Annotated in this window: 62 protein-coding genes (1 of these 62 cut by a window edge); 39 read left to right on the forward strand and 23 right to left on the reverse strand. The window is 40.8% G+C overall.

The window, feature by feature from the left end:
* Positions 1–306 precede the first annotated feature (306 nt).
* Positions 307–450, reverse strand: coding sequence for a hypothetical protein (locus BFP75_RS21630; protein ID WP_165776511.1), 144 nt, complete (start codon positions 448–450; stop codon positions 307–309).
* Between the two features lie 180 nt (positions 451–630).
* On the opposite strand from BFP75_RS21630, the gene BFP75_RS00570 reads away from it, so the two are divergent.
* The 7 genes from BFP75_RS00570 to BFP75_RS00605 all read left to right on the forward strand — a co-directional run bounded on the left by BFP75_RS00570 (position 631) and on the right by BFP75_RS00605 (position 5,968).
* On the forward strand, positions 631–1,362 hold the full coding sequence (locus BFP75_RS00570) for a DUF6090 family protein (RefSeq protein ID WP_099542631.1): 732 nt from the start codon (positions 631–633) through the stop codon (positions 1,360–1,362).
* Positions 1,363–2,360: 998 nt separating this feature from the next.
* Positions 2,361–2,852 (forward strand): hypothetical protein, encoded by a 492-nt coding sequence (locus tag BFP75_RS00580; protein WP_099542633.1) that lies wholly within the window; start codon positions 2,361–2,363, stop codon positions 2,850–2,852.
* Between the two features lie 239 nt (positions 2,853–3,091).
* Entirely contained in the window at positions 3,092–3,742 is a 651-nt protein-coding gene (locus tag BFP75_RS00585) for a DUF1080 domain-containing protein (protein WP_099542635.1), read from the forward strand.
* Between the two features lie 29 nt (positions 3,743–3,771).
* Positions 3,772–4,266 (forward strand): GNAT family N-acetyltransferase, encoded by a 495-nt coding sequence (locus BFP75_RS00590; RefSeq protein ID WP_240531651.1) that lies wholly within the window; start codon positions 3,772–3,774, stop codon positions 4,264–4,266.
* Positions 4,267–4,311: 45 nt separating this feature from the next.
* On the forward strand, positions 4,312–4,668 hold the full coding sequence (locus BFP75_RS00595; protein WP_099542640.1) for a bleomycin resistance protein: 357 nt from the start codon (positions 4,312–4,314) through the stop codon (positions 4,666–4,668).
* Positions 4,669–4,758: 90 nt separating this feature from the next.
* The gene (locus BFP75_RS00600) at positions 4,759–5,361 is read left to right on the forward strand and encodes a YkgJ family cysteine cluster protein (protein ID WP_099542642.1); all 603 of its coding nucleotides are present in this window, start codon (positions 4,759–4,761) and stop codon (positions 5,359–5,361) included.
* Between the two features lie 142 nt (positions 5,362–5,503).
* A complete protein-coding gene (locus BFP75_RS00605) occupies positions 5,504–5,968 on the forward strand; it encodes a hemerythrin domain-containing protein (RefSeq protein WP_099542644.1) in 465 nt (154 codons plus the stop codon).
* 80 nt (positions 5,969–6,048) lie between these two features.
* Here BFP75_RS00605 and BFP75_RS00610 read toward each other — a convergent pair whose 3' ends face one another.
* Positions 6,049–6,963, reverse strand: coding sequence for a nicotinic acid mononucleotide adenyltransferase (locus BFP75_RS00610; RefSeq protein WP_099542646.1), 915 nt, complete (start codon positions 6,961–6,963; stop codon positions 6,049–6,051).
* Between the two features lie 124 nt (positions 6,964–7,087).
* Here BFP75_RS00610 and BFP75_RS00615 point away from each other — a divergent pair, with 124 nt between their 5' ends.
* Positions 7,088–8,089: an NAD(P)H-dependent glycerol-3-phosphate dehydrogenase gene (locus BFP75_RS00615; RefSeq protein WP_099542911.1), complete on the forward strand. Its 1,002-nt coding sequence runs from the start codon at positions 7,088–7,090 to the stop codon at positions 8,087–8,089.
* Here the strand turns inward: BFP75_RS00615 and BFP75_RS00620 are convergent.
* From BFP75_RS00620 to BFP75_RS00635, 4 genes are all read right to left on the reverse strand, one after another.
* Positions 8,086–9,753 (reverse strand): glycerol-3-phosphate dehydrogenase/oxidase, encoded by a 1,668-nt coding sequence (locus BFP75_RS00620; RefSeq protein ID WP_099542648.1) that lies wholly within the window; start codon positions 9,751–9,753, stop codon positions 8,086–8,088. The genes BFP75_RS00615 and BFP75_RS00620 overlap by 4 nt on opposite strands.
* An 83-nt stretch (positions 9,754–9,836) precedes the next feature.
* Positions 9,837–11,321, reverse strand: coding sequence for a glycerol kinase GlpK (glpK, locus tag BFP75_RS00625; protein WP_099542912.1), 1,485 nt, complete (start codon positions 11,319–11,321; stop codon positions 9,837–9,839).
* Between the two features lie 106 nt (positions 11,322–11,427).
* A complete protein-coding gene (locus tag BFP75_RS00630; RefSeq protein WP_099542651.1) occupies positions 11,428–11,733 on the reverse strand; it encodes an antibiotic biosynthesis monooxygenase family protein in 306 nt (101 codons plus the stop codon).
* Positions 11,734–12,090 carry a hypothetical protein gene (locus BFP75_RS00635; protein WP_099542653.1) on the reverse strand — a complete coding sequence of 119 codons (357 nt, stop codon included), beginning with the start codon at positions 12,088–12,090 and terminating at the stop codon, positions 11,734–11,736.
* A gap of 83 nt (positions 12,091–12,173) precedes the next feature.
* Here BFP75_RS00635 and BFP75_RS00640 point away from each other — a divergent pair, with 83 nt between their 5' ends.
* From BFP75_RS00640 to BFP75_RS00665, 6 genes are all read left to right on the forward strand, one after another.
* Complete coding sequence (locus BFP75_RS00640; RefSeq protein WP_099542656.1) at positions 12,174–12,677, forward strand: CvpA family protein; 504 nt, start codon at positions 12,174–12,176, stop codon at positions 12,675–12,677.
* Positions 12,678–12,884: 207 nt separating this feature from the next.
* Entirely contained in the window at positions 12,885–13,364 is a 480-nt protein-coding gene (locus BFP75_RS00645) for a CAP domain-containing protein (protein ID WP_099542658.1), read from the forward strand.
* 204 nt (positions 13,365–13,568) lie between these two features.
* Positions 13,569–14,063 carry a CAP domain-containing protein gene (locus BFP75_RS00650; RefSeq protein WP_099542661.1) on the forward strand — a complete coding sequence of 165 codons (495 nt, stop codon included), beginning with the start codon at positions 13,569–13,571 and terminating at the stop codon, positions 14,061–14,063.
* A gap of 110 nt (positions 14,064–14,173) precedes the next feature.
* Positions 14,174–14,716 carry a 3-hydroxyanthranilate 3,4-dioxygenase gene (locus tag BFP75_RS00655; RefSeq protein WP_099542663.1) on the forward strand — a complete coding sequence of 181 codons (543 nt, stop codon included), beginning with the start codon at positions 14,174–14,176 and terminating at the stop codon, positions 14,714–14,716.
* Entirely contained in the window at positions 14,716–15,090 is a 375-nt protein-coding gene (locus BFP75_RS00660) for a DUF1304 domain-containing protein (RefSeq protein WP_099542666.1), read from the forward strand. The genes BFP75_RS00655 and BFP75_RS00660 overlap by 1 nt, the downstream gene beginning before the upstream one ends.
* A 61-nt stretch (positions 15,091–15,151) precedes the next feature.
* Positions 15,152–16,705: an aldehyde dehydrogenase family protein gene (locus BFP75_RS00665; protein ID WP_099542668.1), complete on the forward strand. Its 1,554-nt coding sequence runs from the start codon at positions 15,152–15,154 to the stop codon at positions 16,703–16,705.
* A gap of 29 nt (positions 16,706–16,734) precedes the next feature.
* Here BFP75_RS00665 and BFP75_RS22530 read toward each other — a convergent pair whose 3' ends face one another.
* A complete protein-coding gene (locus tag BFP75_RS22530) occupies positions 16,735–16,860 on the reverse strand; it encodes a hypothetical protein (RefSeq protein WP_262497585.1) in 126 nt (41 codons plus the stop codon).
* Between the two features lie 429 nt (positions 16,861–17,289).
* On the opposite strand from BFP75_RS22530, the gene BFP75_RS00670 reads away from it, so the two are divergent.
* Both BFP75_RS00670 and BFP75_RS00675 read left to right on the forward strand, forming a co-directional pair.
* Complete coding sequence (locus tag BFP75_RS00670; protein WP_099542671.1) at positions 17,290–18,198, forward strand: OmpA family protein; 909 nt, start codon at positions 17,290–17,292, stop codon at positions 18,196–18,198.
* 27 nt (positions 18,199–18,225) lie between these two features.
* Entirely contained in the window at positions 18,226–18,780 is a 555-nt protein-coding gene (locus BFP75_RS00675) for a hypothetical protein (RefSeq protein WP_099542674.1), read from the forward strand.
* Between the two features lie 75 nt (positions 18,781–18,855).
* On the opposite strand, the gene BFP75_RS00680 is transcribed toward BFP75_RS00675, so the two are convergent.
* The 4 genes from BFP75_RS00680 to BFP75_RS00695 all read right to left on the reverse strand — a co-directional run bounded on the left by BFP75_RS00680 (position 18,856) and on the right by BFP75_RS00695 (position 22,913).
* Positions 18,856–19,854 (reverse strand): acyl-ACP desaturase, encoded by a 999-nt coding sequence (locus tag BFP75_RS00680; protein ID WP_099542676.1) that lies wholly within the window; start codon positions 19,852–19,854, stop codon positions 18,856–18,858.
* A gap of 64 nt (positions 19,855–19,918) precedes the next feature.
* On the reverse strand, positions 19,919–20,653 hold the full coding sequence (locus BFP75_RS00685) for a metallophosphoesterase (RefSeq protein WP_099542678.1): 735 nt from the start codon (positions 20,651–20,653) through the stop codon (positions 19,919–19,921).
* Entirely contained in the window at positions 20,650–21,732 is a 1,083-nt protein-coding gene (locus BFP75_RS00690; RefSeq protein ID WP_099542681.1) for a DNA helicase PriA, read from the reverse strand. The genes BFP75_RS00685 and BFP75_RS00690 overlap by 4 nt, the downstream gene beginning before the upstream one ends.
* Before the next feature lie 56 nt (positions 21,733–21,788).
* On the reverse strand, positions 21,789–22,913 hold the full coding sequence (locus tag BFP75_RS00695; protein WP_099542682.1) for an SPFH domain-containing protein: 1,125 nt from the start codon (positions 22,911–22,913) through the stop codon (positions 21,789–21,791).
* Positions 22,914–23,230: 317 nt separating this feature from the next.
* On the opposite strand from BFP75_RS00695, the gene BFP75_RS00700 reads away from it, so the two are divergent.
* Entirely contained in the window at positions 23,231–24,175 is a 945-nt protein-coding gene (locus BFP75_RS00700) for a carbohydrate kinase family protein (protein ID WP_099542684.1), read from the forward strand.
* A gap of 1 nt (position 24,176) precedes the next feature.
* Complete coding sequence (locus BFP75_RS00705; protein ID WP_099542687.1) at positions 24,177–26,117, forward strand: alpha-amylase family protein; 1,941 nt, start codon at positions 24,177–24,179, stop codon at positions 26,115–26,117.
* Here the strand turns inward: BFP75_RS00705 and BFP75_RS00710 are convergent.
* From BFP75_RS00710 to BFP75_RS00720, 3 genes are read right to left on the reverse strand one after another with little or no spacing between them, the layout of a single operon-like run.
* Positions 26,114–27,250, reverse strand: a complete 1,137-nt coding sequence (locus BFP75_RS00710) for an ATP-binding protein (protein WP_099542689.1) — start codon at positions 27,248–27,250, stop codon at positions 26,114–26,116. The genes BFP75_RS00705 and BFP75_RS00710 overlap by 4 nt on opposite strands.
* Positions 27,247–28,002: an SDR family NAD(P)-dependent oxidoreductase gene (locus tag BFP75_RS00715; RefSeq protein ID WP_099542691.1), complete on the reverse strand. Its 756-nt coding sequence runs from the start codon at positions 28,000–28,002 to the stop codon at positions 27,247–27,249. Before BFP75_RS00715 ends, BFP75_RS00710 begins: the two co-directional genes overlap by 4 nt.
* A gap of 15 nt (positions 28,003–28,017) precedes the next feature.
* Positions 28,018–28,893 (reverse strand): aldo/keto reductase family oxidoreductase, encoded by an 876-nt coding sequence (locus tag BFP75_RS00720; RefSeq protein ID WP_099542693.1) that lies wholly within the window; start codon positions 28,891–28,893, stop codon positions 28,018–28,020.
* Positions 28,894–29,050: 157 nt separating this feature from the next.
* Between BFP75_RS00720 and BFP75_RS00725 the strand changes: the two genes are divergently transcribed.
* The 16 genes from BFP75_RS00725 (at position 29,051) to BFP75_RS00800 (ending at position 45,542) form a co-directional block, all read left to right on the forward strand.
* Positions 29,051–30,052, forward strand: coding sequence for an AAA family ATPase (locus tag BFP75_RS00725; protein WP_099542696.1), 1,002 nt, complete (start codon positions 29,051–29,053; stop codon positions 30,050–30,052).
* 87 nt (positions 30,053–30,139) lie between these two features.
* Complete coding sequence (locus BFP75_RS00730) at positions 30,140–31,006, forward strand: DUF58 domain-containing protein (RefSeq protein ID WP_099542697.1); 867 nt, start codon at positions 30,140–30,142, stop codon at positions 31,004–31,006.
* A 5-nt stretch (positions 31,007–31,011) separates the two neighbouring features.
* Positions 31,012–32,667, forward strand: coding sequence for a hypothetical protein (locus tag BFP75_RS00735; protein WP_240531652.1), 1,656 nt, complete (start codon positions 31,012–31,014; stop codon positions 32,665–32,667).
* Entirely contained in the window at positions 32,668–33,666 is a 999-nt protein-coding gene (locus BFP75_RS00740) for a vWA domain-containing protein (RefSeq protein WP_099542699.1), read from the forward strand.
* A 3-nt stretch (positions 33,667–33,669) separates the two neighbouring features.
* Positions 33,670–34,716 carry a VWA domain-containing protein gene (locus BFP75_RS00745; protein WP_099542701.1) on the forward strand — a complete coding sequence of 349 codons (1,047 nt, stop codon included), beginning with the start codon at positions 33,670–33,672 and terminating at the stop codon, positions 34,714–34,716.
* A 1-nt stretch (position 34,717) separates the two neighbouring features.
* Entirely contained in the window at positions 34,718–35,575 is an 858-nt protein-coding gene (locus tag BFP75_RS00750; protein WP_099542702.1) for a tetratricopeptide repeat protein, read from the forward strand.
* A 10-nt stretch (positions 35,576–35,585) separates the two neighbouring features.
* Entirely contained in the window at positions 35,586–37,364 is a 1,779-nt protein-coding gene (locus BFP75_RS00755) for a BatD family protein (protein ID WP_099542704.1), read from the forward strand.
* Positions 37,365–37,366: 2 nt separating this feature from the next.
* Positions 37,367–38,128 (forward strand): tetratricopeptide repeat protein, encoded by a 762-nt coding sequence (locus tag BFP75_RS00760; RefSeq protein ID WP_099542706.1) that lies wholly within the window; start codon positions 37,367–37,369, stop codon positions 38,126–38,128.
* Between the two features lie 67 nt (positions 38,129–38,195).
* Positions 38,196–38,492, forward strand: coding sequence for a hypothetical protein (locus BFP75_RS00765; protein WP_099542709.1), 297 nt, complete (start codon positions 38,196–38,198; stop codon positions 38,490–38,492).
* Between the two features lie 77 nt (positions 38,493–38,569).
* Complete coding sequence (locus BFP75_RS00770; protein WP_099542712.1) at positions 38,570–40,153, forward strand: SulP family inorganic anion transporter; 1,584 nt, start codon at positions 38,570–38,572, stop codon at positions 40,151–40,153.
* Entirely contained in the window at positions 40,150–40,776 is a 627-nt protein-coding gene (locus BFP75_RS00775; protein ID WP_099542713.1) for a carbonic anhydrase family protein, read from the forward strand. The genes BFP75_RS00770 and BFP75_RS00775 overlap by 4 nt, the downstream gene beginning before the upstream one ends.
* An 89-nt stretch (positions 40,777–40,865) precedes the next feature.
* On the forward strand, positions 40,866–41,501 hold the full coding sequence (locus tag BFP75_RS00780; protein WP_099542716.1) for a carbonic anhydrase: 636 nt from the start codon (positions 40,866–40,868) through the stop codon (positions 41,499–41,501).
* 94 nt (positions 41,502–41,595) lie between these two features.
* Complete coding sequence (gene pheS, locus BFP75_RS00785; protein ID WP_099542719.1) at positions 41,596–42,615, forward strand: phenylalanine--tRNA ligase subunit alpha; 1,020 nt, start codon at positions 41,596–41,598, stop codon at positions 42,613–42,615.
* A gap of 31 nt (positions 42,616–42,646) precedes the next feature.
* Positions 42,647–43,042: a hypothetical protein gene (locus BFP75_RS00790; protein ID WP_099542914.1), complete on the forward strand. Its 396-nt coding sequence runs from the start codon at positions 42,647–42,649 to the stop codon at positions 43,040–43,042.
* 159 nt (positions 43,043–43,201) lie between these two features.
* Positions 43,202–44,395, forward strand: coding sequence for a pyridoxal phosphate-dependent aminotransferase (locus BFP75_RS00795; RefSeq protein WP_099542722.1), 1,194 nt, complete (start codon positions 43,202–43,204; stop codon positions 44,393–44,395).
* A gap of 4 nt (positions 44,396–44,399) precedes the next feature.
* On the forward strand, positions 44,400–45,542 hold the full coding sequence (locus tag BFP75_RS00800) for an AEC family transporter (protein WP_099542724.1): 1,143 nt from the start codon (positions 44,400–44,402) through the stop codon (positions 45,540–45,542).
* A 40-nt stretch (positions 45,543–45,582) separates the two neighbouring features.
* Here the strand turns inward: BFP75_RS00800 and BFP75_RS00805 are convergent, their stop codons facing one another.
* The 3 genes from BFP75_RS00805 to BFP75_RS00815 are packed head-to-tail and all read right to left on the reverse strand — an operon-like array spanning position 45,583 to position 47,201.
* The gene (locus BFP75_RS00805) at positions 45,583–46,062 is read right to left on the reverse strand and encodes a YciI family protein (protein ID WP_410504068.1); all 480 of its coding nucleotides are present in this window, start codon (positions 46,060–46,062) and stop codon (positions 45,583–45,585) included.
* Between the two features lie 7 nt (positions 46,063–46,069).
* Positions 46,070–46,537, reverse strand: coding sequence for a CYTH domain-containing protein (locus BFP75_RS00810; RefSeq protein ID WP_099542915.1), 468 nt, complete (start codon positions 46,535–46,537; stop codon positions 46,070–46,072).
* Positions 46,530–47,201: an NAD(P)H-binding protein gene (locus tag BFP75_RS00815; protein ID WP_099542729.1), complete on the reverse strand. Its 672-nt coding sequence runs from the start codon at positions 47,199–47,201 to the stop codon at positions 46,530–46,532. Before BFP75_RS00815 ends, BFP75_RS00810 begins: the two co-directional genes overlap by 8 nt.
* Positions 47,202–47,229: 28 nt before the next feature.
* Between BFP75_RS00815 and dinB the strand changes: the two genes are divergently transcribed.
* Positions 47,230–48,333, forward strand: coding sequence for a DNA polymerase IV (gene dinB / locus BFP75_RS00820; protein ID WP_099542731.1), 1,104 nt, complete (start codon positions 47,230–47,232; stop codon positions 48,331–48,333).
* A 20-nt stretch (positions 48,334–48,353) separates the two neighbouring features.
* On the opposite strand, the gene BFP75_RS00825 is transcribed toward dinB, so the two are convergent.
* The 6 genes from BFP75_RS00825 to BFP75_RS00850 all read right to left on the reverse strand — a co-directional run bounded on the left by BFP75_RS00825 (position 48,354) and on the right by BFP75_RS00850 (position 53,393).
* Complete coding sequence (locus tag BFP75_RS00825; protein WP_206073459.1) at positions 48,354–48,785, reverse strand: small multi-drug export protein; 432 nt, start codon at positions 48,783–48,785, stop codon at positions 48,354–48,356.
* Between the two features lie 247 nt (positions 48,786–49,032).
* Positions 49,033–50,475: a pyruvate kinase gene (gene pyk / locus BFP75_RS00830; protein WP_099542736.1), complete on the reverse strand. Its 1,443-nt coding sequence runs from the start codon at positions 50,473–50,475 to the stop codon at positions 49,033–49,035.
* 2 nt (positions 50,476–50,477) lie between these two features.
* Entirely contained in the window at positions 50,478–50,945 is a 468-nt protein-coding gene (locus BFP75_RS00835; RefSeq protein ID WP_099542739.1) for an IPExxxVDY family protein, read from the reverse strand.
* Between the two features lie 116 nt (positions 50,946–51,061).
* The gene (rnc, locus tag BFP75_RS00840; protein WP_099542741.1) at positions 51,062–51,793 is read right to left on the reverse strand and encodes a ribonuclease III; all 732 of its coding nucleotides are present in this window, start codon (positions 51,791–51,793) and stop codon (positions 51,062–51,064) included.
* 7 nt (positions 51,794–51,800) lie between these two features.
* Positions 51,801–53,051: a beta-ketoacyl-ACP synthase II gene (gene fabF, locus BFP75_RS00845; RefSeq protein ID WP_099542743.1), complete on the reverse strand. Its 1,251-nt coding sequence runs from the start codon at positions 53,049–53,051 to the stop codon at positions 51,801–51,803.
* A gap of 108 nt (positions 53,052–53,159) precedes the next feature.
* Positions 53,160–53,393 (reverse strand): acyl carrier protein, encoded by a 234-nt coding sequence (locus tag BFP75_RS00850; protein ID WP_047247024.1) that lies wholly within the window; start codon positions 53,391–53,393, stop codon positions 53,160–53,162.
* Between the two features lie 257 nt (positions 53,394–53,650).
* On the opposite strand from BFP75_RS00850, the gene BFP75_RS00855 reads away from it, so the two are divergent.
* From BFP75_RS00855 to BFP75_RS00870, 4 genes are all read left to right on the forward strand, one after another.
* Positions 53,651–54,220: a phosphoribosylglycinamide formyltransferase gene (locus BFP75_RS00855; protein WP_099542745.1), complete on the forward strand. Its 570-nt coding sequence runs from the start codon at positions 53,651–53,653 to the stop codon at positions 54,218–54,220.
* Complete coding sequence (locus BFP75_RS00860; protein ID WP_099542746.1) at positions 54,220–54,855, forward strand: viroplasmin family protein; 636 nt, start codon at positions 54,220–54,222, stop codon at positions 54,853–54,855. The genes BFP75_RS00855 and BFP75_RS00860 overlap by 1 nt, the downstream gene beginning before the upstream one ends.
* A gap of 90 nt (positions 54,856–54,945) precedes the next feature.
* Entirely contained in the window at positions 54,946–55,872 is a 927-nt protein-coding gene (locus BFP75_RS00865; RefSeq protein ID WP_099542749.1) for a PfkB family carbohydrate kinase, read from the forward strand.
* A 41-nt stretch (positions 55,873–55,913) separates the two neighbouring features.
* Positions 55,914–56,962, forward strand: partial view of an amidophosphoribosyltransferase gene (locus BFP75_RS00870; RefSeq protein WP_099542751.1) — the 5' portion only. 850 nt of this gene lie beyond the right edge of the window; only the first 1,049 of its 1,899 coding nucleotides appear in the window; the start codon lies at positions 55,914–55,916; its stop codon lies beyond the right edge, outside the window.

Raw genomic sequence — 56,962 nt, forward strand, 5'->3', positions numbered from 1 at the left:
CCGGGGACATGGAAAAGGTCCTGCCCGAGAAAAGATCGGTCGAACAGTGTACCTTCCAACTTCGCTTGTGTATGTCGATACCAATGAATAACTTGGGTGGGGCAGTTTGTTGTGTTTTCATATCTTTTGATTTTGGTGAATCTTAAAGATACTCGACAGGCTGCTTTTACATAGATGCTATAAGTAATTGCTTGTTCTTGCCTACTTCTGAAAATCCTCGCGGATTTTCAGCTTGGTGTGTACTTGCAAAGTTAAGTGCTAACCCACGCAACCACTCATAGCCGGGACCGATGATGTACAATTCACCTAAAGGTGAACCCAAGTCGCTACATTGTCGCCAAAGGCTCCAATTCCCGCCCCTTGGGATTTGTACATCATCGCAGGGCCATGCCAGTTTGCATAATCCGTAGGATGAGGGACCTGCGAACTTTTATCACCTTTAGGCGCCATCGAGGAAAACTGTACATATCAACGGCTACCAGCCCGACAAAGCCTTTCTGGCGGGTATGCAACCTGGCCACGTTCAACACGTATTTGTAAATTTATCCCAACAAGTTGCGTAAATTTAAAATCCGTAACGTGGCTTCACATAGCCCTGCGTTGTGCTTCATTATCACAAACCGCTAACTAATGATAAAATTCTTTAGAAAAATCCGCCAAAACTTACTTATGGAAAACAAAACTGGAAAGTATTTTAAATATGCCGTTGGAGAAATTATACTAGTAGTAATCGGAATTTTAATCGCGTTACAGATTAATAATTGGAATGAAAATAGAAAAAGCACAAAAATTCGCAATAATTACTATAGACAGGTGTTACAAGATTTAGAAAAGGACACTATTTATATTAATAGAGTAATTGTATATCTTGATTCGAGTCTTACATTATATCAAAACTATTTAGAAAAATTACCTGAAGCTGAAAGTATTAATGATGTTATACCTCTTATTGGTACACTTGATTGGGAATTTGGTTATTATACTTTCAATACAAATACAATAGAATCTTTACTATCTACGGGAGACATTAAATTAATGCCAGATGAAATTAGGAATGCTCTACTAGATTTGAGAACTACTCAAAATGTAATTGTTAAAACTATATCTGGGAATAATGATGTTCATTTGAAGGATAGCCAAAAAGCGGTTGGTCTTGGACCTATAAATTATATTTTAAATATAAATCCCAAACTATTGAACCAATTAATTAGGGAGGAAGATATAATTTCAGCAATTAACATCATAAATGGAACTTTTCAATTGAGAGATTATACAGATAAGAACTTACGAAAGCAAATGCAAAATATGCTAGAATCCACAAAAGAATTATCTGAATTAATCAACGAAGAGTTAAACAAATAACGAAAGCACAACAATGGCTCCTATGAAAAGCCCTAGTCCAGTTCTCTAAAGTTAGTATTTAATTTTCAATTACTTCATAATGATGGTTTTGGGGTGTTGAATCGTTGATAATTCCGAAAGGATTATCAACCATTCAATACCATATAACTTGCTCGGCATCCTATATGGGATACACTTATTTTTGTGTTCACCGGCATCTGAATGATCATAAGCCATAATAAGTTTGGCAACTTACAAACCGATTTGTTTCCCGATAGCTATCGGGAATGTTCCCAATACCGTGAAAACCACGATAAACGGCCAAGGAGTGGCCGTATCGATGACCGATAATCCGGTTCAAAATATCCATATACAGCCATATAACCGAACCATCGTCACAGGTTTTCACTGTATTTCCATAAAATTCGCCACCAGCGCTTCAACTCGCACGTTGCTTTCGCAAACGCCGCGCTATGCGCGCCGTTGGTTTTAATTTGGAATGACTCAAGCTGACAAATACTTTGAATCATTTTTTACATATTTCGAGATTATTGCCCAAAGACCTTTTTCATTCGAATCGGTTGACTATAAAAAAAAGACTACAGACGCTGTCTTTGTGGAGTTGATAGTATTTATTTTAAAGTAGATGAAGATATTGTTGAAATAATGGCAATTATCGGAAAATAAGATTTGAATGAAAAACTGTTGTCTACAATAGTAACCGTTGCACAAGTCTAAATTTCTAATAAAATAGGATTTTCCTGATTTTAAGAATCTGGAAGTTGCTGGTTCTTAAGTGTATATTATTTTTCGAAACTTCTATTAATTCATAATTTGATTAAAAAAGAAGTTGTGCAACAACCACACGCTTTATAATTAATTGTGGTCTGCTTTCCCAAATGGCAATCCATTGCAATTAACTATCTTCGGTACAAGCGGACATTTTCCTGGCTTCGACTGCGCTCAGCCTACATGAAAAGTCCGCAACTAATCATAACCTCACCGTTAAATGTAGAAATATGAAATTTAGAAAAGCTTCCAAGTTCCTTTATTGTTTGGTTTTGTTTTTTCTGTATAATTCTGTTCTATCGCAAGATTTAAAGCACGAAAAGATGGAGCAACTAAGCTTCTTGGTTGGAGAATGGGTGGGTACATCAAAAATTTATGAAAACGGGATTGTCACCAAAACAGGTTCTGCCTACGAAAAAATCTCCTATGATTTAAACAGTAGCATTCTGGTCATTGAGTTGAATACCGAGTTTCTGCAACTCCATACAATAATCCTCTACGATGAGGCGGACGAAAAATATTACTACTATCGATTTTCTAAAGAAGGGGCCGCTAGATACCCCGCAGAATTTAAGGAGGAACAACTCATTGTGTGGAAAGATGAAAAGACCAGATTCTTTTTTGGCAGCACACCTGAAGGGGGCTTTAAAGAATATGGGGAACAATTGATCGATGGAGATTGGGTAAAAATTTTCGAAGATACTTTTAAGAATACGCAGTAAATGAATTATCAAACACATCCATGGCTCTAAGCAATGGTGCCATTACCTCTTGTGTTTTTAGCTCTCTGTGTATGCCAAAAAAAAATCCATATCCTACCCATTAGTCTATTGGCAATAATTGTATTCAAAAACCTACAAAAAATGTTTAATGAAAAAATTGACTTAGCTACATGGGAAAGAAAAGAGCATTTTGATTTTTTTTCAATACTTTGTAGGTAAAACCAATAAACGACTTTAAAATGAAAAAAATATTCCTCCTTACCCTGATAGTCTCTCAACTCGGTTGGGTTTATGACATCAGGGCACAGCAAAAAGACAACTCCAAAAACAATAGATGGATTTCCCTATTTAACGGAGAAAATCTGGATGGTTGGAAAGTAGGGGAGAATGCCACCAGTTTTTCCATTGTGGACGGGGCCATTAAGGTTCAAGGAGATGTAGGGCATCTTTTTTATAACGGTGAAGTAGAAGGCCATCAGTTCCAAAATTTTGAGTTCAAGACTACCGTGATGACCAAACCTGGGGCAAATTCCGGGATTTACATCCATACGAAATATCAAGAAGACGGTTGGCCCTCACAAGGCTACGAAGTTCAGGTGAATAACTCCCACACGGATTGGAAACGTACCGGAAGTCTCTATGACATCGTGGATCTAAAAGAAAACTACGTACATGATGACGAATGGTATACGGAGCACATAAAGGTAGAAGGTAACAGGGTCATTGTGAAAATTAATGATATCGTTGTTGTGGATTATACGGAACCTTCCCAGCCCAAAAGAAATGAAGGCTCCATGCGGCTATTGAAGGGAGGGACTTTTGCACTACAGGCCCATGACCCCAACAGCATCGTATTTTTTAAGGACATTATGGTAAAACCCTTACCTTAAAAATAAAACTGACCAAATCCCAATTCGTTTTGCCAACTATCATAGCCGTAAGCTCAACAGCGCATATAGCAACAGTCGCCCATTTGGCTCAAACCATCTGGACCGACCATTACACGCCCATTATTGGTTCGTTACAGGTAGATTACATGTTGGCGAAATATCAGTCGGAAACGGCCATAAATGACCAAATTAAAGAAGGGTATCAGTATTATTTGATAAAAACCGATGTTGGTCATGCAGGCTATTTTGCCTTGAGCCTTCACAAAGATTTTCTTTTTTTGAGCAAGTTTTATGTGCTCAAAAACATGCGTGGAAATGGGTTGGGTAAATTGGCCCTTTCCTTCATCGAAAATAAAGCAATGGAATACCATTTGCCCAAAATAAGGCTCACTGTTAACAAGTACAATTCTAAGTCCATCTCCGCCTATAAAAAAATGGGTTTTGCCAATGTTGACTCCATCGTGCAGGATATAGGGAATGGATATGTTATGGACGATTATGTTCTTGAGAAGAATATTACTTAGAAAAACGTATACAATTCTACTTTTGCCTAACTTATATCTAAAAATATGTTGACCGAAATCCATCCCAAATTACCCATGCGCAATAAGAACAGAACCATGAACTATTATATGGATACGTTGGGCTTTCGTAATATAGGCGATGTAGATTATCCGGATTACTTGATGCTCGAGAAGGACAGTGTTCAAATCCATTTCTTCCTTTTTAAAGGTTTGGACCCCAAAGAAAATTACGGCCAGGTCTATATTCGCTGTAATGATATTGACCATTTTTATACAGCACTTCTGGAGCAAAATGTGGCCATTCATCCCAATGGGAAATTAACGGTAAAACCTTGGGGACAAAAGGAATTCTCCCTCCTTGATCCTGATAACAACTTGTTGACTTTTGGGCAAAGCCTCTGATTGATTTAAATAATTGTTTATCAGCATTTTAAAATAAAAATAAAAAATCCCAACGGATCGATTTTAAATCGACCTTCGCGCGAAAAATCAATGACCTTACCGCAAAAAGTAACGTTGATAGAACAGTTGTTCCATCAACTGGAAAAGGAAACCGCAGCTTTTCAAAATAATACGGGTTTAAGTTGTCTTTCCGGCTGTGGAAGGTGCTGCACCCATCCAGCTATAGAAGCGTCCCCATTGGAGTTTTTACCATGGGCCTTTCACTTGTTTTTAACCGGTGAGGCAGAAAAAATGTTGCAGATCCTTAGGGAGATTCAAACCCCTACCTGCGTAAACTACCAGCCACTTACCCTTGTAGACCAAGGCCATTGCAAAACCTATAGGTATCGCGGGCTTATATGCCGGTTGTTCGGCTACGGGGCCAGTACCGATAAATATGGCAAGCTTAGACTGGCAACTTGTAAGGTCATAAAGGAGGGGCAAGCGGAAAATTTTGCATCGGCTTCGGAAAAAATAAGCCAAGGCCTTTCCGTTCCGGTTTTTACGGAATACTACATGCAGCTCAACCAGATTGATTTTCGTTTGGGAAATATCATTGTACCCGTAAACAAGGCGTTACGATTGGCCTTGGAAGAAGTGTTGCAATACTATGCCTATAGACCCTTGCCACTTTCTGACAAGGAGTGCGTTTAAAACGCATTAGAACTAATCTTTGATTTAATGGAGTTAAGCATAGGAATGCCCATGGCTTACCTTGTTTCTCTATTAATCCGGATGCTAATTGCTGTCTCATTTAATAAGCTGGCCAAGTTAGAGTCCCCAAAAAGATTTAGAAATGAACATTTATAAAGCCATCAAGGACGATCATGATATCCAACGGGAATTATGCTCCAAAATCCTAAAAACCTCAGGAGATTCCGAAAAAAGAAGGGATATCTGGGAGGAATTGAAGAAGGAATTGGAAGTACATGAAGTTGCGGAAGAGCGATATTTTTATTCTCCATTGATAGATTCCGATAAGATGCAGGAAGATGCCAGACACGGCATGGCAGAACACCATGAAATGGACGAACTCATAGAAGAACTGGACGATACCGATATGAGTTCCCCACATTGGTTGGCCACTATGCAAAAACTTGCCGAGAAGGTAGAACACCACTTGAAGGATGAGGAAGAGGACTTCTTTAAAAAGGCAAAGAAAATCTATTCCAGTGAAGAAGCGGAATCCCTAGCCAAAAGCTATGGGGAAACGGTTTCAGAATATAGAAAGGGATGGCCAGAAGCCATTCCCGGCAAATAATAAATAGTTGCTATTTCAACAAAAATCCGCAGGGAGATTTTATACTCCCTGGCGGTTTGAACAACTAACCAACCTAAAAACTATTTTGCTCGCTTCCTTACCACATCCATGGTAGGATTGGAAGTCTTTATTCTTTTCTTAGCTACGGTACCCTTGCCCGTTTTTAAATATTGCTGATATCCCCTACCCTTAAATTCGTAGATAGTTCCGCTATCTGGGTGATATAATTCTATAGTGCCATCATTGACCACATATAGCTCAAAATAATCGTTGCCAAAAAAATCATAATCCAAGGTCAAGGTCTTTAAGGAAGTATCGTTGGCAACATCATAGACCTGATAATTCCCTTCATAATCCCACTGCAGACTACCCAAGGACGTTCCGGGAGCATCCACCGAAGAACGGAAGAAATTGGGCAAAAACTGTAGAAAGTTCTCATCGTCAAAATCGTTCAATTTCCCTTCCACACTGGTATAGGTCTTTTCCCAAGCATCGTACTCCTGGATGAAGTAGTTGATGTTATCATAAAATACCTGGTCGTAATCAAAATTGTTTCTTTGATAACCTTGAAGTATATATGATGTGTCCGTGCTGGGGTCGTAAAGCTCTATCGTACTTCCATTAACGGCATACACCTCCAATAACCATGTTCCGTCCACATCATGATCTATTTCTACCACGCCACGGTACGTATCATAAAAACCAACGTCGATTCCAAACCCGTTTCCGGTCTTCCCGATGCCCACAATATTGTTGTTGGCATAAAAAGTACCACGATCAAAACTAACGGTAAAGGCCCTTTGTAAAAAAGGAACTTCGCCACTTCCACGGGTTTCATTGATATCTACATACCATAGGTCATACGATTGCAAAACCTGATCCGTATTAAAGGCGGATTCCTCAATGAATTGATCCTCAATAAGTACATCTGCATAGCAGGAAACCAATAAAGTCGCCAGTAATGCATATCCAAAAAGTAGTTTTACATGTTTCATAACCCTCAGTTTTAATTCTAGAACAAATAAAACAAGCACCGTGCCAAAACAGCGAACACGTTGATTTACAGCGCATATACCACTACCAATAATTTGGTAATTTAGCGGCATTATATAAATGGATATGAAGAACGAGATGAAATTTGCGGTTTTGGGCGGAGGTAGTTGGGCAACGGCCATTGTAAAAATGTTGACCGCGAATCAAGATATGGTAGGCTGGTATATGAGAAACTCTGATGCCATTGGTTACCTTAAAATTCAAAAGCACAATCCCAACTATCTTACCTCGGTCGAATTCAAGACGGAGCAGTTGCTCTTGACCGATGACATCAATGAAATAGTACATTATGCCGATGTCTTGATATTTGCCATACCATCGGCTTTTTTAATGCAAGAGCTAGCTAAACTTTCCGTTGCCTTGGACGATAAAATCATATTTTCCGCCATTAAAGGTATCGTGCCCGAAACTGGAAAAATTGTTGGCGAACATTTTCATGATACCTATAACATTCCTTTTGAGAATATTGGGGTGATTACAGGGCCATGCCATGCGGAGGAAGTTGCCATGGAACGACTTTCGTATTTGACCATTGCCTGTGCAGATTCCAAAAAGGCTAAGTTAGTGGCCAAAAATTTGTCCAGCAATTTTATCAAGACGAAAATAACCAAGGATATTATTGGTACGGAGTATGCCGCCATGCTAAAGAACATTTATGCCATAGCTGCGGGTATTGCCCACGGTCTTGGTTACGGCGACAACTTTCAAAGTGTATTGATGAGCAATGCCATTCGAGAAATGAAACGGTACACGAAGCGAATCCATAATATAGACCGAAACATCAACCAATCTGCTTATTTAGGGGATTTACTGGTTACCGGATATTCCACATTTAGTAGAAATAGAATGTTTGGGAACATGATCGGAAAGGGATATACCGTAAAAAGCGCCCAAATGGAAATGAGTATGGTCGCCGAAGGGTATTACGCCACCAAAAGTGCCTACCAAATAAAGAACGATTTTAAAAAGAAGGTAAAGACTCCCATCATCGATGCGGTGTATGAGGTGCTCTATGAAAACAAAAATGCCAAAAAAGTCTTCGCTGCTTTGACAGAGAAGCTGGATTAAGCTCTATTCAATGAAAAATCCGAATGTTCCTTGATTTCATTTTCCAAGGTTTTCTGCCAAGCTTTTAGATGAGCATCGTCCGATTTCAAAATAACCTTAAATTCATTTAGGACCGGATTCATATACTGAGTAATACTCTCAATGTCAAAATAGAGCCTACCCGTACGCCTAATAAAGAAATCCATGGGGTTTAGCACCATTTCGTTGTAGAATCCGTACTCCAACTCCGCCAAAACAAGTTTGGTAGCATTGTCCTTTTCAGTTCTTTTTCCATAAAGCTCAAGGATTGCCTCCGTTTGCTCACCATAATTCGTAACCAAAAACCACGCGTCATGTTTGGAAAAACGTTCGGGCTTGATGCGTTCGTACACCTTGTCAATGTATTTTTTCACGTGTTTGAACTTCTTGAAATTATCGTTTCCGCAGAGCGAAATCTTGTCCGTATAGCATTTCTTGGTTTCGGTATTGTGTTCCTGTTTCAGTTTCTCCACTACGCGGTCCACGACGCGTTCCGCCATTTTACGGTAACCCGTAAGCTTTCCACCCGCTATACTGATGAGCCCCGTATCCGAAACAAAAATCTCGTCCTTTCTAGATAATTCGGAAGCGGATTTTCCTTCTTCATGAATCAAAGGTCTAAGACCTGCCCAGGAAGAAACAATATCATCCAGTTCCAGATTGATATCCGGGAACATATTGTTCACTGCCGAAATAAGATAGATGGCATCGGCAATATCCGTTCGAACCTTGTCCTTATTATCGTTATAATTAGTATCCGTAGTCCCTACATAAGTTATCTTCCCCCTTGGAATGGCGAACATCATTCGGCCATCGGGAATATCAAAATAAACAGATTGTTTTACGGGAAGCTTTTCATATGGAAAAACCAAATGGACTCCTTTTGTTAAGTGCAGTTGCTTACCTTTTTTGGAATTGTTGAGCACCCTAAGGTCGTCTACCCAAGGTCCCGCAGCGCTAATGACGTATTTGGACTTGATTTCAAAATCCGTCCCAGTAACCTCATCCCGTACTTGTACACCGGCAACCTTTTCATTTTTATACAAAAAATCGGTTACCACGGCGTAGTTCAAGGCCTGCGCGCCGAAAAGCAAGCTTGTCTTTATATTTTCAATGGTGAGCCTGGCATCGTCCGTTCTATATTCGGCATAATAACCCGCTCCGTTCAATATCTTTTTGGGCAAAAGGGGTTCCAATTTCAAGGCTTCCTTTTTCTCCAACATTTGCCGTTTATCATCTCCTGAAACCTGGGCCAAAATATCGTATACCTTTAGTCCGATGGAGGTCAGCCATTTCCCATAGGAGCCATTCTCGATTAATGGCAACAACATTTTCTCTGGAAGCACCAAGTGAGGAGCCAATTTATGTACAATGGCCCTTTCCGAACCCACTTCCTTAACCAGCCAAAAATCGAATTGTTTTAAATAGCGTAAGCCCCCGTGTATCAATTTGGTAGACTTGCTACTGGTACCGGATGCAAAATCATTTTTTTCCAGCAAAGCTACTTTCAAGCCCCTGGACGCTGCATCCAAGGCTATACCGGCCCCGGTAATCCCTCCGCCGATAATCACCAGATCAAAAGATTCGGTTTTTAACCGTTCAATATATTTCTCGCGGTTTAAATTGGAAAACTCTATGTGCTGCATAACTTTCTTTCTTCCATAAAGATAAGATGTAAGGCACCCGCATGAACTGCCATACTTCTTAATTTAATGATAAAATAACAGGCTTATTCCTCTTCCCAAGCTTTAGATCGTTCCACGGCCTTTTTCCATTGGGCATATAATCGTCTTCTTTTTGCCCGATCGAATTTTGGTTTGAAGATTCTGTTCATAGGTCGGTTCTCATCAATATCCGCTTGTGTCCAAAGCCCCACTTGGATACCTGCCAAAAAAGCGGCTCCCATGGCGGTGGACTCTATCACTTCGGGCCGATGCACTTCACTATCCAAGATATCGGCCTGAAACTGCATAAGGTGATTGTTTGCACAAGCACCACCATCTACCCTTAGGTTTTTTAACTGTAATCCGGAGTCATCCTCCATGGCCTTTAGAATATCCTTTGTCTGATAAGCAAGTGACTCCAAGGTTGCTTTGGCTAAATGCGCCTTGCCCGTATCCCTGGTCAACCCAAAAATGGCTCCACGGGCGTACATATCCCAATAAGGTGCACCCAGCCCTGCAAAGGCCGGCACAACGTATACGGAACTTTCTCCCTCTACCGAATCCGCGAGCGCCTCGGTTTCCTTGGCATCTTTTATAAGTTCCAGGCCATCACGTAACCACTGTATTGCCGCCCCTGCGATGAAAATACTGCCTTCAAGAGCATAATTGACCTTGCCATTCAAGCCATAGGCAATAGTGGTCAATAAACCATTCTTTGAAAATTGGGGTTCTTCGCCGGTGTTCATCAGCATAAAACAGCCAGTACCATAGGTGTTTTTTGCGGTTCCCTTTTTAAAACATCCCTGTCCAAACAAAGCGGCCTGCTGGTCACCGGCAATCCCCGCTATGGGGATTTTAACTCCGTCGATTTCAAAATCCCCAAAATGGAATGCCGAGGGTTTTACTTCGGGCAGCATGCTTTTTGGAATATTCATGGCACTTAATAGCCGATCGTCCCATTTTAAATTTACAATATCATACAAGAGGGTTCTTGAGGCATTGGTATAGTCCGTGAAATGGTTTTTGGTCGTGGTCATATTCCATACCAACCAAGTATCTATGGTTCCAAACAGCAATTCGCCCTTATCGGCTTTCTCCCTAGCACCTTCCACGTTATCCAAAATCCATTGGACCTTGGTTCCGGAAAAATAAGAATCAATGACCAAGCCCGTAGTTTTTCGTACATGCTCGGTAAGACCTTCCTTTTTAAGATGCTCACAAATGTTTGCTGTACGTTTGTCCTGCCACACGATGGCATTGTAAACGGGTTTGCCCGTATTTTTGTCCCATACCACGGCGGTTTCACGTTGGTTGGTTATACCGATTCCTTTTACATCATTTAAATCGACATTATTCCCCGAAATTAGTTCTTTTAAAACACCCAGTTGTGTTTCCAAAATTTCAATGGCATCGTGCTCTACCCAACCCGACTTGGGGAAAATCTGTTTGAACTCCTTTTGCGCCATCCCTTGAATTCTCCCTTCTTCATCTACTAGCAATGCACGCGAACTTGTCGTTCCCTGATCTAACGATATAATATATGCTCCCATAAAATCTTTTGAATTTAAATACAGCCAAAGCTGCATTTCTTAGAAAGATAATAGGATTTAATTAGTTTTCAAAGGAAATGGTGACTTCCCTAATATGTAAGTGATTTTACTTTTCCCAGGAATACTCCCGTTCTACCTTACAAATTCTAACTTTGTAGTTTTTATACCAGTCACTAATTCCTTTGGACTGCGCCAACATATGTTCAGAATTGCTTTTCCAATGGGCAATGGCCTCCAAACTTTTCCAATAACTTACCGTTATTCCGATATCTTCCCTTGCACTTTCAATACCTAGATAACCGGGTTGGGTTTTGGCCAATTCATCCATGGCCTCTGCCATTTTCGAATAACCATGATCACCATCCGTACGAACGGAAGTGAAGATTACGGCATAATAGGGTGTGGTTTTCATCTAGTCAATAAACTCCTTTTCTAAAAAATAATCTACAATGGCCTCTTTCATTAAAACGGCCTGCTCACCAGCCTTTAAAGGTGGAAGATTTTCCTTGATTTTGTAATGTGGCCAACCATCATCATCGAAAAATTCAAATTCATAATACCCATACGGTTCCAACAATCTGCAAATAGCAATATGCATCAAATCCAATTTGTCGTCTTTCTTGTACTTTCTGTGGTATTGGCCAAGTTCCTGCACACCTACCAAGTATATAATGGCATCCATCTCCAGGGGATCCCCATCAGAAAATCTATTGGACAATTTTAGCACCAATACTTCCCATCTTTCCTTCAATAAAATATCCCTGGCCATAGAATTTCGTTAGAATGTATTGATAGTATTTTAAAGGTATAAAGGTACTAATCTAAAGTTTTATATTTGTTGAAACTAGTGAAATGAATTTTTTGGACATTGTACTGGGATTGCTTCTTTTATGGGGTCTTTGGAAAGGACTTAGCAATGGCCTTTTAGTGGAGATAGCCTCTATCATCGCCATAATTGCAGGTATTTATGGAGCGATTCATTTTTCTTACATCGCGGGTGATTATTTATCTGAAAGAATGGACTGGGATGAAAAGTTCATCAATATTGCCGCTTTGGTCATTACTTTTATTTTAATCGTGATGGCCGTACATCTTTTGGGAAAGATATTGACCAAAATAATCGATATAGCCATGTTGGGTATTCTAAACAAACTGGCAGGAGCCATCTTTGGTATTTTGAAGGTGGCCGTAATTCTTGGGGCGCTTTTGGTGTTCTTGGAACGCTTGAACACTAATTTTGTTTTCCCTAACCAGGAGATGAAGGCCAATTCCGTTCTATACGACCCTTTAATAGACATTGGTGCCTTTCTTTTTGACAATGTACTCCAAAGTGATTTAACGGAAGAACTTCCTTGATCGACCAAAAACCCTAATTTTCAGACCAAAAACATTTTCTCCTAGATTCTAGGCATTTGGTCGAAAAATAGATGGGTTTCAACATGACCAACGTGTATTTTAAGTAATATTACAATGTTGATTTCCCCGATCAACACGAGAACAGAAACCCTATCTTACTTTCCTACGAAGCTATCCTGAACGGCCTGCTTACAAAGAGAACACTATATGAAAATGAGATTGCTATTCGCTATCCCGGTGTTGTTTGTATTGCTCCATTCTTGTACGGCCGAACCCTTGCAGGACGATACAATTATTGAGGAAGCCCAGAATAATGCATTTCTGGAACAGGAAGTACTGAGCATAGTTAACGATCACAGAGTATCTTTAGGCCTGAACAAACTTGAGTTCAGTGAAATCGCCTACAAGTATGCGAACAAGCATACGGACTACATGATAGCCAAAGGGAGTTTAAGCCATGACAATTTTAGCGCTAGGGCGTCCAGCATTAATTCTGAGGTTACCGTAAAGATGGTAGCGGAAAATGTGGCCAAGGATTACGATACGGCCATGGAAGCCTTTGAGGGATGGTATCGGAGCGCCAGCCATAAAAAGACCATGGAGGGCGAATTTTCACATACAGCGGTCAGCGTTAAAAAGAACGCCCAAGGCGACTTTTACTATACACAGCTTTTCTATCAGGAATAGGTGTAGCTTTCAATGCCCATATTCTCAATACACTTACAGGGAACGGCTATAAAAAGTCGATAAAAAGAACATGTAGTTAGTCGATTATCGTCTATTTTACGGTGTTTGTCTTATCATCGAATTTGTTATCCACCATAAAGATAAAATATTGATCCAGGTTTCATTTGGGGATACCTTTGCCCCATAGAATAGAAATCCCCCGGAATGAGAACAATTAATAAAATGTTCTATGTATTGGTCCTTATAGCAGTTCAATCCTGTTCAAAGGACACGTATGTAGAAATGGAAGAACAAAGTAATTTGGGCTTTTCCGTTGCCTCAAATATTCAAACAACACAGGAAAACGAGCTTTTTGATTTGGTGAACGAACATAGATTATCTTTAGGTCTAAATGAACTTCAATTTGAAATAACGAGTTATCAACAGGCAAGTGAACATAATGATTATATGATATCTAAGGGGCAAATAAGCCATACTAATTTTAATACACGCGCAGAAAATATTTCCGCTAAAACGGGAGCCACGGACGTAACGGAGAATGTTGCCAAAGATTATGATACAGCTGCTGAAGCCTTTGAAGCTTGGTTGGACAGCCCAAACCATAGAAAAAACTTGGAAGGGGATTACACCCATTCCGCTTTGAGTATCCTCCCTGACGAAGAGGGAGAGTTGTACTTCACACAAATTTTTATTAGATAAGGTTATTACTGATTTGATTTTACAATGGAACCCTTGTGAGAGCAGGGGTTTTTTTATGACCAATTCCCAATTAGTTCTTCACTTTTTTTACCTTTAGAAAAACTAAGATTATGGGAATAAAACCTCCATTCAACCTCAATCAATGGATTGAGGAAAACAGACAAACATTAAAACCCCCAGTAGGCAACAAAAACCTTTACAAAGATGCCGGGGATTACATTGTTATGGTCGTGGCAGGACCAAATGCTAGAAAAGATTACCATTATAACGAAACAGAAGAACTTTTTTATCAGTTGGAGGGTACTATTGAAGTTCACATTCAGGAGGATGGCAAAAAGAAAACCATGAAATTGGGCCCGGGAGACATGTACCTGCATCCTGCCAAGGTTCCCCATTCGCCCGTAAGGCATGAGCATTCCATTGGTCTGGTCATTGAGCGTAAGAGGGCGGACATGAATGTAGATGATGGACTTCTATGGTTTTGTGATAACTGTAACCATAAACTTTATGAGGCTTACTTTACCTTGAACGATATAGAAAAAGACTTTTTGGCCCACTTTAAACATTTTTATAGCTCAGAGGAACTACGAACCTGTGACAAATGTGGTACCGTTATGCCGGTTGACGAACGTTTCATAGCAAAAGAAGAGTAATGTTAATCTTGGCTAAAGGGATTACGGTTTTGGTTGCATTGATGCATTGTTACTTTTTATGGTTGGAAATGTTTGCCTGGACCACCAAGGCTAAAAAGGTATTTCGAAATTTTCCTGATGAACTATTTGAACCCACCAAAAGTATGGCAGCCAACCAGGGATTGTACAATGGGTTTTTGGCCGCAGGTCTATTGTGGTCCTTAATCATATCCTCGCCGGAATGGTCCGTAAATATTGCCCTTTTCTTTTTGGCCTGCGTCTTTATTGCTGGTGTATATGGGGCAATTTCCGTCTCAAAAAAAATATTTTACGTACAGGGACTCCCTGCATTGTTGGGAATCATCGTTTGGTCCGCCCTTAAGTTTGGTTTGTAAAGAGCAAACTATTCTTCGTATTTTTGTTTAAATATAACATCAGGGGATAAAAAAGTTACAAATGTCAGAAATTGCTAAAGAATTTGGAATAGTTGATGCCTTATCGGCCTTAGGCCTAAAAGAAAACAACAACGGCTCTTCAACGGGCATAGAAAATTTTGCAACAGGAAATACTATTGAATCCTATTCGCCAGTTGACGGCTCTTTAATAGGCAAGGTAATATCAACCTCCAGAGAGGACTATGAAAAAGTGATGGAGAAGGCCACCAATGCCTTCAAAATTTGGAGAAAAATGCCCGCTCCCCAACGTGGGGAAATTGTACGTCAATTTGGTAATAAACTTCGGGAGCTAAAGGAGCCCCTGGGGAAGCTGGTTTCCTTTGAAATGGGTAAAAGTTATCAGGAGGGCTTGGGAGAAGTTCAGGAAATGATAGACATCTGCGATTTTGCAGTGGGCCTATCACGACAACTCCACGGACTTACCATGCACTCCGAACGCCCTGGACACAGAATGTACGAGCAATACCATTCCTTGGGAGTCGTAGGGATAATTTCTGCCTTTAACTTTCCCGTGGCCGTCTGGGCCTGGAATACGGCCTTGGCCTGGGTATGCGGAGATGTCTGTGTATGGAAGCCATCGGAAAAAACACCTTTGTGCGGTATCGCCTGCCAGAACATTGCGGCGGCCGTTTTCAAGGAAAACAATCTACCCGAGGGTATTTCATGCCTTATCAATGGCGATTACCAAGTTGGCGAATTTATGACACAGGACAAAAGGATTCCGTTGGTATCCGCAACGGGATCTATCCGCATGGGAAAAATAGTGGCCCAAGCAGTGGCCGCTAGGCTGGGAAAATCCTTATTGGAGCTGGGCGGCAACAATGCCATTATCGTAACACCCGATGCGGATATCAAAATGACGGTCATTGGAGCTGTTTTTGGCGCAGTAGGTACCGCAGGACAGCGTTGCACCTCCACCAGAAGGTTGATTATACACGAATCCATATACGATACGGTAAAGGATGCCTTGGTATCCGCATACCAACAATTGCGAATTGGCAATCCCTTGGATGAGAACAACCATGTAGGTCCACTTATTGACACCCACGCCGTCACCCTTTACAAACAAGCTCTCCAACAGGTCGTTGAAGAAGGCGGTAACCTAATCGTTGAAGGTGACGTACTTCAAGGTAAGGGCTATGAAAGTGGTTGTTATGTAAAACCCGCCATAGCGGAAGCCAAAAATGATTACAAAATCGTTCAACACGAGACCTTTGCTCCCGTCCTGTATTTGCTAAAATATTCCGGCGATGTAGAAAATGCCATAGAAAAGCAGAATGGAGTGGTTCAAGGACTTTCATCCGCTATTATGACGAACAATTTACGGGAAGCGGAAAAATTCCTTTCCGTAGCAGGAAGCGATTGTGGCATTGCCAATGTAAATATTGGAACCTCCGGAGCAGAAATTGGTGGTGCCTTTGGTGGTGAAAAAGAAACGGGCGGTGGCCGTGAAAGTGGTTCCGATGCTTGGAAAATCTACATGAGGAGACAGACCAATACCATTAACTATACCACCGAATTACCGCTGGCCCAGGGCATAAAATTTGACTTATAAGAGATGGAACACAAACGGCGGCCTATACTTTAGGCCGCTTTTTGGTTAGGCCCGTTCTGTGTCCAACTACCTTCCAATAAATTCTGGATTCCCAGAATCACGAACATACATAGCAATTTAAATGCTTCGATAATTCCTTTTTTGAGCTTTTTCATAGTGTTCATTTTCACATCTTAAAGTAGCGCAATCAAGTAGATGCTTTCTACATACTTGTATATTTGGAACTATAGCCTGTACATCAAGATAATTGATTATCACATCCAAAAAAAAGCTCCATGCTTACTACAAAGATGGAGCCCTTTACTTAAACCAACTAACTCAAATATTACTATTAACTATTACAATGCCGCAACTTGGTGGGGAGTAATAGAGATCCTATTATTTGTTCAAGTAAGTTCTTAAAAATTGATTTTATTTAAAAACGGATTTATACCGATGATCACCCTAGATGTACGAATGGAAAAAATATCTGTGTAATTGGAAATTTGTTTTTTGCTGATTACTAGTGATTAAGGTGTAAAAAAACGAAAAAAATTAAGAAATTTTTAATACATTCGGTGCCAAACACTAAACTATTATGAACAATGAGTAAAACAACAACCAATCTATTGTTGATGTTGATTACCATTATTGCCGGCACTTATTTCTACATTAATTATTGTAGCGAATGTGGTACCATGGCAGTAGAGGAACCGCCCAAGGAAGCGGATATTCCAATAGAAGTGATCTCAACATCCAACCCTTTTGCCTTTAGCGACGGCGATTTTTCCTATGAAATCAATGACAACTATAATTTTAATGTCGCTTCATCATCGATTTTGATGCCACTTGCAACAGGCATTGGAACGGGTATCAACCAATTACAGAATTACTTTTCCGGGAATCCTGACAAAGTTATCAATGTAATAGGCTTTTATACAAGTGAAGAGGAGAACAACACGGCCTATCCAGATCTGGGACTTGCAAGGGCCAATGCGGTCAAAAACCATTTAGTGGCCCAGGGTATCCCGTCTGTCCATATCAACGTCCTTAGTGAACTTAAAAATGAAATGGTTGCCAAGGACGGCATCTATTACGGGCCTATTGCCTATAATATTGATGCCAGATCTGAAACGGCGGATGAGGAGCTTTCTGCCTTGTTCGATAAAATCAATGCGGATCCCTTGATCCTGTATTTCAATACTGCAGAAGCTTCTATCAACTTGACTGCGGAGCAACGTCAAAAAGTAGCGGATATTTCCAGGTATTTGGATAAAGTGGCCGAGGCTACCGTGAGCATAACCGGACATACAGACAATACCGGATTGGCCCAAACCAACTTGAAGCTTGGACTGGACAGGGCCATTTTTGCCAAGGACTATTTAATGGGCAATGGCATATCGGCAGAAAAGATAACGACCTCCTCCAAAGGACAAACGGAACCCATTGCAGACAATGCCACTGAGGAAGGAAAGTCCAAGAACCGAAGAACTGTTGTAACCCTAAACAAATAAACCAACTAACTATTAAACATAAAAAAAATGAATTTTGAAACAATGAATATCTGGTGCTGGTTGATACCCTTATTAGTAGGTGCAATCTGTGGAATATTGGGATACCTAATAGGTAAATCTGGAAATAAAACCATTGACAATTCTGCCGAGATTAAAGTCCTGGAGGACAAAAACGCCAAACTGAAAGCCGAACTTGAGGCTTGTAATAAAAAAGCCACTACCTCCGTCAACCTTGGGGCATCTGCCGCTTCCTTTGCCGCTGGTGCTGCTGTGGCTTCCATTCCTTTTGATGCGGATGGCGCCAAGGCGATTTTTGGAAAGGCCATAAAACAGGACGACCTTAAAGTTGTGGAGGGAATAGGTCCCAAAATTGAAGGAATGTTCAAGGATGCAGGGATAAAAACCTGGAAAGCCCTCTCTGAAGCTTCCGTGGCGGATTGTCAAAAAGTATTGGACGGTGGCGGAAAACGTTATCAAGTACATGACCCGGCTTCCTGGCCCATGCAAGCCAAAATGTGCTATGAAGGAAAGTGGAAGGAATTGCTTAAATGGCAAGAAGAGCATAAACATGGAAAATTGTAATAACCAATCCAACCTAACGAAAAACCCCAACCGAAATCGGTTGGGGTTTTTTACTATTATATCAGTGCTATAGTATTACAAAGCACCATTGGCCTCCACCCATTTAAAGTGGTACTGATCCTGGGGGTACTTCATACGCTCCGCGATACGCTCCAGTCTTGCAGGCAAACTTAATAGATAGTCCCGTGCCTTTTCAGCATCTTCGTTAAGGGACCTTATGGATTCCAAATCCCAAAAGGCATTTAATTTTTTTAGGATATCTATATAATCCATGGCGGTATAAACGCCAAGACGTTGTGCACAATTGGAAAAATTCTCAAAAGCAGAACCGATCGTACCGCCAGACTCGCGTAGGAAATGGGCTGGCATGACAATTTTCTTCTTCATCATATCGGCAAATGCCAGCATCATTCCGGAAGGATCTTCACCAAAAATCGTTTTTACGAATTCCCTGTAGGCAAGGTGGTGTCTCATCTCGTCACCTGCTATAATAGTGCACATTTTACCTAATAGGGCATTTCCCTTTTTCTTGGCCATTTGCCCAACCCGTTTGTGCGAAATATTGGTAGCCAATTCCTGAAAAGAGGTGTATACAAAGTTTTTGTAGGGATCTCTGTCCGTTCCAATGTCAAAACCATCTGAAATCAGGTGCTGGGTCGTTATTTCAATTTCCCTCATATTTACCCTGCCGGACAAGTACAAGTATTTGTTCAGCACATCGCCATGCCTATTCTCCTCACCGGTCCATGCACGTACCCATTTGGCCCATCCGTTGGTCTTAAAATCACCATGTTGGTCTATACCTACCACATCCATTAACCAAGATTCGTATGTGGGCAATGCCTCTTCCGTAATAGTATCGGCAACCATGGTCACCCAAAAATCATAACCCAATTCCTTGGACTCCTCCCTAATCTCCTTCACTTTTTCCAAAAAACCATCTTCCTCAGAGTCGGGCAAAAAATCACTAGGCTGCCAAATCTTTTCAATGGGTACAAGAAAAGAATCCATAAATCCAGCGACTTTGGGCTCCAATGCCTGCATTACTTCCAGTCTTATATTTTTTTCAACCATGTCCTGTTTTTTATCAAAGTTCGGTATTAATATAATGTTTTAGTATTAAAATCAAATTCATTTTTCAATTTCTACCCTTTTCGCCTGGATAATAACTATGCACTGGATCACTTTGCCAAAATTCCTTTGTATGGACATCCAATGCGGTCAAGGGTCCCTTGAAAGCTGCCCCGGTATCTATATTCCAGACGTTCGCGGCCTTCTGCGGTGTGGTCTTACCCATTCTGGTGACAGGGGTGTGACCAATATATATTTCATCATAATGTACCAACCTTTGGGGATAGTGCTCATGGTTTTGGCTCAAGTTGGGGTTCAATGAAAGGGCGAGCTCCCAAAGCGTACGGTCCCAATAAAAGGACTTTGTAAAATATTCATGTTCAATCCCCTTTAAATGGGTAAAACCGGCATGAAGGAAGAGCTTGTTATTATCATCCAGATGATAGTTTTCCAAACTTTCGTAGAAGGAAATATGGATTTTTTTGGTTCTTTCATCGGACTTGGCATAAGATTCCGCCGTCGCCCTGCCGCCGTGCTGGAACCAAGTAGGGTTGTCCCTTCCTTGCGTAAGCCATTCATAACAGAGTTCATCGTGATTGCCCCTTAAAAAAATACAGTTGTGCGAATCCCTTAACCGTATTAGATAATCTATGGTCTCCACGGCATCGCTCCAGGCGTCTATATAGTCTCCCAAAAAAATCAAGGTATCTTCCTGTGTGACCTTTGCCCTTATCAATAAATCCTTTAACGCCCTTAATCCCGAATGGATATCCCCTATAACTAGGGTTCTTTCTGATGTCATTTTGCAAAAATCGCAAATAGTCCAATTAACACAAGGATAAAGAGTACTAAAAAAAATATTTTCCAGAAAGAGTAGGGCCTACTTCCACTTACCGTACCCGATTGCCCGTTGATATAAAAACTATATTCCTTCCCGGAATACCGGTAAGAACTAATGTATACGGGCAACAAAACGTGTTTAAAGGTTTCGTTGGAAAGTTTAATATCTGCATGTGCTATACGCTGTGTATCCCCGCCAATATCCCTTCTGATCCAATTATAGGCTATGTTCTTGGCTTCCTGAAAAGATCTGTGGTGTCCTTCCTTTAAGGAGACCGTATATTTTTCGGTCACAAATCCAGACAAATATTTGGTATTGAAAACGACCAGGTCCTTCAAGTTCCAAAAAGCCACTTTGGAGGGAATATCCTTGCTTTTTCGCTTTGAGGCATTGATCAGAATATCGTCCACAAAACCATTTACGGCACCTGAAGCATATGTCCACCGGGTTTTTCTAACTTGGCGGGTCCTTTTCCCCTTATCACTATTGTAGGTCTGGGTTTCATAATAATAATCGCCTCTTTGTCCTTGGTAGGATGCATAAAGATTGGCATCAAACGTCCAATAGGGAACGTACAATCCGTGCAGGCCTTCCGGATCTAAGGCCGCCCTTTTAAGTTTGTTGGGGGCAAACCAAAGGTTTTCCACCCAGGACTTAAAAATGCTCCTTGCCTTTTTAGAGTCCAATTGAAACGGTACGAGTGCGCCGGGCGTTATCCATCCCTCTACTTCTGCATCTTCCCGGATCAGGGGCTCACCGCAATAGACGCAATTTAACGATTTGTAGTTTTCCTCTACATGTTGGTTGGCCCCGCAGTTCTTGCAGTGTAGCAGTTCAATGGTCTCTGAATAGGCGTTCTCCCCAACAACGGTTAGATAATGAGCCAATTCCAACTCCTCAAAACTGCTTTTGGATTGTTCTATGAATTCCTCATAGCCGCAATATTCACAGATAAGCTGATGGGAACCTGGCTTAAATTTTAGTTCCGCACCACAATTGGCACATGCCTTTTTAAGTTCTGATTGTTGAATGTCTTCCATAGCAATCGTATCCCTTATTCATGTAAGTGAAATGGGTAGCTGTTTTTATTGGGGAATTAGGCCGATGGCAATGGAGGTGGTGTGTTACCACCTAAAAATGACTTAAGCTCCTCGATTTCCTTAAGCGATGTCCAATTTTCCATACCCTGCTTCCAGACCAAGGTGTCCCTATTGATGGTCCTACTGGCAAATAATTCCTTCAACCTATCGAAATTGACAGGGCCTGCCTGTTGCCCGTTCACTGCGTAAAAATAGGTTACCTGGGCAGGAATTGGCGGAGGACCTGATGGGGCTTGTTGCGGCTGACTTCCCATGGGCTGACCCATCATACTACCCATTTGTTGCGCCAACACAAAGCCCATTCCCATGCCCATTCCGGCCCCGGCGGTCCCACCTTCATTTTTAGCGGCGGCTTCCATGGCTTTGGCGGCCTTAAATTGGGAAAGTTTGGTCATGTCCAATTTATCCAAACGGCTGTATTCGAAAATTTCCTTTTTCAAGTCTTCCGGCATGGAAACGTTCTCAATATAAAATCGCTCCAATTCGATTCCAACCCTATTGAATTCAGGTTGCATCACCTCCTGACAGGTTTCTGATAACTCACTTGTATTAGCCGCATATAGTTCTATGGGAAGGTTGGCTTCCCCTACCGTATCGGTAAATCTTGTTACTATCAAACTTTTCAGGTGTTCGTTCACCTCATAATTGGTAAAGTTACCGTCTGTACCCACTACGTCTACCACAAATTTCCCGGGATCGTTTATCCTGAAGCTGTACGTTCCAAAGGCCCTTATTTCCACTAGACCAAAACGATCGTCACTAAGCATAAAAGGATTTTTGGTGCCCCATTTTTCATCGGTGAACAAACGGGTATTTACAAAATATACCTCCGCCTTGAACGGACTGTCAAAGCCATATTTCCATCCTTTAAGGGTGGTTAATATGGGCAGGTTTTTGGTGTTCAATGTATACGTGCCGGGAGTAAATACATCGGCCAATTGGCCTTCATTGACAAACACTGCGTGCTGCCCCTCACGAACAATCAACTGGGCATTGTTCTTTATCTCGTTCTGATACCTTTCAAATCTGTGGACAATAGTATCGTTACTGGTGTCCAACCATTCTACAATATCTATGAACTCATGGCTCAGTTTCTTTTTTATCTCATCGAATAGTCCCATTTTCCTTTGTTTTTAATTGCTCTAAAAAGGTAGGGATTTATGGAATACCCACAAAAAAATAGTAGGCTTCAAAGGAGCCTTGAATCCTAAAAATAGTCCGGTTGGCCCAAGGCACAAACCTCCAATAATCAATTATTCTCAACAAAATTTACTTGAAGCTATTTTTTCTGATTACCTTAGAAATCCGAATTTTTAAAAGAGTATGGCAAGGTAGTGCCATAGCGACTTAGATTGCGGGCTGCGCAAATCATGAAAACGGCGCAAAGTCTAATGACGTTAAAGCTATGTCCAATGTTGTCCATCAATAATATAACTAGATGAAGAAAGTATTTTGCATAGGTGAACTACTCATAGATTTCGTGGCAGAAAACCAAGGAAAAAACTTATCCATTGCCAAAGAGTTTACCAAAAAGGCCGGTGGTGCCCCTGCCAACGTTGCCTGTGCCATAAGTAAATTGGAAGGCAAAAGTATATTTGTGGGGTGCGTAGGCGACGATCCCTTCGGGAATTTTTTACTGAATATTCTTGAAGAGAACAATGTGGACACTTCTATGGCCCAGAAATCTGAAGTATTTACCACCTTGGCCTTTGTTTCCATTGACGACGATGGGGAACGTGATTTTGTTTTTAGCAGAGGTGCGGACAAGGAATTAAAATATGACTCATCCCTTAAAAAGGATTTTAAGAACAACATGGTTCATTTTGGGGCGGCAACAGCCATGCTTGGGGGTAATTTGGAGGAAGCCTACAATAGGTACTTTTTTGATGCCCTCACCCAGGACTCCTTCATAAGTTTTGATCCCAATTACAGGGAGGACCTCTGGAAACACAAAGAGGATGCCTTTATCAAGAAATGCATGCCCTTTATTCAAAAATCCCATCTGGGCAAATTCAGCCTTGAAGAGGCCCAACTATTATCCGGAAAAAAAGATATGGACGAAGCTTGCTCCTTTCTACATGAAACCGGGGTTGTCATTATCGTGGTGACATTGGGTAAGGAAGGTACCTTGTTGAGTACAAAACAGTTTAGAAAAACCATACCAAGTATCGAGGTATCCCCTGTGGATACAACAGGTGCGGGGGACGCATTTATTGGTTGTATGTTAAAACAGATTGCGGAGCACGACAGTCTGGAAACTTTATTGGAAAGTGAAACAGAACTTTCCCAAATAGTTTCCAAGGCCAATAAGGCGGGTGCCATTACCACTACAAATTTTGGGGCCATTGAGTCGTTACCCACCCGAAATCAATTAGATTACTAGCATGAACCAAGCTGCCTTGCACCAATTACTGGCCTCCAAAAACATACTTGGAAAAGCCAAAAAAACACCCACAGAGTTATTTCAACAAAGATTTCATACAAATCTTGCGTACATCAAAGATTTGTTTTTTACGCTGTACCCAGAGGTGGATACCGTTTACTTTTCAAAGAAACTTCCTGCAAAATTGGAGTTGCTTTTTAAGGAACGTCCCTCAGAATTAAAAAAACAGGACTTGGATAGATTACAGGAAGGTAACTGGTACCAAAGTGAGAAACTGGTAGGCATGCAGTTATATGTTGATCGGTTTAACCAAGATTTAAAAGGTTTACAGGAGAAACTGTCCTACTTTGAGGATTTGGGGGTCAACTTTCTTCATTTAATGCCCATTACCACAAGGCCTAAAGGAGAAAACGACGGGGGGTATGCCGTTAACAGCTATCATGAAATAGACCCCAGGTATGGCACCAGGGACGACTTTACGGAACTCTCAAAAAAAGCACGAGAAAATAACATCATCCTAATGTTGGATTTTGTGGTCAACCATACTTCGGATGAGTTCGCGTGGGCAAAAAAAGCGAAAAAGGGGGATATAAAATATCAGGACTACTATTACACCTTTGACGACCGTACCATTCCGGACGAATATGAAAAGACCCTGCCTGAAATTTTCCCTGAATCGGCTCCCGGAAACTTTACCTATATTCCAGAGATGGAGAAATGGGTCATGACCGTTTTCAACAATTACCAGTGGGACCTTAACTACAGGAACCCTGAAGTTTTCTTGGAAATGTTGGGGAATCTAATGGCCCTGGCAAACATGGGAGTAGATGTCATTCGATTTGATGCGCTCGCGTTTTTGTGGAAAAAACTAGGGACCATCTCCCAAAACCTACCCGAAGCGCACACGTTGATTTCCCTGTTCCGGATGTGCCTGCAGGTTATAGCTCCGGGCGTTGTTCTCTTGGCCGAGGCCATTGTAGCACCGCGCAATATCCTTAAATACTTTGGTGAAAACCAGTTTGAGGGAAACGAGTGCGAAATAGCCTATAACGCATCCTTAATGGCGCTACTTTGGAACTCCATCGCCACCAAGAAAAGTTCCCTGATGATCCGAAGCCTAAAAGGAGTGCCTAACAAGCCCATTGATAGTACTTGGATCAATTATATCCGTTGCCATGACGACATAGGATTGGGGTATGACGATGATTTTGTGAGGGAAATGGGTTGGGAACCGTTTCCTCATAAACAGTTCATTCTAAATTATTACTGTGGCCGCTTGGAATGGTCCCCGGCAAAAGGACTGATGTTCATGTACAATCCAAAAAATGGTGATGGGCGAATTACGGGAAGTGCCGCCTCGTTATTAGGGCTGGAATCCGCTATTGAACAAGGGAATAAGATCAGTATTTCCTATGCCTTGGACAAAATTATTATGATGCACGGCATCATTCTATCTTTTGGAGGGATTCCCCTTATTTATGCAGGAGATGAAATAGCCACATTGAACGACTATTCCTTTTTGGAAGACGAAAAACATAAAAATGATAGCCGTTGGGTGAACAGGCCCAAACAAAATTGGGAGGTCGTGAAAAATCTTGCTTCTTCCAAAGGGCCGGCCAGCATTATATTCCAGGCTTTGAAAAAAATGATTGCCATACGTAAGGGTCAGGAAGTCTTTGCAGACCAAAACAATACGTTCATCCATGAAAGCCCTAACCCCCATATTTTCGTTTTTGAACGTAAAATGGGTGAAAAATCACTTTGGGTCTTCTCTAATTTTGATGAGGTTTCACAATCCTTGGATGTTTCCTGGTTGCTGTCCAAAGGCATATTGCCAGGTGAGGCTTCCGTAGACCTTCTTTCAAAAAAAACCCTGGAATTAAACGGAAATAAGGACTTTTATATTAAACCCTTTGGCCACCATTGGATAACGAACATTTAACTGTATTTCACCTTTCTCATAATTCTCAATGCTTCCTTTAAGGAGATATAGGTGGTAGGGTATTTGTTTTTCACCAAGTTTTTGGCCAAGTCCATTTGGTCACGGGCCTCCTCAAAACCGTTCAAATAACATATAAGGAAGGTATCGGCCAAATAATTCAAATCGTCCATTTCCATAGGGCTCAATACCATATTGTTCTTGATTTTGGAAACCAAGGACTTACTGCTATTATATACGTGGAACAATGTCTTTTTATCGTATTGGGGCGGTTCAAACAATAATTTGGACTCAATTTTATACGTTCCATTATCATTGAAGCGGATCACTACTTTTTCCAAGGGATAATATTTTTGCTTTGATCCCAAACCAAGGTGCACATATTCCATGGTGGAGAATGAATGGTCATCATAATCGATAGTGACCTCATCCAAATCGGAATAAAATAGTTTTACCTGCTCGTTTATCAATTCTATATCTACCCGGTAATAGTACGTCTGCCCTTTAACAGCTTTTGTATTTCCGGCCCAACAAACAACAAACTGTTCCTTGAAAACCTTATAATCACTTTCAAGGTCTTTATGCCTGTTGTTCAAAAAGTCGATAACCCCGTCCAAGGTAAGTTCAATGTTGTTCCTGGCATGTTGTTCTATAGTGGCAACCGTACTGGAATTTATATCCTTCAGCGCTACCCCATAGGCCTTTGGCAAACTAATGCTACCTTCTCTAAAAAAAACCGAACCCCCATAATACTTCCATATATTCTTACGCAGGGCGCATACCTTGCCAATGGATCTAATGGTGACCAAACCCACTACCTTTCCCTCCTTTAAATGGGGAAATGGGATATTCTCATAGGAAATAATGGGTGGATTCTCTAGATAGGCGTTTACGAGATTCTGGATTTTGCTGTCATCGAAAAAATCCACGCCCACAATCGTGTTGTCCTCATCCTCAACGCCCACCACAATGAAGGAATTGTTTTTGGGGTTGCTATTGGCCAAGGCACAAACATGTTTTAGGAATTTTGCCTTACCTTCTTTTTCTCCAATGGCTATAAAACGCTTTTTGTCGTAAAAACTATTTTCATCGTTATGGGCGAGCAAGTTTTTAACAAGTAGGCGTTTATTGATCATACTCTTTTGTTGACTATGGTGGAGGATGCCTGGGCGGTGGGCATCACTATAAGGTCCGCAATATTAACGTGATAGGGCCTTGTTACTACGAAGTAAATAATATCTGCAATATCCTCTGGTTTTAAAGGCTGATATCCTTTATAAACATTATCGGCACGAGCATCATCGCCCTTGAACCTTACATTACTGAATTCAGTTTCCACCAGACCCGGATTTATGGCCCCTACCCGTATTCCGTATTGGTTCAAATCGATACGCATACCTTGGTTTATAGCGTCTACGGCATATTTACTTGCGCAATAAACATTTCCCTTGGGATAGACTTCCTTACCTGCCGTAGAACCAATATTGATAATATGACCGTCTTTTCTTTCGATCATTTGCGACAAAATGGTTCTGGAAACATACAATAGACCTTTTACATTGATATCTATCATAGCGTCCCAATCATCCGTAGAGCCTTCATTTATTGGGTCAAATCCATGGGCGTTCCCCGCATTGTTTATAAGGATGTCTATTTTAGAAAAAGCATCGGGTAGTGAATTTATGGCTTTCTGTACAGCTTCCTTATTCCTAACATCAAAGCAAAGGGTATGTACACCCACCTTTTTTTCAAATGTTTCCTTAAGTGCTTTCAATCTACTTTCCCGCCTTCCGCATAGGATAAGATCAATACCATTATTTGCGAAATGCTCTGCTGTTGCCTTTCCAATTCCACTGGTCGCTCCAGTAATAAATGCGGTTTTTCCCATTTTATTCTCTTTTAATTATGCTACTTCGTTACCAATACTAGCCTCCAATAAAAGAAACCAATCTTCCAATTCCATGTGTATCTCCAATGCCGCTTTGGCCAAGGCGATCCTTTCTGGAGTGACAGTACCCACTACCGGAAATATTTTCGCAGGATGCCTTAAAACCCAGGCAAGCAATAACTGGTCTGCCGTGGCACCATACTTTGGCACCAATTGATTAAGTATTCTTTGGATACGCTTGGTCTGGTCAGAAGATTTCCTAAAATAGGTTCCCAAAGGACTCCATGCCATGGCCATCCGTCCATTTATGACACAATCGTCAAGGATTCCGTTATCCATAACCTCGTTATTGGTCAGGGAACATTCTACTTGGTTTCCTTCAACCTTTACGGTAGTTTCCAACAATTTAATCTGTGAAGGGGTAAAGTTTGAGACGCCAAATTGCCTGATTTTTCCTTCTTGTTTCAATTTTAAAATAGCTTCATTAATTTCATGGGGATCCATCAAAGGACTAGGTCTATGCAACAACAGAAGATCCAAATACTCCGTCCTTAATTTTTGCAATGATTGTTCCACGGACCAAATAATGTACCTACTATTATAGTCGTAATGCTTTACTGTATTTTCCCTGGACGCGACCTTGAACTGTATACCACATTTACTTATAAATTGAACTTTTTCCCTTTTGATGGCACTTTTTTGAAAAGCGGCGCCAAAATCAGCCTCAGTGGTGTAATCGCCATAGATATCGGCATGGTCAAAAGTGGTAATTCCAAGATCCATGCAATGCTTCATCAAGAGCACCATTTCATTGGTTGAAAGTTTTTTCCCCCATTTTCCCCAGGTCATGGTACCGGCAATAATTTTAGAATAATCCGAAGCGTTTTTCATAAAGAGGTTAAATTAAAAAGAAATACCATAAATACTTCACAAAAATAAGGCCTTCTGGTATTTTTTAACCAATCGTTAACAGCTACTCAACCAATTAATTTTCAATTTGCACAACTGTTAAATTTTTAGCTAAATTTCGCGAAATAGTATCTGATACATGGAAGAAAATACAACTGTAGACATAAGTGCGGTCAATGAGAAAATAGCACAGGAAAGCGCATTTATAGATTTACTTGTTCTGGAAATGAATAAAGTCATTGTAGGACAGAAACACATGGTGGAGCGATTGTTGATAGGACTTCTGGGCCAGGGGCATATCCTTTTGGAAGGTGTTCCCGGTTTGGCAAAGACTTTGGCCATCAACACGTTGGCAAAGGCCGTAAAAGGAAGTTTTAGCCGGATACAGTTTACCCCGGACCTCCTTCCCGCCGATGTTGTGGGAACGCTCATTTACAATATTAAGGAGAACGATTTTTCCATAAAGAAGGGACCCATTTTTGCAAACTTTGTCCTTGCTGACGAAATCAATAGGGCTCCGGCGAAAGTACAGTCCGCCCTATTGGAGGCCATGCAGGAAAAACAGGTTACCATTGGGGACGAAACCTTTATTCTCGATAAGCCCTTTTTGGTAATGGCCACCCAAAACCCGGTAGAACAAGAAGGAACCTATCCTTTGCCGGAAGCACAGGTAGACCGTTTTATGCTAAAAACGGTAATCAACTATCCCAAAATGAACGAGGAACAGTTGATTATGCGCCAAAACCTTTTGGGAGGATTCGAAAACGTTAAGCCCGTAATTTCCGTAAATCAGATTTTAAGTGCCCAAAAGGCTGTTAGGGAAGTCTACATGGACGAAAAAATTGAAAAATATATCCTTGACATTATTTTTGCCACCCGATATCCTGAAAAGTACAACCTTGAAAAACTGAAACCCCTTATCAGCTTTGGAGCCTCACCAAGGGGCAGTATCAATTTAGGGATAGCGGCAAAATGCTATGCATTTATCAAAAGAAGGGGTTATGTTGTTCCGGAAGATGTTAGGGCCGTAGTCCATGATGTTCTAAGACATAGAATAGGGATTACCTATGAGGCGGAGGCCGAAAATATTACTTCTGAGGAAATCATCAACAAAATCGTAAACGAGATAGAAGTACCCTAAAAGTGGGCGGTTGGCGGATGCAGTTGGCAGTACACCTCTTGTGTTCCCTACTGAATACTGCTTGCTGAAAACTGTTTACTAAACCAAATGGATACCAAAGAACTACTCAAAAAAGTCCGTAAGATTGAAATTAAGACACGCCGTCTATCCGACCATATTTTTGGTGGGGAGTATCATTCTACGTTCAAGGGAAGGGGTATGACCTTCAGTGAGGTAAGGCAGTATCAATTTGGGGACGATGTACGAAGTATCGATTGGAACGTGACCGCACGCTACAACGAGCCGTACGTAAAGGTTTTTGAGGAGGAAAGGGAACTTACCATGATGCTCATGGTGGATGTAAGTGGTTCAGAATTTTTCGGCACAAAAAATCAGTTCAAAAACGAAATTGTTACGGAAATATCGGCCACTTTGGCGTTCAGCGCCCTACAGAACAATGATAAGGTGGGGGTTATTTTATTTTCCGATAGGGTGGAACTGTTTATTCCACCAAAAAAGGGAAAGACCCATGTATTGCGTATTATCCGGGAATTACTGGAATTTACCCCACAAAGTAACAAAACTGATATCGGCGAAGCCCTGAAGTACCTTACCAATGTAATGAAGAAAAAAGCCATAGTTTTTGTGCTTTCGGATTTCATAGCGGACAACTACGAAAAGACCTTAAAGATAACAGGCAACAAACATGACGTAACAGGGATACGAGTGTATGACGAAAGGGAGGAAGAAATTCCAAATCTGGGCATGGTACAGATGATGGATGCGGAGAGCGGCGTGGTTGAATTGATCAACACCCAATCAAAAAAAGTACGAAATTCCTATACCGAATTCTATAGGGAACGGGTGAATTATTTCAAGGAGAGCTTTACAAAGTCGGGATGCGGGGTTTTGGATTGCCGGGTAGATGAAAGTTATGTAAAAAAGCTATTGGGCTATTTTAAAAGAAGAGGATAGAAAAAATGCAGCAGATTAAAACCACATATTTTTCAATTTCGTTAGTGACGAGGTATGTGATTGCCTTTTGCCTTTTTTTGACCTTTCTTAAGGGAAGTGCCCAGGACAATCCAAATATTAGTACGTCCGTAGATACCACATATATAAAGATCGGGGAACAGCTCAAATGGAAGGTTTCCGTTCAGGTCGATTCTACGGACCAGGTCATATTCCCTGAGGGGCAGAGCTTTTCGCCGTTGGAAACTGTTGAAGCGTTCGCGACCGATACTACAAGAAAGAAGGATAGGCTAACATTACAAAAAATATATGCCCTTACCCAGTTCGATTCCGGGTCCTATAAACTGCCCACGCAACGCATTGAAATCAATGGCATAGGCTATTTTACGGATAGCATGACGATCTATGTGGAAACGGTACCTGTAGACACGATAGCACAGAAGATGTACGACATAAAACCCCTGATCAATGTAGATAAAAGCTACATAGATTGGTGGAAATATTTGGTAATAGGGCTATTGGTTTTATTGATTCTCGGGGGCCTTTTTTATTGGTTCTTTATCCGAAAAAAGCCCCTTACCCAAGAAGAAAAAGAAGCCTTGTTACCCCCCTATGATAGAGCGCTCTTAGAATTGAAAAGACTTGAGAATTCCAGGTATTTGATTCAGGACGAATTCAAGGAATATTATTCGGAATTGACCACGATCGTACGTGCCTATTTGGAAGAGGAGGCGAACGTAGCCGCCCTAGAAAGTACTACGGGACAATTGATAGAACGATTGGAGCTACTGAGCGATTCTGGGGAGTTACAATTGGACAAGGATACCATCCAACAATTTAGGAATATACTACAGACCGCAGATTTGGTTAAGTTCGCCAGAACAAAACCTTCATTGTCCGTGGCGGAACAGGACCGTAAATTGGTGGAACAAATTGTGGTCAAGACCCATGAAGCAATCCCGGAACCCACGGAAGAAGAGTTGATGCAACAAGCGGAGTATCTGGAAGAGTTGAGCCGAAGAAAACAAAAAAGGAAATTGGTAATTGGACTCTCCACCTTGGCCGGAATCATTGTGTTGGGCGTAGTCATTGCCGGGTTCAAATTTGGGTTCACCTACTTAAAAGATACGGTGCTTGGCCACCCTACCAAGGAATTGTTGGAAGGGGAATGGATTTCAAGTTCGTATGGATTTCCTCCCATCCTTTTGGAAACCCCAAAAGTATTGGTACGGCAAGAGGTGAAACTACCGCCGGAAGCAAAGGCCAATATCCAAGACATACAGGCCTTTGCCTACCATAGCCCCATAGGACTTTTTACGGTTGGGACGACTTCCGTGACCATGAACCCAGAAATGGAAGCTCCCTTTGAACAGACCATTGAACAGATCATAAAGGGGTTTGAGACACAGGGAGCAAAGAATATCATTACAAAGCAAGAGGAATTCACTACCATTAGTGGTGTAAAGGGCATTAAAGTATATGGTTCTGGGAATTTTCCGGTTCCAAATTCCAAAGAACTGGTTAAAGGTAAGTACGCCGTGCTTCTCTTTGGGGGCAAGGGTTTCCAGCAGAACGTAATCCTCACATGGTTGGAAGACGATACGTATGCGCAAAACATTGTTGATAGGATTCTTTCCAGTGTGGAGGTAAAAACGGACGTTTAAATGTTAGATAATATATCATTCGCAAATCCAGATTTCTTTTGGCTGTTTTTATTACTGCCCTTAGCGATAGCATGGTATATGTTTAAGCGCAAAGAGGAAACGGCAGCCCTTAAAATAGCGACGGTAAAAAGCTTCAAACATAAAAGTTTTCTTCCAAAGTTGAAACCAGGGCTTTTTCTACTACGGCTCTTGGCATTAAGTGCCATAATTGTGGCACTTGCTAGGCCCCAAACAGAGGATATCTCTACCCGCACCAAAACCACAAGGGGTATCGATATTGTAATGGCCATAGATGTTTCCTCAAGTATGTTGGCAAGGGATTTAAAACCAAATCGCTTAGCGGCCCTTAAGGAGGTAGCCGCTGATTTTATCAAGAAAAGGCCCAATGACCGTATTGGTTTGGTGGCCTATGCAGGTGAAGGATATACAAAAACACCAATAACTACAGATAAAAACATCGTTCTAAGCTCCTTGCAGGAAATAACCTATGGTCAACTTGAGGATGGGACCGCCATTGGTATGGGACTTTCCATATCTGTGAACAGATTAAAGGAAAGCAAGGCTAAAAGTAAAATCATCATCCTACTCACCGATGGGGTAAACAATTCCGGTTTTATTGAACCGCAGACCGCAGCGGACCTGGCCGTTGAATACGATATTAAAACATACACCATAGGTTTGGGAACGAATGGGAATGCCTTATCACCAGTCGCATATAATGCTGATGGGTCTTACAGATATGGCATGCGCCAAGTGGAAATTGACGAAGAACTTTTGAAAAATATTGCCGATGTGACCGGTGGAAAATACTTTAGGGCGACAGATAATGAGACCCTCGAGGAAATCTACGATGAGATCAACAAACTGGAAAAAACGGATATCGAGGAATTCAAATATTACCGATACGAGGAGAAGTTTAGACCATGGGTGTTGCTTGCAGGAGCCCTACTCCTTTTGGAATGGATTTTGAGAAATACACTATTTAGAAGTTTTATATAGCAAATGATTCAATTAGACGAGAAAATATACTTTTATCTATTGTTCATCATACCGGTGATCATTGTCTTGTTCATGTTGCTCTTGATTTGGAAAAAAAGGACCCAAAAAAAGTTTGCTGATTCGGTTTTACTTAAGCGATTGACACCAACAAGGTCATATTATAAGGGTAGCCTAAAACTCATTTTCTTTCTTTTGGGACTGTCTGCCCTGATTATGGGACTTGTAAATCCCAAAATAGGCACCAAATTGGAAACGGTAAAAAGAGAGGGTGTGGATATCGTTTTTGCCGTAGACGTTTCCAAGAGTATGTTGGCAGAGGATATTGCTCCCAACCGTTTGGAGAAGGCAAAGCGATTAGTTTCAGAAATCATCAATCAATTGGCAAGTGACAGGATTGGCATTATTGCATATGCGGGCCAGGCCTTCCCCCAACTGCCGATCACAACGGATTATGGAGCCGCCAAAATGTTCCTTCAAAATATGAACACGGACATGCTAACATCGCAAGGAACGGCCATCAATGAAGCCATAGAGCTGGCCGCCACCTTCTACGATGATGAGGAACAGACTAATAGGGTATTGTTTATAATATCTGATGGGGAGGACCATTCTGAAGATTCAACGATGGGTGCCGTAGAGAAAGCCGTTGAGGAGGGGATTACCATTTATACCATTGGTGTAGGGTCTGAAAAGGGATCCGTGATCCCTATCAAAAGAAATGGTATTATGGAATCCTTAAAGAAGGATGCGCAAGGTCTTGTGGTCATCACCAAACTTAATGAGGAAGTATTGAGAGATATATCCAAAGAGGGCAACGGAGATTATATTGATGGTTCCAATACGGATGCTGCCGTGGATTTCATCAAGGAAGAACTATTGCAAATGGATAAAAAAGAGTTCGAAGCCAAACAATTCGCGGAATACAAAGATCAATTTCAATGGTTTCTAGGGGCCGGATTATTGTTTCTGTTTTTGGAAATTTTTATATTGGACCGAAAGACCAAGTGGTTAAAAAAGCTCAATCTATTCAACGACAAACACCCGGAATAAAATGAGAAAATTGATATCAACATTTTTACTCCTTTTCATTTCCGTTTCTATATTTTCGCAGGAAGAGAATACAAAGGAAAAAGAAAGGGCACTTAAGACCTCTACCAACCTAACGTGGGATGGTAATAAGAATCTATCTGAAAACAATTTTGTACAGGCCGAAGTGGATTACAGAAGGGCCATTGCAAAAAGTCCGGAAAATGCAGCGGCACCCTACAATCTTGGAACGGCCTATTATAATAATGAGACCTATAGTGAGGCATTTGGAAGATTTAAGGAGGCGGGGGAAGTCGCTACGTCCAAAAAAGATAAGCACAAGGCCTATCATAATATGGGCAATGTGTTCATGAAACGAAAGGACTACCCAAAAGCGGTGGAAGCCTACAAAGAAGCACTTAGAAACGACCCCACTGACGATGAGACCCGATACAACCTTGCCCTAGCAAAGGAAATGCAAAAAAAGGAAGAGGAGGAAAACAAGGACAAAAACGACGACAATAAAGATCAACAGGACCAAGAGGATAAAAAGGACCAGGACCAAAATAAGGACGGGGACAATAAAGATGACCAAAACCAAGATAATAAGGATCAAGGCGAAGATGGGGATAAGGGCGACAAGGGTGACGAAAAGAAGGATGAGAACAAAGAAGGTGATGGAGACCAAAAAGAGGAGCAAAACAAGAAACCTGAACAAGGCGACCAACCCCAGGACCAACCGCAACGAAAACCTAATCAGCTCTCCAAACAACAAGTAGAAAATCTACTCAGGGCCATGCAAAACGCTGAAAAGCAGGTTCAAGAGAAAATAGATGCCAAAAAGGTGAAAGGGGCAAAAGTGAAAAACGAAAAGGATTGGTAGGCAGAAAAAGATGATCAAAAAGCTAATTTTATGGGTTCCCTTATTCTTTTTCTCCCTTTTAATATGGGGGCAGGGAGAAGATGCAGTTACCTTTGAAATACAGTTGAGCAAACCAAAACTTGGTCTAAACGAACGTCTTCGGGTCGACTTTACGATGAACAAGGACGGGGATAATTTCAATCCCCCAGACTTCAACGGGTTTCGAGTTTTAATGGGGCCCTCACAGTCGATCAGTTCTTCTTGGATCAATGGCGTTAGGAGCTATTCCAAGACCTATTCCTACACCTTGGCCCCAACGGCAAAGGGTAAGTTTACCATAGCACAGGCCACAATCGTTATAGGGGGGAAAACCTATAAATCGTTACCAAAGAAAGTAGAAGTCACGGCTGCGGTTGATAAACCTAGTGATCAAATGACCGCAGATGACGTTGCCGACGAAAACCTACATCTAGTGGCCGAGGTTTCCAAAACAAATCCATATCTAAATGAAGCCATTAGTGTTGTATATAAACTCTATGTTAGTCCCAATATAAGTGTTTCCAATTACCAGCCACTTGACAACCCAACCTACAATAACTTTTGGAGCCAGGACATTAAAGTCTCAAGGTTAACGGCACAAAACGGTACCTATCAAGGCAAACCTTATCGGTATGTTGTTTTGAAAAGGGTCGTACTATATCCCCAAAAAGTAGGGAAACTGGAAATTGAACCATTGTCACTGGATGTAACTGTGGATGTTCCCACAAGTAGAAGGGACTTTTTTGGGGGTAGGATCTATTCCCAAACCAATAAAACGGTATCTGCAGGAAACAGGGTCATTAATGTAAAAAGTCTTCCGGCTGCCAATCAACCTGCCAATTTTACAGGTGCCGTAGGTGAATTCGATTTTTCTGTAAGCACCTCCAAAACGGACCTTAATGCCACGGAATCACTACAGGCCACTGTGGAAGTTAATGGTAAGGGAAATTTAAAATTGTTCAAGCTTCCAGAACCGGAACTTCCTAGCTCCTTAGAGGTCTACGAGCCTGAATTTACTGAGGACGTACGAACAAACCTCAGCGGAATGCAGGGGAAAGTGAGCAATAGTTACACGATTGTTCCATCGTTTAGGGGCAAATATCCAATTCCCGCAATCTCTTTTAGCTTCTTTAATCCAAAAACTGAAAGATATGAGACCCTCAGTTCAGACGAAATCATAATCAACGTCCTCGAAGGCCCAAATAGTGGTGGAAACTTGTCAAATACGGCAATAGCACAACCTAATAAACAACAGGTAGTTGCAACAGGGAATCAATTTAATTTCATAAAACTAACTCCAAATCTCTCCAAGATAGGAGCTTCCCATTTTTTTGGATCTAGCAATTATTATCTATGGCTTCTAGGTCCATTACTATTAATTCCGTTAGCAATTATTATTAGAAAGAAAAGGGATGCGATTGCCCAGGACGTAGTTGGCAACAAGGTAAAACGTGCCAATAAATTGGCGCGAAAATATCTTTCTGCCGCAAGAAAGGAACTTGGAAACAAGGATGCTTTCTATATTGCCTTGGAAAGGGCCCTGCACAATTACCTCAAAGCAAGATTAAAAATAGAGACCACTGAATTCAGTAAGGACAAAATTTCGGAATTATTGTCCAAAAAGGGAATAGAACAAACTACGATAACAGAATTTATTGGATTACTGCAAAATTGTGAAGCGGCAAGATATAGCCCTTTTTCGGATGTAGAGATGCAAAGGGACTATGACAAAGCAAGTGAAGTAATATCATTAATGGACAAACAATTGTAGATATGGCAAAGAAAGTATCCATACTGCTTGGTCTTCTCTTAGGGTTCTTTGGAAATGCTCAAAATGAGGCATTGTTCGATCAGGCTACCCAAGCCTATAATAACGGCGACTATAAAAAAGCCATAGAAGACTATGAAAGTATAATAAACAACGGCCAGCACTCTGCCGCTTTGTATTATAATCTTGGAAACGCCTATTATAAGTTAAGCGAAATACCGGAGAGTATCTATTATTATGAGAAATCGCTTTTGTTAAATCCGGAAGACCAAGAGGTGAGGACCAACTTGGCCTATGCCCAAAATATGACCTTAGACGCTATTGATACCCTACCACAAACAGGACTTTCTAGAATTTATAAAAGTATCACATCCAAATTGACTTTCGACCAATGGGCCTACGCCAGTATAATTTGTATGATCCTGTTCGTTCTTTTGTACATTGCTTTTTATTACAATCAATATTCCACAAAAAAGAGGTTTGCCTTTATTGGAAGTTTGTTGGCACTTTTTCTTTGCATCGTTTTCATTGTCTTCGCTTCTGTAGAAATCAGCTCATTTCAATCGGATAATCCTGCCATAATTTTCGCCGAAGAAGTAAACGTTAGTTCCGAGCCCAATGAAACAAGTGAAAATATATTTACCTTACATTCGGGCACAAAAGTAAATGTACTTGACAGTCTGAACAACTACAGAAAAATAAGGCTAACGGATGGCAAAACCGGCTGGATGCTTGCGAAGGACCTCAAAGTTCTTAAAGATTTTTAAATCACCTAAAAGATATTACAGGCATTCTTCTTTATTCTGTATCTTAGTAAAAAACAAACCAATAAATTTGAAATTATCCTTAATTTATTTTTTTTCCATTTTCCTATTGGTGGCCATTTTAGCTCCATCGGTTGGCGCATTGTTGGTGCTAGGTGAAGGTGAACAAATTGTATTGGATTTTAGTGAAGAAGAGGAAAACAGCGAAAAAAACACCTTCGAGTTTACGGAAAAGTATTTAGTAGATAATCTCCAAAGTAACCTGGCTTTCATACGTAAAGGAAATATGCTGTCTTTCGACAAAAACAGGACTAATCTAATAACTTCCATTACGAAGGAAGTGTCCCTACCTCCCCCAAAAGTATAATTTTCCTGTCCGATAAATAACGATTCGAAAATTCACTTGACCACCGATGTGGTCGACTTTAAAATAATTAAAGACATATGTTTAAACATTTAAAAAACGATATCCCTGCGAGTATCGTCGTATTTTTTGTAGCGTTGCCACTTTGTTTGGGCATTGCCTTAGCCAGTGGTGCTCCATTGTTCTCCGGTTTGATCGCCGGTATTATTGGAGGTATCGTAGTAGGTGCATTGAGCGGTTCCAAAATTGGTGTCAGTGGTCCGGCCGCCGGTTTGGCGGCAATCGTATTGACCGCCATAGGGACTCTTGGCGGATATCAGAATTTTTTGGTTGCCGTGGTTATTGGTGGGGTCATTCAGTTAATATTTGGAATTTTAAAGGCCGGGATTATTGGTTACTATTTTCCCTCATCGGTAATAAAAGGTATGCTCACAGGAATTGGAATCATTATCATTTTAAAGCAAATACCGCATTTCTTTGGGTACGACCCTGATCCAGAAGGAGATTGGTCCTTTTTTCAAGTGGATGGTGAAAATACATTCTCGGAAATATTAAATACCGTAAACAATATAAGTCCTGGTGCGTCTTTGATAGCCATCATGGGGTTGGGTATTTTAATTCTTTGGGACCAAGTTTTAACCAAAAAAGCTAAAATCTTTCAATTGATCCAAGGTCCGTTGGTGGCAGTAGCCATTGGAATACTTTATTACCTATTGACCGCGGACAATGAGGTGTTGGGGATTTCAAAGGAACATTTGGTAAGTGTTCCGGTACCTGAAAACGCTGCATCGTTCTTTGGGCAATTCAGTTTCCCCAACTTTTCGGCTATAACAAACCCTCAAATTTGGATAACCGGGTTTACCATAGCTCTTGTTGCCAGTCTGGAAACATTGCTTTGCGTAGAAGCGACAGATAAACTGGACCCTCATAAAAATGTTACTCCAACAAATAGGGAACTCTTGGCGCAAGGAGCAGGTAATATCATTTCAGGTATGATAGGTGGGCTGCCCATTACCCAAGTTATAGTGCGTAGTTCGGCCAATATTCAGTCTGGTGGTAGAACCAAGTTTTCTGCCATAATCCACGGTTTCCTCCTATTGTTCTCGGTAATACTCATTCCAAATATCCTGAACAAGATTCCCCTTTCAGTACTTGCTGCTATCTTATTTGTTGTTGGTTATAAGCTGGCGAAACCCGCCCTCTTCAAAAAAATGTATGATTTGGGCTGGAAACAGTCTATCCCATTTTTTGTGACCGTTCTAGGAATCATTTTTACTGATTTATTGGTCGGAATAGGTCTAGGCTTAGGTGTTGGTATTATAGTAATACTCTTAAAAAGCTATCAAAATTCACACTTTTTACATATAAAGGAGAATCAAGACGGAAAAAATAGTATAAAAATGACCCTTGCCGAGGAAGTCACTTTTTTTAATAAGGGAGCCATTCTGAAAGAATTGGATAACCTTCCTGAAAACACTTGGTTGACCATAGATGTGGTAAAGACCAAGTATCTGGACAACGATATTATAGAAATCCTCGAAGATTTTAAAACAAAGGCTAAAGAGCGTAACATAAATATTAAACTTGTTTCAGAACGCGGAATAATAGAAAATCCGATAAGTTTTATAGAATTTTTTTATAAATCAAAGAAAAAGTCAGCATGAAAGCGCACACAAGAGAAACACAAGCCACAATGACCCCAAATAAGTCATTGCAATTTTTAAAAGAAGGAAACCAGCGTTTTCAAAACAACTTAAAGGCGAACCGGAATTTACTGGAGCAGGTCAACGATACGAGTGAGGGACAATTTCCGTTTGCGACGATTTTAAGCTGTATTGACTCCAGAGTATCGGCAGAGTTGGTTTTTGATCAGGGTTTAGGGGATATTTTCAGTATTCGTATAGCAGGCAATTTTGTGAACGAAGATATTCTAGGCAGCATGGAGTTTGCTTCTAAATTGGCAGGAACCAAACTCATTGTAGTCTTGGGCCACACCAGTTGTGGAGCTATCAAAGGTGCCTGTGACCATGCCAGATTGGGGAATCTTACGGCTTTGATAAATAAAATAGAACCTGCTGTGGCTGCTGTAAAAGAGCCTGTGGACGAAAGTCTTAGGAATTCCGGCAACTTGGAGTTTGTGGACAAGGTCGCCAAAAAAAATGTAGAAATCACCATAGAAAATATTAGGGCAAGAAGTAGGGTCCTGGCGGAGATGGAAGAAAACGGGGAAATTATGATAGTAGGTGCTATGTACGATATATCTTCTGGAGCGGTCGAATTTTATTGAAATATACATTATACTGGAAAGGCCAATTTAGCTATATGGCCCTTTCATAAATTAGAAAGGATTATATTTCAGATAAACAATCGATTTCTATGGCATCCCACTTTTTAGATAAGATTTTTGAAAACAATAAAAATTGGATCGAGGACAAATTGTCTTTGCAGCCAAATTACTTCAACGATCTTGGCAAAGGCCAAAAACCAGAATTTTTATATATAGGATGTTCCGATAGCCGGGTTACAGCCGAAGAACTTATGGGACTCAATCCTGGTGAAGTATTCGTGCACAGGAATATTGCCAATATGGTCATTAACATTGACCTGAATACGATGTCCGTAGTTGAGTATGCCGTGGAACATTTAAAGGTGAACCACCTGGTAGTCTGTGGCCATTACGCCTGTGGTGGTGTTATGGCCGCCATGCAGTCTGCAGACTTGGGCATTCTAAATCCATGGTTACGCTGTATTAGGGATGTTTATAGGCTCCACAAAGATGAATTAAATGATATTGAGAACGAAGAAAAGAAATATGCCCGTTTGGTGGAACTTAATGTCCAAGAGCAATGTGTCAATCTTATTAAAACGGCAGTAGTCCAGAAAGCATACAGGCAACGGGAGCTTACGGTCCATGGATGGGTTTTTGATGTACATTCTGGAAAGCTCATCGATTTGAAGATCGATTTTGAGGGAATCCTAAAGGAGATTATGGAAATATATCATTTGGATTGACACACTTTGAATACCTCCCATTGTATATCTTAATCCCCAAAAACATATCACACGTTTTTTAAAAGTTTTAAATTTGCTGCCTTAATCAAGCATTATGATTGATAAAATAAAGGAACAAATTGCCGAAGTATCCTCGTTTACTGCAGACGATATGAATGCCGTAGAAGCATTTAGAATAAAGTATCTGGGCAAGAAAGGGATATTGAACGACTTCTTTACGGAGTTCAAGAATGTGCCCAACGAACAGAAAAAGGAGTTTGGCCAAACTATAAATCAGCTTAAGCAGGCGGCTACGGAAAAAGTAGAGTTACTAAAACGCTCTTTGGAGAGCAATACATCCGAAGAAAAACTTTTTGGTGACCTTACCCGTCCCGGTAACCCTACGGAATTGGGTGCCAGACATCCCATATCCATCGTCAAGAACAAGATTATAGATATTTTTTCAAGAATAGGGTTCAATGTTTCGGAAGGACCTGAAATTGAGGATGATTGGCATAATTTTACCGCGCTCAACCTACCGGAATATCATCCTGCCAGGGATATGCAGGACACCTTTTTTGTCCAAACAAACCCCGATATTTTACTGAGAACACATACGTCTTCAGTGCAAGTGAGGTATATGGAAAACAACAAACCTCCCATTAGGACCATTTCACCCGGAAGGGTCTATAGAAACGAAGCTATTTCGGCAAGGTCCCATTGCTTCTTTCACCAAGTGGAAGGACTGTATATTGATAAGGACGTATCATTTGCGGATTTAAAACAGACTTTACAGTATTTCACTACGGAACTTTTTGGAAAATCCAAGATTAGGCTTCGTCCCTCCTATTTTCCATTTACCGAGCCCAGTGCGGAGGTAGACGTATATTGGGGACTGGAAACCGAAACCGATTATAAAATGACCAAAGGAACAGGTTGGTTGGAAATCATGGGATGCGGTATGGTAGACCCTAACGTTCTCAAAAATTGTGGCATAGACCAAGGCATTTATTCTGGCTTTGCCTTTGGAATGGGAATAGACCGGATTGCCCTATTGTTGCATCAGATAAGCGATATTCGTTTGCTGAGCGAAAACGATATCCGATTTTTAGAGCAATTTAAAAGTGCCTTATAATCTTAGCTATTTAATACCTCAAAATCATTTTTTGAAAAAAGATATAGAAATACCCATTGCCAAAGATGTTTACATTGCCATGGTCTATGAATGGAACGAGGAATTTTTGTCCAAGGATTGGAACGCCTACATCATCAACAACAGGAAAACCCCTATAGAGATGGCCCTTATTGTATCAAAAGGATACGACGACCAAATAAAGACCTCGACCATGCGACATGCCATTGGCGTAGTAGCCGCCAAATCTTTTGAAAAAGTAGAATTGGTCCAAGAAGACGTGCTTAGACTAAACAATGAGTTTTTTGTCACCTATTATGCAGACAACAAACTTTATGAAAAAAGGTTCCTTTTTGAAAAAGGAACCGTAAACGAACAGCATCTTATCCATATTCCCTTAGTAGAAAAAGATGGAATATTCGCAAAATAATCTGGGTTTTTGACAATTTCATTGTAAAATTGATAATTATCACCTCCTATTATTAAATATTTTAAAATTTAATTAGGTGATTTTTATCTTATTAGGATAGGATTTGCACTTCCCTATTTCTAAATTGGTCTCTATAGCTAATTAAACCATATAGAACTAATGGAAACAGGAAATTTAAATCGTAGAAACTGGTTAAAGACAGGATTGCTCACGGCAGGAGGTATTACTTTATTTCCCCACTTGGGTATTTCTGAGGTCCCTAAAAATTATATTCCTTTGGACACACAAGGAAACGCCTTGTACAGCCCATTCTTCAAGGAGTTTGTACCCAAGGAATTTCCGGAGGAATCGAAGCTATTGGCAAAATTGAATGCCAATGAAAACCCATATGGTCCTTCACCAAAAGCGGTTGAGGCATTAAAAAATGTTGCCACAAAGGGTAACCGATATGCATGGCGAGAATTATTCGATCTTATCGATAAAATCGCGGCCGAGGAAGGTGTAAGTCCAAAAAACATCATGATGGGGCCAGGTTCTTCCGATCTCTTGGAAAAAACCGGTATGGTACTGTTTCTTAATGGCGGAAATGTAGTTTCCGCTGATCCGTCCTATATGTCGCTCATGCAGGTAGCCCAAGCTACAGGAGCCAGTTGGAAACCCGTTCCCCTCAAGGAGGATTGGTCACACGACCTAAAGGCCATGGAAGCGGCCATTGATTCAGAAACGAAACTTGTGTATATCTGTAATCCCAATAATCCTACCGGTAGTATAACGGATAGCAAGGAAATGTTGGATTTTTGTTCCAGGGTTTCTGAAAAAGTACCCGTTTTTGTGGATGAGGCGTACTTGGCCTTCCTAGAAGATGGTGCAAAACAAAGTATGGTAAGCCTTATCAACGAAGGGAAGGACGTAATCATCGCAAGGACCTTTTCCAAGATTCATGGCATGGCAGGCCTTCGCGTAGGATATATTGTAGCACAGGAATCCACGTTGGAGAAAATTCAAAAAATTACCCGAGGGGGTATGGGTATTTCCTATACGTCAATTTTCGCCGCCCTCGCTAGTATGGATGACAAGGAATTTCAGGATTCATCAAGGGAAAAAAATGCGGCCGCCAGGGAATACGTTTACAAAAGCCTTTCCAAATTAGGGTACGACTACGTTCCATCCTCAACAAGCTTCATCATTTTTCCAATAGAAATGGACGGAAAATTGTTCTTGGATAAGATGCTTGAAAAACAAGTGGGCGTCCGGGCCTTTGAATTTATGGGAAAAAATTGGTGCAGGGTGAGTATGGGCACCATGGATGAAATGAAAATATTCACGGCTGCGCTTACAGACGTTTTGGCATAATATTATGGATTATACATTACAAAAAACATTTACCTTTTTGTTGTTTATTGGTATAGGTCTTCTTCTTAAATTCAAATTTGGATCAAAGGAGGAGTTGACAGGTATCAAGAAAATAATTTTAAATCTTGCTTTGCCCGCCACTATTTTTATAGCCTTGTTGGGTGTACAATTGGATGCGGAATTGCTTTCCCTACCATTTTTGGCATTGGGACTGAACATTCTCCTATTTGTTTTGTTTCCCTATGTAATGCCCTTAACCGGAATTAAAAAGAATTCCCCGGAATATCGTACGGCAAGATTATTGGTGCCTTCTTTGGCACCGGGTCTATCCTGTTTCCCTTTTGTTTTGGAGTTTTTGGGCGAAGCGTACTTGGCAAAGGCGGCCATGGCAGACTTGGGCAATAAAATTTTTGTTTTAATAATCCTTTACCTCGTAGCCATGAATTGGTACTATGTCAAACGGGCTATAACAGACCAATCCAGGGCATCAAAATTAAAGTCCTTGACAATGGCAATGATCTCCGAACCCGTAAATATCTTTATAGTCATTGCCTTGATTTTGGTATTTTTTGGTTTTAAAATGGAGTCGTTGCCATTTATCATTAGTGATACGCTTACGCGACTCAGCGTCATAATGACGCCCCTTGTTCTTTTGTTTATCGGCTTGGCCATGAAAATAAAGAAACAGCAGATTTATAAAATTTTCTCATTGCTTTTTTTGAGGGCTGGATTTGTAAGTGTCCTTTCAGGAGCATTTATCCTAGTTGCAAATATTACGGTACAACAAGATATACTTGTACTGCTTTCATTTGGGCTAAGTGCCTGTAGTTTCTGGCCATTTTCGCATATTGCAGTGGTAGGCTCTCAAGAAATTGACATTAAGAAGAAACAAAAGACCTTCAATGCTACTTTTGGAGTGAATATCCTTGCCTTGTCGTTTCCTTTATCAACGATACTCATATTGGGTATTTTATCCAGCGGAAATCTTTTTTCCAATGGATATTCCGTATTGGTCTTAGGTATGATTTTTTCTTTTGTGGGCACCATACCATATTTATTCAAAGTTGTATTTAAATCACGGGAAAAAGAAGGTAGGCAGAAAGCTGGTTGGGTCATTTACAAAACCACCAGAACGGAAACAACCTGATTCTAGTAATCAATGGAATTTTTAAGCTAGACAAAGGATGCTATCTTAAGTGAAATCCCTTGGCCGCCCACCATGGGTGTATTTCTATGACCAATCTACCCGCATTGACCATAGGGTCCATGTGAGCAAGACTATCTGCCATTTCAATGGTTGGCGTGTTATAGATGGTAATGCCCCTAATTTCCCCATCATCCCCAAACGGTCCTGAAATATCTGCATAGCCCAATTCATACATACGCCCTAAATGTCCTAAATGTAGGGATTGGAGACTATCAGCCTCCTTCTTTGACTGACTTCTATTGGGCCCCGATTTTAAAAATGCAATGAAGTATTGCTGCATCAACACCGTATCTTTGGTTTCCGCATCTATATAATCAAAGACTTCGTAGCCCTTATCGATCAGTTCTTTCTTAATTTCTGCCCTGGTTTTGCTCGGTTCAATAATTTTGGAGTGTATTTCCCTATCCAATTTTGGATTCCCGCAAGAGACAAGCATGGTAAGAAATAAAGGTAAAATCATTTTCATATTACCAGGTATTAAAGGGTTGTTTGCTTAATTGTGAATTGTAGTATTTTATATCCCCGGTAACTTCCTCGCCAAGCCAATCCGGTTTTTGAAAGATTTCATTTTCGTTTGACAGTTCAATTTCGGCCAAAATCAGCCCCTTGTTCTCCCCCCCGAATATGTCCACCTCAAAACTATGATCGTGAAAGGATACCAAATACCTTGTCTTGTCAATAATTCCTTTTTCACAAAGTTCAAGCAACTTTTCGGCATCCTTCAATCCAATCTCCGTTTCCCACTCAAAACGAGTAGTACCGGAATCGTTCGATTTACCTTTTACCGTCATAAAACCTTTTTCTCCCTTGATCCTGATTCTAACGGTCCTTTCTGGATGGGTGTTTAAAAAACCCTGAACAATCCTAATCTTGGAAACCGCTACACCAACAAAATTCATGGATTTTACAAGAAACTTTCTTTCTATTTCAATCACCTTTTGCCAAATTTTTAATTTCATCGGAAGTTATCCTTCCACTCTCCTGTTCCCTATTGGCCAACAGAAGCATGCATTTTGCTATTTCCGATGGATGTACGGACCTATATTTTCTTAATGCGCCAATGAACAGTACCTCAAATACCTTGAACAGTTTCTTGGCCAACCATTCCCCTACCCGTTTTTCCTTCCTTTGCCCGGAAATTAATGAAGGCTGCAAGATATGGGTTTTGGGTACATCTATATCTAGGACGGCCTCCTCCATTTCTCCCTTTATCTTATTGTAAAAAAAAGTACTATTTGGGTCTGCCCCCATTGCTGAAATAACGATAAAGGTATCAATGCCATTGGCTTTGCACATTCGAGCTGCTTCTACAGGGATTCCAAAATCTATTTTTCGATATAGTTCCCTATCGGGTGTTTTTGATTTGGTGGTACCAATACAGCAAAATACCTCATCGGCCTTAAATACAGGTTTAAAACGCTCCAAATCCAGCACATCCCCAAGATGTTCCTCTATTTTATCCGCGGAGATATTCAAAGGTCTTCTTGAAAACAATTTTAAAGTTCCGTATCGATCATCTTCCAAAAGTACCTGTAAAAGCGCGCTTCCGGTAAGCCCTGTGGCCCCAAGAATTATAGCCGATTTTTTGTGCCCCTCCATCAAATTAAATATACCTTAATTTTACAGGATGTCCAATGAATTTCCATTACGAAAAATCATCCATGTGGATATGGATGCTTTCTATGCATCCGTTGAACAATTGGACAACCCAGAACTAAGGGGCAAACCGATTGCCGTAGGAGGTAGTTCTGAAAGGGGGGTCGTATCCGCAGCTAGCTATGAAGCGAGGAAATTTGGGGTTAGAAGTGCCATGAGCAGTGTTTTGGCCAAACGGAACTGCCCTGAACTTATTTTTGTAAAAGCCCGTTTTGATCGTTATAAGGAAATTTCCAAACAGATCCGTTCTATTTTTTATGACTATACAGATTTAGTGGAGCCTTTATCGCTGGACGAGGCCTATTTGGACGTTACCATAAACAAGAAAGGAAATCCTTCGGCAACGCTCATTGCAAAAGAAATTAGGCACAGAATTTTACAAGAAACCGGTCTCAATGCCTCCGCAGGTATTTCCATAAACAAGTTCATCGCCAAAGTGGCCAGTGATGTGAACAAGCCTAATGGTCAGAAGACGGTGAACCCAGAAGAAGTTCATACGTTTTTGGAGAATCTGGAAATACGCAAATTTTACGGGGTTGGGAAGGTAACTGCCGATAAGATGTACCGTTTGGGAATTTTCACGGGAAAAGACCTAAAAACAAAATCCGAGGCGTTTTTGGAAGAGCATTTTGGAAAGAGCGGAAGCTATTACTATAATGTGGTCAGGGGCATACATAACAGTCCGGTGAAACCCCAAAGAATACCCAAATCCGTTGGGGCGGAACGTACGTTCAACGAAAATTTAAGCAGTGAAATTTTTATGTTGGAACGTTTGGAACATATTGCCAACGAATTGGAGAAACGTCTTCAAAAATCCAAAATAGCGGGTAAAACGGTAACCTTAAAGATAAAGTACAGTGACTTTACCTTGAACACGAGAAGCAAGACCCTCTCCTATTTTATTTCGGACCAAAAACTCATCTTGGAAACGGCAAAAGAGTTGTTGTACCAAGAAAAGTTACAGAACTCTGTTCGGCTTTTAGGGATTTCATTAGCCAATTTGAACACGGAAAAAAAGGAGCGGCCTAAAAAAGAGAATGAGACCGTTTCCTATCAGCTCAAGTTTGATTTTTAGTTTTCCTTTAAAGGGTCTATCTAAATTACTTGCATGGAGGCAAGGGTAGCCAGCCATACAATGACCGAGGAGAAAAAGATACCAATAGTATTCGCCCAAAAAGCCTTTTGCCGCTCAATTTTGAATAGATAAGCAGCTATGCTACCTGCATAAACACCAGTACCCGGGAGTGGTATCATTACGAAGAACATCAACCCAAAAAAACCAAATTTCTTGATTTTATCGCCAGAACCCATTTTTGCCCTTCTTGCAACGAATAAAGCGGATTTTTTATAAAAGCGCCAACGTGTAAAATACACATTGATTTTATCTAAAAAAAACATCATCATGGGAAAAACAAGCACATTCGCCAAAAAGCAAAAAATAAATACGGCGTAGATGTCCAACCCTTTAAGCACACCGTAAGGTATCCCTACCTTGGCCTCTCCAAAAGGGGAAAAACTCCACAACATTGCCAAAAGAAAATCAAGTATCAAAATCAGTTTACTTTAGGTCTGCGAAGCTAGTCAACCTTGTGATTAAGGCACCTATATCAATTCATAAAAAAGAACTAAAGTTAAGGGTCGATACAAATTCAACAATGCTCCGAAGATTGTGTCAAGAGGATAATTATTCTATCGGAACATGAAATACCTATAAAAGAAAAAAAAGACCTGATGAATTCATCAGGTCTATGAAACGGTATTATTTTATTGTTACTTAAAAATTACAGGTTTCAATTTCAGTAACCCTTAACGTGTTTACCATACCCTTTGCCTTTATGGGCATGGCCGCCAAACTTACCAACATGTCGCCCACCTCCAAATAACCTTTTTTGCAAGCGATACCGTTCACATCCTCGATCGTTTGGTCCGTGGAAACAAATTTATCATAATAAAACGCCTTTACGCCCCATAATAAATTCAATTGAGTAAGGATTCGTTTATTGGAAGTGAACACCAAGATATGGGCACTAGGCCTCCATGCCGAAATTTGAAATGCGGTGTAACCGCTATTGGTCAATGTAGATATGGCCTTGGCCTTAATTTCATTGGCCATTAAAGCGGCATGATAGCATATAGACTTTGTGATGTACCGATTGGTCCTTACGTGCGGTGGTTCGTGTGGTACTTTTATCAGTTCCGATGATTCAACGCTTCTTAGAATACTGGCCATTTTTTCGATTACCTGTACCGGATAGTTTCCAACGGAAGTCTCACCGGATAGCATTACGGCATCCGCACCGTCCATAACAGAGTTGGCAACGTCATTTACTTCCGCTCTGGTAGGGGTAAGGCTCGTAATCATGGTTTCCATCATCTGGGTAGCGATAATTACCGGAATTCGTGCTTTTTTGGCTCTAAGAACCAATTTCTTTTGGATTAATGGAACCTCTTGGGCAGGAACTTCAACCCCCAAGTCTCCCCTAGCTACCATAAGACCATCACAGTAGGCAACAATTTTATCGATATTCTCAACGGCTTCCGGCTTTTCTATTTTGGCGATAATTGGAATCTTATGTTGGGAATGCTGCTTTATAATATTTTGTAGGTCAATCAAATCCTGGCTAAACCTTACGAAGGATAAGGCAATCCAATCCACCTCAAGCGCTATGGCAAATTCAGCATCCTTGATATCCTTTTTTGTAAGGGCCGGTAGTGAAATATTCGTGTTTGGAAGGTTTACGCCCTTTTTGGACTTTAATGGTCCTCCTTGAATTACCTTGGCCTTGACCTCAGACTCCCCGTTCGTGGAAACGACCTCAAAAATTAATTTACCGTCATCCAAAAGGATACGTTCTCCCGGTTTAACGTCTCTAGGGAATTCTTTGTAATTCATATATACCCTTTCAGCGGTACCCTCAAAAGGCTCCCCGGTCACAAAGGTAAGTTCGTCCCCTGGGCTCACTACAACTTCGCCGGACATTACCCCAACCCTAAGCTTGGGGCCTTGCAAATCGGCCAAAATGGCCGTATTGGTTTCCAACTCCTCGTTTAACTCGCGTATAAGATCTACACGTTCCTTTACATCATTATAATCTGCGTGGGAAAAATTTATCCTAAAGACATCCACTCCTGCCAGCATCATGCTCCTTAGCACATCTTTCTTGCTTGTAGCGGGGCCTAAAGTTGCTACGATTTTTGTCTTTTTGTTGGTTGACATTATTAAAAAATTAAATTGTTTCTAGATTTTAGTTTGTTCACATCTACCTCGTAGGCCGCCATAATTTTAGGGTTGCCCAAAAGGGTTTTTATTATCGTATCTGCGTCCATCGTCTCCTCATCCTCTTCGATTTTTAGGAAATAATCCACCTCCTTAAGTTCAGGAATTAAACGAGGTCTGGAATAGGTTGTTTCATATTGAAATAAATCATTGTTGTTCACCAATTCCTGTTTTGAGCTATGGTTGGAAATCAGAACCCAATACCTATAATTATATTCGTCTTCCCACTCGTAGTAGGGGAAGGATCTGCTATCCGATAAATCGAAATCGGCTCGGCTCCTTTTAAACTTTGCCCTTAAGACACTATTTAAACCATAGGCAATGGCATAATCCTCTAAGCTGCTATGCAATGCGACTAAAAGAAAGGAATCATCAAAATAATCATCTTTTATTTTATATACTGCCGACATATGCGCTCAAAACGGTAAATATAGAACTATTAAAGTATAAAGCCTAACAGGCAAATAAGTTTAAGATGGGGTTATAGTTACGAAAACGTTAGCGTTTTGTTGCAATTATAACGTTTCTACCTCATTTTATCCTGAAGGGCAAAAAAAGCCCTTTTGGAAGCTCTTTCCTCGGCCTTCTTTTTGGAGGTGGCCCTCGCTTTTGCCACTACATTATTGTCTATGGAAAGCTTTACTGCAAAGTGCTTTAACGAATCGTTTCCAGTGTCATCGTACACATTAAAATTAAAGGATTTCTTTTGCTTTTGGCACCATTCAATGATTAGACTTTTATAGCTAATGACTTTACCTTCCAACTGCTCTATATCCACATAGGGCTCTATGACCCTTTTCTTTATGAATTTTTCACAATATTTATAACCCCTATCTAGATAAATAGCCCCTACCAGTGCCTCGAAAACATTCCCGTGGATATTTTCGCCAAAGTGGGATTTTGGAATCCTGCTTTCTACGTACCTAATCAATTCCAAGTCCTTACCCAGTTCATTGAGGTGCTCCCTACTTACTATTTTGGACCTCATTTTTGTAAGATATCCTTCATCACCCTCGGGAACTTCGTTATACAAATGTTTGGAAATAATTGTTCCCAACATAGAATCGCCCAAGAACTCCAATCGTTCGTAATTCATTGGATTTCCATTCCCGTCCTTTTGGTTCATGGACCTGTGTAGAAAGGCCTTTTTATAGTAATCCAAACGCTTGGGCGCAAAACCCAATATCCTTTTTAAACCTAAAAAAAAATCCCCATCCTGTTTAGAATGGGAATTGAAAATATTTTTAGGAAAGGTCATATAGTTTTTAATCTATTTTTTTAAAGACCACACAAGCGTTATGCCCGCCAAAACCAAAGGTATTGCTCATGGCCACCCTTACATCCCTTTTTTGGGCCTTGTTGAGAGTCAAGTTTAAACTAGGGTCTATGTTTTCATCTACCGTTGTATGATTTATGGTAGGTGGTACTATTCCATGCTCCATGGCCAAAATTGAAGCAATGGCCTCTATCGCCCCTGCTGCACCCAAAAGATGTCCGGTCATGGATTTGGTAGAGTTGATGTTTATATTCTTGGCATGCTCTCCAAATACCTCTGAAATAGCCTTTAATTCAGCAACGTCTCCCAAAGGTGTAGAAGTACCATGGGTATTGATGGTATCTACCTCTTCTATACCCATTCCTGCATCCCGCAAGCAATTTTCCATTACCCTAACAACACCAATGCCATCAGGATGCGGTGCGGTCATATGGTAAGCATCACTGGAAAGACCACCGCCAGCTACCTCAGCGTATATTTTAGCTCCTCTTGCCTTCGCATGCTCATACTCCTCAAGAATCAAAGCGCCCGCCCCTTCACCAAGTACAAAACCATCCCTAGTTGCATCAAACGGTCTTGAGGCTGTTTCCGGACTTTCATTACGGGTAGACAATGCGTGCATGGCACCAAACCCACCCATGCCGGCAATGGTAACCGCCGCCTCACTGCCACCGGATACGATTACATCGCAATGACCCAAACGGATATAGTTAAGCGCGTCTATCAAGGCGTTCGCAGAAGATGCACATGCTGAAACCGTGGTATAATTGGGCCCCATGAAACCATGTTTGATGGAAATATGACCAGGGGCAATGTCCGCAATCATTTTTGGAATAAAGAACGGATTAAACCTTGGAGTTCCATCTCCTAAGGCAAAATTCATTACTTCATTTTGGAACGTTTCAAGGCCACCAATCCCTGCGCCCCAAATAACTCCTACCCTAAACTTATCCAGTTTATCCAAGTCCAGCTTGGAATCTTTAATGGCCTCATCCGACGATATTAATGCATATTGTGCAAACCTATCGAGCTTGCGACCTTCCTTTCGGTCGAAATAATCCTCTGTATTATAATTTTTTAGTTCGCAGGCGAATTTTACCTTAAATTTTTCAGTATCATAGTATGTTATAGGGGCGGATCCACTTTTACCATTTACAAGACCGTTCCAATACTCCTCAATATTGTTACCTATTGGGGTAAGTGCACCCAATCCGGTAACTACAACTCGCTTTAATTGCATTGAACTTATTTTTAGTTTAGAAATAAACCGAAGGTAAATTAAAAAAAATTATCCATGCGGAGCGTTTACCACATGGATAATTTAAAATCTGTTTAAGAAATCATCAAATTACTTTGCTTCTTCTATATAGCTAATGGCTTGGCCAACTGTTGCGATATTCTCAGCTTGGTCATCAGGGATTTGAATATCGAATTCTTTTTCGAACTCCATAATCAACTCAACAGTATCCAATGAATCTGCCCCTAAATCGTTGGTAAAGCTAGCCTCTGATACCACTTCGTTTTCGTCAACTCCTAATTTATCAACAATGATAGCTTTAACTCTTGATGCAATGTCTGACATAATAATATTGGTTTTAAAAATTTAAATTGAAGGCAAAAATAAAAAACTTTGGTTTAATAACACTAATTGTCGTTAAAATGTAAGGTAATTTAAGAAAATAAAATTCATGCGCAGGAATTTCATAACAGAAAAATTCATCTAGTTATCCGTATTTTCATCGTTGTTTTAAAACAAATCTTTGCCGTTTATTTAATTTCTGTTTTCTTTTGCCTGAGTTATTAGGCACGGCCTTTATGTAAACCAAACCTTTCTGTCCTTTGAAATCTAAACAAATTGTGCTTTTTGCATCAGGATCCGGCACCAATGTTGAAAATATTGCCAATTACTTTGGCGAGCACCCTACTATTGGCATAAAGGCCGTTCTGACCAATAAACGGGATGCCCATGTTCTGGATCGATGTAACCGACTGGATATTGACGCGCTTTTTTTCAATAAACATGCCTTTGTAAAAAGTGATTGTGTTTTGAACATCCTAAGGAGTTTTGATCCGGACTTGATTGTTTTAGCGGGCTTTCTATGGAAAATTCCAGAAAACATCATCGATGCATTTCCCAATAAGGTTGTCAACATTCACCCAGCCCTATTGCCAAAATACGGGGGGAAAGGAATGTATGGCATGAACGTACATAATGCGGTCAAGGAAAATAAAGAAACGGAAACGGGCATTACAATTCATTATGTAAATGCCAATTATGATGAAGGTGGGGTTATACAACAAGTTAAGACCAATGTTTCTGAAAGCGATTCGGCAGAAGATATCGCAAGAAAAGTGCACCAATTGGAGTATGAACATTTTCCAAAAGTAATTGAAGACCTATTGTCCTAATGGGAAAAAAGAAAAAGTTCTATGTGGTTTGGAAGGGTAAAAGACCTGGCATTTATGAGACATGGGAAGATTGTAAGGCCGCTATAGACGGAGTAAAAGGAGCGGAGTACAAATCATTTGCCACGTTCCAGCTTGCAAAAAAAGCCTATAACGGAAACTATGAAGAATATAAAGGAAAGAAAAAGGGCGAATCCCAGCTTTCCCCCGAAGCACTTTTAAAAATAGGCCAACCCAACTATCATTCCATTTCCGTGGATGCAGCTTCCAGCGGAAACCCAGGTATTATGGAGTACCAAGGTGTGGATACTAAAACCAAGAAAAAATTATTCAAACAAGGCCCCTTTGAGCAAGGAACGAATAATATTGGAGAGTTTTTGGCCATTGTACATGGCCTTGCATTTCTTAAGGACCGAAATAGTGATCGAATAATTTACACGGATTCCCGCACGGCGATAAGTTGGGTTCGAAAGAAAAAATGTAACACCAATTTACCCGAAAACCCAAAGAATAAGGCATTGTTTGACCTTATCAGTAGGGCGGAAAAATGGCTTGAAACAAATTCGTACAATACCCCCATTGTAAAATGGGAAACCAAGGCTTGGGGAGAAATTCCCGCTGATTTTGGTAGAAAGTAATTTTTGATAACTATTCAAAATTGTACCGGTCTATCAACTACAATTCCCTTGGCAAATCATTATATTTGCAACTTCATTTTCAACCACGGTATGGGCAAGCTTTTAATTGTAGGAACGGTAGCATTCGATGCCATTGAAACCCCTTTTGGCAAAACGGACAAAATTTTGGGGGGAGCCGCTACTTTTATAGGTTTGGCAGCTTCACAGTTTGACGTTGATGCCGCCATCGTTTCAGTAGTAGGTGAAGACTTTCCCAAAGCATACCTAGATCTGTTAGAGGATAGGAACATCGACATTTCCGCTCTTGAGGTAGTCAAAGGAGGTAAAACTTTTTTTTGGAAGGGCAAATATCACAACGACCTTAATTCTAGGGATACTTTGGTCACCGAGCTAAATGTGTTGGCCGATTTCAAGCCTTTGGTACCAAATAATTATAAGGACTCAGATGTTGTTATGCTGGGAAATTTGCACCCAAATATCCAGATGAGTGTAATTGATCAAATGGAAAAACGACCAAAGATCATCATATTGGATACGATGAATTTTTGGATGGACCATACTTTGCCCGAGTTGACAGAGGTTGTTAAAAAAATAGACGTTCTAACAATTAACGATGAGGAAGCTAGGCAATTAACCGGGGAATATTCCTTGGTAAAGGCAGCCCAGAAGATTTTTCAAATGGGTCCCGACTACGTTGTCATTAAAAAGGGCGAACATGGAGCACTCCTTTTTCATGAGGAACAAGTGTTTTTTGCCCCGGCCCTGCCCTTGGAGGATGTTTTTGACCCCACAGGAGCCGGCGACACCTTTGCCGGAGGCTTTTCTGGCTATTTGGCAGCTTCGGAGGATGTTTCCTTTGATAATTTGAAAAAAGCCGTCATACATGGCTCGAACCTCGCATCGTTCTCCGTAGAAAAATTTGGAACAGAACGGATGTTGGACCTCGGTAGGGATGAGATCAATAGTAGGTTACATCAGTTTAAAGCACTTACACAGTTTGAAATTGAATTACAATAATCCTCGGCCCCACTCTTGGGGTTTTTTTAATATGTACACCAATGAGTGACGCAATAAAACACGAGTGTGGCATATCGGTAATCAGACTGCTCAAGCCTCTTGAATATTATAAGGAAAAATATGGCTCGGCCTTTTATGGGGTAAACAAAATGTACCTCATGATGGAAAAGCAACATAACCGAGGCCAGGATGGTGCCGGTTTTGCGAGCATTAAGTTGGATGTAGAGGCAGGGCAACGGTATATGAGCAGAGTTCGTTCCTGCCAGCAACAGCCTATACAGGATATTTTTGCCCAAATCAATGAAAGGATCAATAAGGAGCTTAAGGACCATCCGGAGTATGAGAATGACGTGAGGCTTCAAAAAAATAACATTCCATATATAGGGGAGTTGTTGTTGGGTCATGTCCGTTATGGAACATTTGGGAAAAATAGTATAGAAAGTGTCCATCCATTCTTAAGGCAAAATAACTGGATGCACAGGAACCTCATCGTGGCTGGTAATTTTAACCTTACCAATGTTCACGAGCTATTCGATAATTTGGTTCAATTGGGACAGCACCCAAAGGAAATGGCCGATACGGTGACCGTAATGGAAAAAATAGGTCACTTCTTGGACGACGCCGTTGCCAAACTTTATAAGCAGATCAAAAAGGAAGGCTTCAATAAGCAGGAGGCATCGCCTATTATAGCTGAAAGATTAAAAGTCTCAAAAATATTGAAACGGGCGGCCAAGAATTTTGATGGCGGCTTTGCCATGGCCGGACTACTGGGACATGGAGATGCATTTGTATTAAGAGATCCCGCCGGTATAAGACCCGCTTATTACTATAAGGATGATGAAATAGTTGTGGTTGCTTCGGAAAGACCGGCCATTCAAACGGTTTTTAATGTTCCTTTTGAGGAAGTAATGGAATTGGAACCTGGAAACGCCATTATTGTAAAAAAGAACGGTACTACTAGAATTAAGCAAATTTTGGAGCCTAGGGAGCGCAAGGCTTGTTCCTTTGAACGTATTTATTTCTCCAGGGGAAGTGACAAAGAAATTTACCAAGAGCGAAAAATGCTGGGAAAATTGGTGTTTCCACAAAT

Source organism: Maribacter sp. 4G9, assembly GCF_002742265.1.
Lineage (GTDB): Bacteria > Bacteroidota > Bacteroidia > Flavobacteriales > Flavobacteriaceae > Maribacter.

What these genes read in the sequence shown, in the direction of transcription:
- BFP75_RS00835 (WP_099542739.1), bottom strand. Translation starts at nt 50,945, where the DNA reads ATGTCGGCAGTATATAAAATAAAAGATGATTATTTTGATGATTCCTTT.
- BFP75_RS00680 (WP_099542676.1), bottom strand. Translation starts at nt 19,854, where the DNA reads ATGGTTGAAAAAAATATAAGACTGGAAGTAATGCAGGCATTGGAGCCC.
- BFP75_RS00700 (WP_099542684.1), top strand. Translation starts at nt 23,231, where the DNA reads ATGAAGAAAGTATTTTGCATAGGTGAACTACTCATAGATTTCGTGGCA.
- BFP75_RS00600 (WP_099542642.1), top strand. Translation starts at nt 4,759, where the DNA reads ATGACCTTACCGCAAAAAGTAACGTTGATAGAACAGTTGTTCCATCAA.
- BFP75_RS00635 (WP_099542653.1), bottom strand. Translation starts at nt 12,090, where the DNA reads ATGGCCAGGGATATTTTATTGAAGGAAAGATGGGAAGTATTGGTGCTA.
- BFP75_RS00690 (WP_099542681.1), bottom strand. Translation starts at nt 21,732, where the DNA reads ATGGAAGACATTCAACAATCAGAACTTAAAAAGGCATGTGCCAATTGT.
- BFP75_RS00800 (WP_099542724.1), top strand. Translation starts at nt 44,400, where the DNA reads ATGGATTATACATTACAAAAAACATTTACCTTTTTGTTGTTTATTGGT.
- glpK (WP_099542912.1), bottom strand. Translation starts at nt 11,321, where the DNA reads ATGGGAGCATATATTATATCGTTAGATCAGGGAACGACAAGTTCGCGT.
- BFP75_RS00605 (WP_099542644.1), top strand. Translation starts at nt 5,504, where the DNA reads ATGAACATTTATAAAGCCATCAAGGACGATCATGATATCCAACGGGAA.
- BFP75_RS00710 (WP_099542689.1), bottom strand. Translation starts at nt 27,250, where the DNA reads ATGATCAATAAACGCCTACTTGTTAAAAACTTGCTCGCCCATAACGAT.
- BFP75_RS00740 (WP_099542699.1), top strand. Translation starts at nt 32,668, where the DNA reads ATGTTAGATAATATATCATTCGCAAATCCAGATTTCTTTTGGCTGTTT.
- BFP75_RS00755 (WP_099542704.1), top strand. Translation starts at nt 35,586, where the DNA reads ATGATCAAAAAGCTAATTTTATGGGTTCCCTTATTCTTTTTCTCCCTT.
- BFP75_RS00705 (WP_099542687.1), top strand. Translation starts at nt 24,177, where the DNA reads ATGAACCAAGCTGCCTTGCACCAATTACTGGCCTCCAAAAACATACTT.
- BFP75_RS00815 (WP_099542729.1), bottom strand. Translation starts at nt 47,201, where the DNA reads ATGGAGGGGCACAAAAAATCGGCTATAATTCTTGGGGCCACAGGGCTT.
- BFP75_RS00675 (WP_099542674.1), top strand. Translation starts at nt 18,226, where the DNA reads ATGAATTTTGAAACAATGAATATCTGGTGCTGGTTGATACCCTTATTA.
- BFP75_RS00750 (WP_099542702.1), top strand. Translation starts at nt 34,718, where the DNA reads ATGAGAAAATTGATATCAACATTTTTACTCCTTTTCATTTCCGTTTCT.
- BFP75_RS00585 (WP_099542635.1), top strand. Translation starts at nt 3,092, where the DNA reads ATGAAAAAAATATTCCTCCTTACCCTGATAGTCTCTCAACTCGGTTGG.
- BFP75_RS00570 (WP_099542631.1), top strand. Translation starts at nt 631, where the DNA reads ATGATAAAATTCTTTAGAAAAATCCGCCAAAACTTACTTATGGAAAAC.
- BFP75_RS00645 (WP_099542658.1), top strand. Translation starts at nt 12,885, where the DNA reads ATGAAAATGAGATTGCTATTCGCTATCCCGGTGTTGTTTGTATTGCTC.
- pheS (WP_099542719.1), top strand. Translation starts at nt 41,596, where the DNA reads ATGATTGATAAAATAAAGGAACAAATTGCCGAAGTATCCTCGTTTACT.
- BFP75_RS00665 (WP_099542668.1), top strand. Translation starts at nt 15,152, where the DNA reads ATGTCAGAAATTGCTAAAGAATTTGGAATAGTTGATGCCTTATCGGCC.
- BFP75_RS00620 (WP_099542648.1), bottom strand. Translation starts at nt 9,753, where the DNA reads ATGCAGCACATAGAGTTTTCCAATTTAAACCGCGAGAAATATATTGAA.
- BFP75_RS00595 (WP_099542640.1), top strand. Translation starts at nt 4,312, where the DNA reads ATGTTGACCGAAATCCATCCCAAATTACCCATGCGCAATAAGAACAGA.
- rnc (WP_099542741.1), bottom strand. Translation starts at nt 51,793, where the DNA reads ATGACCTTTCCTAAAAATATTTTCAATTCCCATTCTAAACAGGATGGG.
- BFP75_RS22530 (WP_262497585.1), bottom strand. Translation starts at nt 16,860, where the DNA reads ATGAAAAAGCTCAAAAAAGGAATTATCGAAGCATTTAAATTGCTATGT.
- BFP75_RS00850 (WP_047247024.1), bottom strand. Translation starts at nt 53,393, where the DNA reads ATGTCAGACATTGCATCAAGAGTTAAAGCTATCATTGTTGATAAATTA.
- BFP75_RS00610 (WP_099542646.1), bottom strand. Translation starts at nt 6,963, where the DNA reads ATGAAACATGTAAAACTACTTTTTGGATATGCATTACTGGCGACTTTA.
- BFP75_RS00860 (WP_099542746.1), top strand. Translation starts at nt 54,220, where the DNA reads ATGGGAAAAAAGAAAAAGTTCTATGTGGTTTGGAAGGGTAAAAGACCT.
- BFP75_RS00615 (WP_099542911.1), top strand. Translation starts at nt 7,088, where the DNA reads ATGAAGAACGAGATGAAATTTGCGGTTTTGGGCGGAGGTAGTTGGGCA.
- BFP75_RS00725 (WP_099542696.1), top strand. Translation starts at nt 29,051, where the DNA reads ATGGAAGAAAATACAACTGTAGACATAAGTGCGGTCAATGAGAAAATA.
- BFP75_RS00805 (WP_410504068.1), bottom strand. Translation starts at nt 46,062, where the DNA reads ATGATTTTACCTTTATTTCTTACCATGCTTGTCTCTTGCGGGAATCCA.
- BFP75_RS00825 (WP_206073459.1), bottom strand. Translation starts at nt 48,785, where the DNA reads ATGTTGTGGAGTTTTTCCCCTTTTGGAGAGGCCAAGGTAGGGATACCT.
- BFP75_RS00760 (WP_099542706.1), top strand. Translation starts at nt 37,367, where the DNA reads ATGGCAAAGAAAGTATCCATACTGCTTGGTCTTCTCTTAGGGTTCTTT.
- BFP75_RS00630 (WP_099542651.1), bottom strand. Translation starts at nt 11,733, where the DNA reads ATGAAAACCACACCCTATTATGCCGTAATCTTCACTTCCGTTCGTACG.
- fabF (WP_099542743.1), bottom strand. Translation starts at nt 53,051, where the DNA reads ATGCAATTAAAGCGAGTTGTAGTTACCGGATTGGGTGCACTTACCCCA.
- BFP75_RS00660 (WP_099542666.1), top strand. Translation starts at nt 14,716, where the DNA reads ATGTTAATCTTGGCTAAAGGGATTACGGTTTTGGTTGCATTGATGCAT.
- BFP75_RS00670 (WP_099542671.1), top strand. Translation starts at nt 17,290, where the DNA reads ATGAGTAAAACAACAACCAATCTATTGTTGATGTTGATTACCATTATT.
- BFP75_RS00745 (WP_099542701.1), top strand. Translation starts at nt 33,670, where the DNA reads ATGATTCAATTAGACGAGAAAATATACTTTTATCTATTGTTCATCATA.
- BFP75_RS00780 (WP_099542716.1), top strand. Translation starts at nt 40,866, where the DNA reads ATGGCATCCCACTTTTTAGATAAGATTTTTGAAAACAATAAAAATTGG.
- BFP75_RS00865 (WP_099542749.1), top strand. Translation starts at nt 54,946, where the DNA reads ATGGGCAAGCTTTTAATTGTAGGAACGGTAGCATTCGATGCCATTGAA.
- BFP75_RS00720 (WP_099542693.1), bottom strand. Translation starts at nt 28,893, where the DNA reads ATGAAAAACGCTTCGGATTATTCTAAAATTATTGCCGGTACCATGACC.
- BFP75_RS00655 (WP_099542663.1), top strand. Translation starts at nt 14,174, where the DNA reads ATGGGAATAAAACCTCCATTCAACCTCAATCAATGGATTGAGGAAAAC.
- dinB (WP_099542731.1), top strand. Translation starts at nt 47,230, where the DNA reads ATGTCCAATGAATTTCCATTACGAAAAATCATCCATGTGGATATGGAT.
- BFP75_RS00715 (WP_099542691.1), bottom strand. Translation starts at nt 28,002, where the DNA reads ATGGGAAAAACCGCATTTATTACTGGAGCGACCAGTGGAATTGGAAAG.
- BFP75_RS00650 (WP_099542661.1), top strand. Translation starts at nt 13,569, where the DNA reads ATGAGAACAATTAATAAAATGTTCTATGTATTGGTCCTTATAGCAGTT.
- BFP75_RS00775 (WP_099542713.1), top strand. Translation starts at nt 40,150, where the DNA reads ATGAAAGCGCACACAAGAGAAACACAAGCCACAATGACCCCAAATAAG.
- BFP75_RS00795 (WP_099542722.1), top strand. Translation starts at nt 43,202, where the DNA reads ATGGAAACAGGAAATTTAAATCGTAGAAACTGGTTAAAGACAGGATTG.
- BFP75_RS00640 (WP_099542656.1), top strand. Translation starts at nt 12,174, where the DNA reads ATGAATTTTTTGGACATTGTACTGGGATTGCTTCTTTTATGGGGTCTT.
- BFP75_RS00580 (WP_099542633.1), top strand. Translation starts at nt 2,361, where the DNA reads ATGAAATTTAGAAAAGCTTCCAAGTTCCTTTATTGTTTGGTTTTGTTT.
- BFP75_RS00770 (WP_099542712.1), top strand. Translation starts at nt 38,570, where the DNA reads ATGTTTAAACATTTAAAAAACGATATCCCTGCGAGTATCGTCGTATTT.
- BFP75_RS00730 (WP_099542697.1), top strand. Translation starts at nt 30,140, where the DNA reads ATGGATACCAAAGAACTACTCAAAAAAGTCCGTAAGATTGAAATTAAG.
- BFP75_RS00735 (WP_240531652.1), top strand. Translation starts at nt 31,012, where the DNA reads ATGCAGCAGATTAAAACCACATATTTTTCAATTTCGTTAGTGACGAGG.
- BFP75_RS00685 (WP_099542678.1), bottom strand. Translation starts at nt 20,653, where the DNA reads ATGACATCAGAAAGAACCCTAGTTATAGGGGATATCCATTCGGGATTA.
- BFP75_RS00695 (WP_099542682.1), bottom strand. Translation starts at nt 22,913, where the DNA reads ATGGGACTATTCGATGAGATAAAAAAGAAACTGAGCCATGAGTTCATA.
- pyk (WP_099542736.1), bottom strand. Translation starts at nt 50,475, where the DNA reads ATGTCAACCAACAAAAAGACAAAAATCGTAGCAACTTTAGGCCCCGCT.
- BFP75_RS21630 (WP_165776511.1), bottom strand. Translation starts at nt 450, where the DNA reads ATGGCGCCTAAAGGTGATAAAAGTTCGCAGGTCCCTCATCCTACGGAT.